The organism is Pseudacidovorax intermedius (assembly GCF_003350475.1).
GTDB classification, from domain to species: domain Bacteria; phylum Pseudomonadota; class Gammaproteobacteria; order Burkholderiales; family Burkholderiaceae_C; genus Xenophilus; species Xenophilus intermedius.
In genome coordinates this window covers 1,251,419-1,305,538 of the sequence record NZ_QQAV01000001.1, presented here as the reverse complement: position 1 = coordinate 1,305,538, position 54,120 = coordinate 1,251,419, and the positions used below count along the sequence as shown (strand labels likewise).

60 protein-coding genes (2 of these 60 only partly in view) are annotated in these 54,120 nt (G+C 70.0%); 24 read left to right on the top strand and 36 right to left on the bottom strand.

All coding sequences use genetic code 11. The features are described from left to right. The 3 genes in view from DFR41_RS05845 to hpxZ are tightly spaced (at most 11 nt apart) and all read left to right on the top strand, a layout consistent with a single transcriptional unit that may run on beyond the window. Positions 1–112, top strand: partial view of an ABC transporter ATP-binding protein gene (locus DFR41_RS05845; RefSeq protein ID WP_114802206.1) — the final stretch only. The gene continues 722 nt to the left of window position 1, outside the view; only the last 112 of its 834 coding nucleotides appear in the window; the start codon falls outside the window, past its left edge; the stop codon is at positions 110–112. Then, complete coding sequence (locus DFR41_RS05840) at positions 109–870, top strand: ABC transporter permease (RefSeq protein WP_114801998.1); 762 nt, start codon at positions 109–111, stop codon at positions 868–870. Before DFR41_RS05845 ends, DFR41_RS05840 begins: the two co-directional genes overlap by 4 nt. Positions 871–881: 11 nt before the next feature. After that, positions 882–1,271, top strand: coding sequence for an oxalurate catabolism protein HpxZ (gene hpxZ, locus DFR41_RS05835; RefSeq protein WP_244917658.1), 390 nt, complete (start codon positions 882–884; stop codon positions 1,269–1,271). A 1-nt stretch (position 1,272) separates the two neighbouring features. Here hpxZ and DFR41_RS05830 read toward each other — a convergent pair whose 3' ends face one another. The 16 genes from DFR41_RS05830 to DFR41_RS05755 form a co-directional block, all read right to left on the bottom strand. Beyond that, complete coding sequence (locus DFR41_RS05830) at positions 1,273–1,962, bottom strand: DUF3617 domain-containing protein (RefSeq protein ID WP_114801996.1); 690 nt, start codon at positions 1,960–1,962, stop codon at positions 1,273–1,275. A 128-nt stretch (positions 1,963–2,090) separates the two neighbouring features. Continuing rightward, positions 2,091–3,218 carry a Gfo/Idh/MocA family protein gene (locus tag DFR41_RS05825; RefSeq protein WP_114802205.1) on the bottom strand — a complete coding sequence of 376 codons (1,128 nt, stop codon included), beginning with the start codon at positions 3,216–3,218 and terminating at the stop codon, positions 2,091–2,093. A gap of 77 nt (positions 3,219–3,295) precedes the next feature. Next, positions 3,296–4,321, bottom strand: coding sequence for a sugar phosphate isomerase/epimerase family protein (locus tag DFR41_RS05820; protein ID WP_114801995.1), 1,026 nt, complete (start codon positions 4,319–4,321; stop codon positions 3,296–3,298). Positions 4,322–4,595: 274 nt separating this feature from the next. Further along, positions 4,596–5,558: a substrate-binding domain-containing protein gene (locus DFR41_RS05815; protein ID WP_114801994.1), complete on the bottom strand. Its 963-nt coding sequence runs from the start codon at positions 5,556–5,558 to the stop codon at positions 4,596–4,598. 150 nt (positions 5,559–5,708) lie between these two features. Then, positions 5,709–6,737 (bottom strand): ABC transporter permease, encoded by a 1,029-nt coding sequence (locus DFR41_RS05810; protein ID WP_017759354.1) that lies wholly within the window; start codon positions 6,735–6,737, stop codon positions 5,709–5,711. After that, complete coding sequence (locus DFR41_RS05805) at positions 6,724–8,247, bottom strand: sugar ABC transporter ATP-binding protein (RefSeq protein WP_114802204.1); 1,524 nt, start codon at positions 8,245–8,247, stop codon at positions 6,724–6,726. The genes DFR41_RS05810 and DFR41_RS05805 overlap by 14 nt, the downstream gene beginning before the upstream one ends. Positions 8,248–8,269: 22 nt before the next feature. After that, complete coding sequence (locus tag DFR41_RS05800) at positions 8,270–9,439, bottom strand: ROK family protein (protein ID WP_114802203.1); 1,170 nt, start codon at positions 9,437–9,439, stop codon at positions 8,270–8,272. 264 nt (positions 9,440–9,703) lie between these two features. After that, a complete protein-coding gene (locus tag DFR41_RS05795) occupies positions 9,704–10,123 on the bottom strand; it encodes a F0F1 ATP synthase subunit epsilon (protein ID WP_017760644.1) in 420 nt (139 codons plus the stop codon). 14 nt (positions 10,124–10,137) lie between these two features. Next, positions 10,138–11,544 carry a F0F1 ATP synthase subunit beta gene (gene atpD, locus DFR41_RS05790; protein ID WP_043117619.1) on the bottom strand — a complete coding sequence of 469 codons (1,407 nt, stop codon included), beginning with the start codon at positions 11,542–11,544 and terminating at the stop codon, positions 10,138–10,140. 52 nt (positions 11,545–11,596) lie between these two features. Next, positions 11,597–12,481, bottom strand: coding sequence for a F0F1 ATP synthase subunit gamma (gene atpG / locus DFR41_RS05785; protein ID WP_114801993.1), 885 nt, complete (start codon positions 12,479–12,481; stop codon positions 11,597–11,599). A gap of 20 nt (positions 12,482–12,501) precedes the next feature. Next, positions 12,502–14,055, bottom strand: coding sequence for a F0F1 ATP synthase subunit alpha (gene atpA / locus DFR41_RS05780; RefSeq protein WP_017762130.1), 1,554 nt, complete (start codon positions 14,053–14,055; stop codon positions 12,502–12,504). 50 nt (positions 14,056–14,105) lie between these two features. Next, entirely contained in the window at positions 14,106–14,636 is a 531-nt protein-coding gene (locus DFR41_RS05775) for a F0F1 ATP synthase subunit delta (protein ID WP_017762129.1), read from the bottom strand. Between the two features lie 10 nt (positions 14,637–14,646). Beyond that, positions 14,647–15,117 (bottom strand): F0F1 ATP synthase subunit B, encoded by a 471-nt coding sequence (locus DFR41_RS05770; RefSeq protein WP_017762128.1) that lies wholly within the window; start codon positions 15,115–15,117, stop codon positions 14,647–14,649. A gap of 37 nt (positions 15,118–15,154) precedes the next feature. Then, positions 15,155–15,409: a F0F1 ATP synthase subunit C gene (atpE, locus tag DFR41_RS05765; RefSeq protein ID WP_038200332.1), complete on the bottom strand. Its 255-nt coding sequence runs from the start codon at positions 15,407–15,409 to the stop codon at positions 15,155–15,157. Between the two features lie 82 nt (positions 15,410–15,491). Beyond that, the gene (gene atpB, locus DFR41_RS05760) at positions 15,492–16,370 is read right to left on the bottom strand and encodes a F0F1 ATP synthase subunit A (RefSeq protein WP_114801992.1); all 879 of its coding nucleotides are present in this window, start codon (positions 16,368–16,370) and stop codon (positions 15,492–15,494) included. 26 nt (positions 16,371–16,396) lie between these two features. Continuing rightward, positions 16,397–16,885 (bottom strand): ATP synthase subunit I, encoded by a 489-nt coding sequence (locus DFR41_RS05755; RefSeq protein ID WP_017762125.1) that lies wholly within the window; start codon positions 16,883–16,885, stop codon positions 16,397–16,399. 117 nt (positions 16,886–17,002) lie between these two features. On the opposite strand from DFR41_RS05755, the gene DFR41_RS05750 reads away from it, so the two are divergent. From DFR41_RS05750 to DFR41_RS05730, 5 genes are all read left to right on the top strand, one after another. After that, entirely contained in the window at positions 17,003–17,878 is an 876-nt protein-coding gene (locus DFR41_RS05750; RefSeq protein ID WP_114801991.1) for an aminotransferase class IV, read from the top strand. Continuing rightward, positions 17,875–18,174 (top strand): YbeD family protein, encoded by a 300-nt coding sequence (locus tag DFR41_RS05745; RefSeq protein ID WP_017762123.1) that lies wholly within the window; start codon positions 17,875–17,877, stop codon positions 18,172–18,174. Before DFR41_RS05750 ends, DFR41_RS05745 begins: the two co-directional genes overlap by 4 nt. 77 nt (positions 18,175–18,251) lie before the next feature. Then, positions 18,252–18,896: a lipoyl(octanoyl) transferase LipB gene (gene lipB / locus DFR41_RS05740; protein ID WP_114802202.1), complete on the top strand. Its 645-nt coding sequence runs from the start codon at positions 18,252–18,254 to the stop codon at positions 18,894–18,896. A gap of 31 nt (positions 18,897–18,927) precedes the next feature. Continuing rightward, on the top strand, positions 18,928–19,935 hold the full coding sequence (gene lipA / locus DFR41_RS05735; RefSeq protein WP_114801990.1) for a lipoyl synthase: 1,008 nt from the start codon (positions 18,928–18,930) through the stop codon (positions 19,933–19,935). A gap of 78 nt (positions 19,936–20,013) precedes the next feature. Continuing rightward, on the top strand, positions 20,014–20,955 hold the full coding sequence (locus tag DFR41_RS05730; RefSeq protein WP_114801989.1) for a LysR family transcriptional regulator: 942 nt from the start codon (positions 20,014–20,016) through the stop codon (positions 20,953–20,955). 34 nt (positions 20,956–20,989) lie between these two features. Here DFR41_RS05730 and DFR41_RS05725 read toward each other — a convergent pair whose 3' ends face one another. From DFR41_RS05725 to DFR41_RS05705, 5 genes are read right to left on the bottom strand one after another with little or no spacing between them, the layout of a single operon-like run. Beyond that, positions 20,990–22,009 carry an isopenicillin N synthase family dioxygenase gene (locus DFR41_RS05725; RefSeq protein ID WP_114801988.1) on the bottom strand — a complete coding sequence of 340 codons (1,020 nt, stop codon included), beginning with the start codon at positions 22,007–22,009 and terminating at the stop codon, positions 20,990–20,992. A gap of 48 nt (positions 22,010–22,057) precedes the next feature. Further along, positions 22,058–22,921, bottom strand: a complete 864-nt coding sequence (locus tag DFR41_RS05720) for an ABC transporter permease (protein ID WP_211322550.1) — start codon at positions 22,919–22,921, stop codon at positions 22,058–22,060. Beyond that, on the bottom strand, positions 22,921–23,718 hold the full coding sequence (locus DFR41_RS05715) for an ABC transporter ATP-binding protein (RefSeq protein ID WP_114801987.1): 798 nt from the start codon (positions 23,716–23,718) through the stop codon (positions 22,921–22,923). Before DFR41_RS05715 ends, DFR41_RS05720 begins: the two co-directional genes overlap by 1 nt. Continuing rightward, on the bottom strand, positions 23,715–24,776 hold the full coding sequence (locus DFR41_RS05710) for an adenosine deaminase (protein ID WP_114801986.1): 1,062 nt from the start codon (positions 24,774–24,776) through the stop codon (positions 23,715–23,717). Before DFR41_RS05710 ends, DFR41_RS05715 begins: the two co-directional genes overlap by 4 nt. A gap of 1 nt (position 24,777) precedes the next feature. Then, positions 24,778–25,899, bottom strand: coding sequence for an ABC transporter substrate-binding protein (locus DFR41_RS05705; RefSeq protein WP_114801985.1), 1,122 nt, complete (start codon positions 25,897–25,899; stop codon positions 24,778–24,780). A gap of 182 nt (positions 25,900–26,081) precedes the next feature. Between DFR41_RS05705 and DFR41_RS05700 the strand changes: the two genes are divergently transcribed. From DFR41_RS05700 to zwf, 13 genes are all read left to right on the top strand, one after another. Next, the gene (locus tag DFR41_RS05700) at positions 26,082–27,038 is read left to right on the top strand and encodes an AEC family transporter (RefSeq protein ID WP_114801984.1); all 957 of its coding nucleotides are present in this window, start codon (positions 26,082–26,084) and stop codon (positions 27,036–27,038) included. Between the two features lie 159 nt (positions 27,039–27,197). Continuing rightward, a complete protein-coding gene (locus tag DFR41_RS05695) occupies positions 27,198–28,346 on the top strand; it encodes a porin (RefSeq protein WP_114801983.1) in 1,149 nt (382 codons plus the stop codon). Positions 28,347–28,355: 9 nt separating this feature from the next. Next, positions 28,356–28,901, top strand: coding sequence for an ATP-binding protein (locus tag DFR41_RS05690; protein WP_147284320.1), 546 nt, complete (start codon positions 28,356–28,358; stop codon positions 28,899–28,901). Continuing rightward, positions 28,901–29,137 (top strand): hypothetical protein, encoded by a 237-nt coding sequence (locus tag DFR41_RS05685; RefSeq protein ID WP_017757796.1) that lies wholly within the window; start codon positions 28,901–28,903, stop codon positions 29,135–29,137. The genes DFR41_RS05690 and DFR41_RS05685 overlap by 1 nt, the downstream gene beginning before the upstream one ends. Next, positions 29,125–30,678: an ATP-binding protein gene (locus DFR41_RS05680; protein WP_114801981.1), complete on the top strand. Its 1,554-nt coding sequence runs from the start codon at positions 29,125–29,127 to the stop codon at positions 30,676–30,678. Before DFR41_RS05685 ends, DFR41_RS05680 begins: the two co-directional genes overlap by 13 nt. Next, positions 30,675–31,373, top strand: coding sequence for a response regulator (locus DFR41_RS05675; RefSeq protein WP_017761425.1), 699 nt, complete (start codon positions 30,675–30,677; stop codon positions 31,371–31,373). Before DFR41_RS05680 ends, DFR41_RS05675 begins: the two co-directional genes overlap by 4 nt. A 244-nt stretch (positions 31,374–31,617) precedes the next feature. Next, positions 31,618–31,797 carry a hypothetical protein gene (locus DFR41_RS05670; RefSeq protein ID WP_114801980.1) on the top strand — a complete coding sequence of 60 codons (180 nt, stop codon included), beginning with the start codon at positions 31,618–31,620 and terminating at the stop codon, positions 31,795–31,797. A 39-nt stretch (positions 31,798–31,836) separates the two neighbouring features. Further along, positions 31,837–35,202 (top strand): DEAD/DEAH box helicase, encoded by a 3,366-nt coding sequence (locus DFR41_RS05665; protein ID WP_114801979.1) that lies wholly within the window; start codon positions 31,837–31,839, stop codon positions 35,200–35,202. Positions 35,203–35,305: 103 nt separating this feature from the next. Then, entirely contained in the window at positions 35,306–36,862 is a 1,557-nt protein-coding gene (locus DFR41_RS05660; RefSeq protein ID WP_114801978.1) for a class I adenylate-forming enzyme family protein, read from the top strand. A 67-nt stretch (positions 36,863–36,929) separates the two neighbouring features. Continuing rightward, entirely contained in the window at positions 36,930–37,763 is an 834-nt protein-coding gene (locus DFR41_RS05655; RefSeq protein ID WP_114801977.1) for an AraC family transcriptional regulator, read from the top strand. Positions 37,764–37,967: 204 nt separating this feature from the next. Further along, entirely contained in the window at positions 37,968–38,519 is a 552-nt protein-coding gene (locus DFR41_RS05650) for a cytochrome b (RefSeq protein ID WP_114801976.1), read from the top strand. A 113-nt stretch (positions 38,520–38,632) separates the two neighbouring features. Continuing rightward, positions 38,633–39,484 (top strand): DMT family transporter, encoded by an 852-nt coding sequence (locus DFR41_RS05645; RefSeq protein ID WP_114801975.1) that lies wholly within the window; start codon positions 38,633–38,635, stop codon positions 39,482–39,484. 250 nt (positions 39,485–39,734) lie between these two features. Beyond that, positions 39,735–41,198 (top strand): glucose-6-phosphate dehydrogenase, encoded by a 1,464-nt coding sequence (gene zwf, locus DFR41_RS05640; protein ID WP_114801974.1) that lies wholly within the window; start codon positions 39,735–39,737, stop codon positions 41,196–41,198. Positions 41,199–41,234: 36 nt separating this feature from the next. On the opposite strand, the gene DFR41_RS05635 is transcribed toward zwf, so the two are convergent. The 13 genes from DFR41_RS05635 to DFR41_RS05575 all read right to left on the bottom strand — a co-directional run bounded on the left by DFR41_RS05635 (position 41,235) and on the right by DFR41_RS05575 (position 51,353). After that, on the bottom strand, positions 41,235–42,080 hold the full coding sequence (locus tag DFR41_RS05635; RefSeq protein WP_114801973.1) for an undecaprenyl-diphosphate phosphatase: 846 nt from the start codon (positions 42,078–42,080) through the stop codon (positions 41,235–41,237). Positions 42,081–42,293: 213 nt separating this feature from the next. Further along, entirely contained in the window at positions 42,294–42,671 is a 378-nt protein-coding gene (locus DFR41_RS05630; RefSeq protein WP_017762028.1) for a DUF2628 domain-containing protein, read from the bottom strand. 230 nt (positions 42,672–42,901) lie between these two features. Beyond that, entirely contained in the window at positions 42,902–43,327 is a 426-nt protein-coding gene (locus DFR41_RS05625) for a hypothetical protein (RefSeq protein WP_114801972.1), read from the bottom strand. Between the two features lie 70 nt (positions 43,328–43,397). Further along, a complete protein-coding gene (locus DFR41_RS05620; RefSeq protein WP_017758304.1) occupies positions 43,398–44,438 on the bottom strand; it encodes an NADP-dependent oxidoreductase in 1,041 nt (346 codons plus the stop codon). A 121-nt stretch (positions 44,439–44,559) separates the two neighbouring features. Beyond that, complete coding sequence (locus tag DFR41_RS05615; protein ID WP_114801971.1) at positions 44,560–45,960, bottom strand: sensor histidine kinase; 1,401 nt, start codon at positions 45,958–45,960, stop codon at positions 44,560–44,562. Next, entirely contained in the window at positions 45,957–46,667 is a 711-nt protein-coding gene (locus tag DFR41_RS05610; protein WP_114801970.1) for a response regulator transcription factor, read from the bottom strand. Before DFR41_RS05610 ends, DFR41_RS05615 begins: the two co-directional genes overlap by 4 nt. A 61-nt stretch (positions 46,668–46,728) precedes the next feature. Further along, positions 46,729–47,298 carry a DUF4260 domain-containing protein gene (locus DFR41_RS05605; protein WP_244917657.1) on the bottom strand — a complete coding sequence of 190 codons (570 nt, stop codon included), beginning with the start codon at positions 47,296–47,298 and terminating at the stop codon, positions 46,729–46,731. Then, complete coding sequence (locus DFR41_RS05600) at positions 47,291–47,761, bottom strand: Spy/CpxP family protein refolding chaperone (RefSeq protein WP_114801969.1); 471 nt, start codon at positions 47,759–47,761, stop codon at positions 47,291–47,293. Before DFR41_RS05600 ends, DFR41_RS05605 begins: the two co-directional genes overlap by 8 nt. 43 nt (positions 47,762–47,804) lie before the next feature. Next, positions 47,805–48,167, bottom strand: coding sequence for a DUF4148 domain-containing protein (locus DFR41_RS05595; RefSeq protein ID WP_114801968.1), 363 nt, complete (start codon positions 48,165–48,167; stop codon positions 47,805–47,807). 101 nt (positions 48,168–48,268) lie between these two features. Then, positions 48,269–50,047 (bottom strand): phosphoenolpyruvate--protein phosphotransferase, encoded by a 1,779-nt coding sequence (ptsP, locus tag DFR41_RS05590; protein WP_114801967.1) that lies wholly within the window; start codon positions 50,045–50,047, stop codon positions 48,269–48,271. Further along, positions 50,044–50,313 (bottom strand): HPr family phosphocarrier protein, encoded by a 270-nt coding sequence (locus DFR41_RS05585; RefSeq protein WP_043116522.1) that lies wholly within the window; start codon positions 50,311–50,313, stop codon positions 50,044–50,046. The genes ptsP and DFR41_RS05585 overlap by 4 nt, the downstream gene beginning before the upstream one ends. Next, entirely contained in the window at positions 50,282–50,743 is a 462-nt protein-coding gene (locus DFR41_RS05580) for a PTS sugar transporter subunit IIA (protein WP_114802199.1), read from the bottom strand. The genes DFR41_RS05585 and DFR41_RS05580 overlap by 32 nt, the downstream gene beginning before the upstream one ends. Before the next feature lie 97 nt (positions 50,744–50,840). Beyond that, a complete protein-coding gene (locus DFR41_RS05575; protein WP_244917656.1) occupies positions 50,841–51,353 on the bottom strand; it encodes a hypothetical protein in 513 nt (170 codons plus the stop codon). 127 nt (positions 51,354–51,480) lie between these two features. Between DFR41_RS05575 and DFR41_RS05570 the strand changes: the two genes are divergently transcribed. Further along, positions 51,481–51,978 carry a TlpA family protein disulfide reductase gene (locus DFR41_RS05570; RefSeq protein ID WP_114801965.1) on the top strand — a complete coding sequence of 166 codons (498 nt, stop codon included), beginning with the start codon at positions 51,481–51,483 and terminating at the stop codon, positions 51,976–51,978. Between the two features lie 121 nt (positions 51,979–52,099). Here DFR41_RS05570 and DFR41_RS05565 read toward each other — a convergent pair whose 3' ends face one another. Beyond that, positions 52,100–52,543: a c-type cytochrome gene (locus tag DFR41_RS05565; RefSeq protein ID WP_017758390.1), complete on the bottom strand. Its 444-nt coding sequence runs from the start codon at positions 52,541–52,543 to the stop codon at positions 52,100–52,102. Between the two features lie 187 nt (positions 52,544–52,730). Here DFR41_RS05565 and DFR41_RS05560 point away from each other — a divergent pair, with 187 nt between their 5' ends. Continuing rightward, a complete protein-coding gene (locus DFR41_RS05560) occupies positions 52,731–53,423 on the top strand; it encodes a cytochrome b/b6 domain-containing protein (protein WP_043118356.1) in 693 nt (230 codons plus the stop codon). A gap of 6 nt (positions 53,424–53,429) precedes the next feature. Next, the gene (locus tag DFR41_RS05555) at positions 53,430–53,954 is read left to right on the top strand and encodes a GNAT family N-acetyltransferase (protein WP_017758388.1); all 525 of its coding nucleotides are present in this window, start codon (positions 53,430–53,432) and stop codon (positions 53,952–53,954) included. 161 nt (positions 53,955–54,115) lie between these two features. Here DFR41_RS05555 and DFR41_RS05550 read toward each other — a convergent pair whose 3' ends face one another. Further along, positions 54,116–54,120 carry the 3' end of a peroxiredoxin gene (locus tag DFR41_RS05550; protein ID WP_017758387.1) on the bottom strand. 502 nt of this gene lie beyond the right edge of the window, so only the last 5 of its 507 coding nucleotides appear in the window; its start codon lies off the right edge, out of view; it ends in the stop codon at positions 54,116–54,118.

Sequence of the window (54,120 nt, the reverse complement as noted above, 5' to 3'; positions counted from 1 at the left end):
CCTGCCCTTCGACGCACCGCGTCCGCGCACGGCGGCCACCACCGTCACCCCCGAATTCATCGACGTGAAGACGCGGGCGCTGGAGATCTTCCAACGCGAGGTGCGCAAATGAAGACCACGCTCTCGGCCCGCCTGCGGCCGCTGTGGGGCATGGCCCTGATCGTCGCGCTGTGGGCCTTCGCCCATGCCACCAAGGCGGTGGACCCGGTGCTGCTGCCCTCGCCCGGCGAGGCACTGCAGGCCTTCTGGAAAGGGCTCTCGGGCGGCACGCTGTGGGGCGACTTCGAGAAGACCATCGTGCGCACGCTGGTCTCCTTCGTCATCGCGCTGGCGGTGGCCGTGCCGCTGGGCGTGGTCCTGGGCGCCAACGAGAAGATCTACGAAGGCATCGAGTTCGCCATCGACTTCTTCCGCTCCACGCCGGCCTCGGCCATGTTCCCGCTCTTCCTGGTGCTGTTCGGCGTGGGCGAGAAGACCAAGATCGCCGTGGCCGCCTTCGGCGCGGCGCTGGCCATTTTGTTCAACGTGGCCTATGGCGTGATGAGCGCGCGCAAGCAGCGGCAGCTGGCCGCCCGCGTGATGGGTGCGCCGCGCTGGCGGGTGCTGACCGACGTGACGCTGCTCGAATCCATGCCGCAGGTCTTCGTGGGCATGCGCTCGGGTGTGTCCATCGCGCTGGTGATCGTGATCGTGGCCGAGATGTTCATCGGCTCCACCGACGGCCTGGGCCAGCGCATCATGAATGCCCAGACCATCTTCGACATGCCCGACATGTACGCTTCGATCTTCGCGGCGGGCCTGCTGGGCTACGTGATGAACCTCATCTTCCTGGTGGCGGAGCGGCGCTTCGTGCACTGGGGCGGAAAGTAAGAGACGACCCCATGACTGTTGCCATGAACGAGATCAACCTGCCGGACGTGCTGGCCGAGGTGAACGCGGTGTTCGACGAGTACGAGCGCGCGCTGACGACCAACGACGTGCCGGTGCTCGACCAGCTCTTCTGGGACTCGGAACACACGCTGCGCTACGGTGCCACCGAGAACCTCTACGGCTTTGCCGCGATCCAGGCCTTCCGCCAGGGCCGCCCAGCCAACAACCTGGAGCGCGAGATCACCGCTCGCTCGGTCACCACCTTCGGCCGCGATTTCGCCGTCGCCAACGTGGAGTTCCGCCGCACCGGCAGCACCCGCATCGGCCGCCAGAGCCAGACCTGGGTGCGCCTGCCCGAGGGCTGGAAGGTGGTGTCGGCGCATGTCAGCCTGATGGACTGAGCTACTTCCCAGTACCAGCCGGCGTCGCCTTCTGCATCTCGGCCGCCATGCGACGCATGTCCTCGGGCGACATGGACTGCTGCATCTGGCCCATCATGCGCTGGATCTCGGCCTGCGTCGGCGCCCGGCCCGCGGCCGCAGCGGCGCCCATCGGCGCCGTCATGCGCTGCATGTCGACGACGTTCATCTTCATGCCGCCGGGCAGCACCATGTCGCCGGGCCGCATGCCGGCGGGGCAGGCGCCTTTCCATTGCGCCTCCATCGTCATGTCGCTCTCGTCCTGTTTGGCACGGGGGGGTGCGTAGGTGGTGTGCGAGCTCACGCGGTAGCTGCTGTTCATGTCGCCGGTGACGACGGTCAGCCGCGTCATCGTGGCGTCGGGCAGCTTGCAGACCTCCTTGTGCGTCAGCACGCGGCCCACCTCGCTGCGCATGTCCTCCTGGCAGTTGGTGGGCTTGCGCGCCTCGGCCTGACGACTCGCCCCCTGCTCCTGCAGCAGTCGGTCGGTGGCGGCATCGGCGCACTGCTGCAGGGTCATCGGCTGGCCCTTGGCGGAGGTCTCGACGCGCATCTCCCACAGGCCGTCCTTGCGGCGCGGGAAGGCCGGGCCGGCGATCGCGGCGGCCGCCTCGGTGAGCAGCGCGACGGCGATGGTGATGCGGACGGAAGGGAACAGGCGGAATGCTGACATGACGACTCCTCGGCGGATGGGGGCGTTCCGCCTGCCGCGGTTGTAGTGGCGCGCGCCGCCGCTGCGAATATCGCGCGCGTACTAGGTCGAAGGTCGAGCCAGCCCGCCGAGCTGCGCCGTGATCCCGCTCAGAACGCCGTCCACTTCTGCGCGCTGGCCGCGCTTTCCACCGCCTTCTCGATGAAGCGCACGCCGCGCGCACCATCGGCCAGGGTGGGGTAGTCGGCCCGTAGCGGATCGGGCGTAACGCCTTGCTGCAGTGCGCGGATGTGCGCGATCACGCCCAGGTAGACATTGGCGAAGGCCTCGATGAAGCCTTCCGGGTGGCCGGCCGGCAGCCGCGTGGCCAGGCACGCAGAAGCACCCAGCCAGGGCGAGCCGCGCGTCAGAAGCCGCCGCGGGCCGTCCAGCGGCGCATGCACCAGCAGCTCGGGCTGCTCCTGCCGCCAGTCCAGCGTGCCGGTGGTGCCGAAGACGCGCAGGCGCAGGTCGTTCTCGCAGCCCACCGCGATCTGAGAGGCCACGAGCACGCCGCGCGCGCCGCCCTTGAAGCGCAGCAGCAGGCTGGCGTCGTCGTCCAGCCGGCGGCCGGGCACCAGCGCCGACAGGTCCGCGCACAGGCTTTCCAGTTCGAGCCCTGTGACGGTCGCCACCAGGTTCTCGGCATGCGAGCCGATGTCGCCCAGCGCGCCCGCCGCGCCGCTGCGCGCGGGGTCGGTGCGCCAGCCGGCCTGCTTGTTGTCGCCGCCTTCCAGGCGCGTGGCCAGCCAGCCCTGGTGGTAGTCGACCACCACCTTGCGCACCTCGCCGATGGCGCCGGCCGCCACCAGGTCGCGGGCCTCGCGCACCATGGGATAGCCGCTGTAGTTGTAGGTCACGCCGAAGACGCTGCCGCTGCGTGCCACCGTGTTCACGAGATCCTGCGCCTGCTCGCTGGTGTGGACCAGCGGCTTGTCGCACACCACATGGATGCCGGCCTCGGCAAAGGCGCGGGCCACGCTGTGGTGCAGGTGATTGGGCGTGACGATGGTGACGAAGTCGATGCGCTCGTCGGCGCTGCGGCGCAGCTCGTCATCGAGCAGCGACTGCCAGTCGGCATGGTTGCGCGCATCGGCCAGACCAAGCTCGCGGCCCGAGGCCTGTGCGCGCTCGGGCGTGGAGGACAGGGCGCCGGCCACCAGCTCGGCCTGGCTGTCCAGCGCCAGGGCCTGGCGGTGCACGGCGCCGATGAAGGCGCCCTGGCCGCCGCCGACCATGGCATAGCGCAGCTTGCGGGTGGCCTTTGGCGCGCCCGCGGTGTCCACGCTCGCCGGCCCTGCTTCGCTGTGTTCGCTCATGTGCCCGCCATGCCGCCCTGGGCGGCCTTGTCGAAGGCGGCGTCGAAGGCGCCGGCCGCGGGCGGAAAGTCCAGCCGGCGGCAGAAGGCGGCGCTTTCGGTGGCGCCATGCACGCGGTCCATGCGGCTGTCTTCCCACTCCACAGAGAGCGGGCCGGCATAGCCGATGTCGTTGAGCGCCACGATGATGGACTCGAAGTCGACCATGCCCCGGCCCACGCTGCGGAAGTCCCAGAAGCGGCGCGCGTCGCCGAAGCTGGTGTGGCCGCCGAAGACCCCCACCGTGCCGTCGCCCCTGCCCCACCACACGTCCTTCATGTGGGCGTTGTAGATGCGGTCCGCGAAGCCGCGGATGAAGCGCACGTAGTCCACGCCCTGGTAGGCCAGGTGGCTGGGGTCGTAGTTGAAGCCGAAGCGCCGGTGGCCGCCCACGGCCGCGATGGCGCGCTCGGCCGAGGCGATGTCGAAGGCGATCTCGGTGGGATGGACCTCGAGCGCGAAGTTCACGTCCTGCTGCTCGAAGGTCTCCAGGATGGGCCCGAAGCGCCGGCCGAAGTCCGCGAAACCCGCATCCCAGTAGGCCTGCGTCGTGGGCGGGAAGGCATAGGTGGCGTGCCAGATCGACGAGCCGGTGAAGCCGGTGACGGTCTTGACGCCGGACTTCGCCGCGGCGCGCGCCGTGTCGGCCAGCTCGCGGGCGGCGCGCTGGCGCACGCCTTCCGGCTCGCCGTCGCCCCACACATGGGCGGGCAGGATGGCGCGGTGCCGCTCGTCGATGAGGTCGCACACCGCCTGGCCCACCAGGTGATTGCCGATGGCCAGGCAGGTCAGGCCATGCTCGCGCAGCAGCGCCCACTTGTCCCGCACATAGGTGTCGGAAGCCAGGGCCTGCTGCACGTCGAAGTGGTCGCCCCAGCAGGCGAGCTCCAGGCCGTCGTAGCCCATGCGCCGGGCCAGCGGCGCCAGCTCGGCCAGGGGCAGGTCGGCCCACTGGCCGGTGAAGAGGGTGATGGGGCGCGGCATACGTATTCTTTCTTTCGCCTCAGAGTCCCTGGCGTTGGGGGCGGGAGATCGGCGCCCGCACAAGGATCGAATGGCCGCGGAGCAGGCCATGCCAGAGCACCTGCGGAACTGGCTTTGCCAGGCCGCTGGGTGCGCCCCCTCCAAGCCGAAGGCGCCAGAGAGGGGCTGAGGGCCGCGGCTCCGAGCCTGCCTGCGCAGGCTTGGACGTGCCCGAAGAGCAGCCGCCTTTGGCGGCCGCCCCGAGCCGCGAAGCGGCTTGGGGGGTGACTCTCCTTTAAAACGGGGAGTCGGGGTGGTAGAAATCTTTCGCGTTGTCCTTCGTGATCAGCACCGACGGAATGATCGTCGTCGCCGGCAGCTTCTCGCCCTTCAGGCGCGCCTCGGCCGTGAGCTTGATCGCGTCGTAGATGAATTTGGGCGAGTAGCTCACGTCGGCCTGGATGCGCGGGTCCTTGTTGTCCAGGATGGTCTTGACCATGCCCTTGGCCCCGGCACCGCCGAAGACGATCTTGATGTCGGTGCGCTTGGCCTGCTCGATGGCCTTGAGCACGCCCACGGCCATGTCGTCGTCGGCGGCCCAGATGGCGTCGATTTCCTTGAAGCGCGTCAGGTAGTCCTGCGTCACCTTGAAGGCGTCGTCGCGGTTCCAGTTGGCGTACTTGGCGTCCAGCAGCTTGATGTCCGGGTAGTTCTTGAGCACGGCGTTGAAGGCATCCATGCGCTCGTTGTCCAGCGTGGTCGCGATGCCGCGCAGCGCCACCACGTTGCCCTTGCCGTTCAGCTTCTTGGCGATGTACTCGGCGGGGATCTTGCCGAAGGCGGTGTTGTCGCCGGCCACGTAGGCGTCCTGCGCGCTGGTGTCCGTGAGGCCGCGGTCCACCACCGTGACGTAGGCGCCCTTGGCCTTGACCTGGGCCACCGGCTTGGTCAGCGCGGCGGACTCGAAGGGGAAGACGACCAAGGCGTTGATCTTGGTGACGGTGGACAGGTCCTGCAGCTGGTTGGCCTGCTCGGGCGCGTTGGCGGCCGTCTTGATGGTGATCTTCAGGTCCTTGTACTGCTTCTCCAGATCTTTCTTGGCCTGGTTGGCCCAGTAGTTGATGCCGCCCATGAAGCTGTGGGTGGCGGCCGGGATGGACACGCCGAGGTTCACTTTCTCGGCGGCCAGCGCGGGCACGCTGGCGAAGGCGGCAACGGCCACGGCGGTGAGCGCGAGGCGGCGGGTGATGAAGGTCATGGGGTTGTCTCCTGGGTTGGATGGAAGGTCACTGGCACACGAAAACATCCGTTCGCGCTGGGCCCGCGGAAGCGCTGGCGCGGGGCTTCGACAAGCTCAGCCCGAACGGTGGGAGAGAGGCGCGCTGCCCGAACGGCTGGGAGAAGGCGTTCATCGCCGTCCCCTCTGCAGAAAGGCCACCACGATGATCACGAAGCCCTGTACCGCCGCGTTGAGGTACACGCTGATGATGCTGGTGAGGTTGAGGATGTTGCTGATGACCGAGAGCAGGATCGCCCCCACCACCGTGCCGGCGATGCTGCCCGCGCCGCCCTTGAGTGCGGTGCCGCCAACGATCACGGCGGCGATGGCCTCCAGCTCCCACAGCAGGCCCGTGGTGGGCGAGGCCGAGCCCAGACGCGGCACATACAGCAGCGTGGCGATGCCCACGCACACGCCCAGCAGCATGTAGGTGAGGATCTTCACGCGGTCCACGTCCACCGCCGCATAGCGCGCCACCTGCTCGTTGGAACCGATCGCCTGCACGTAGCGCCCGTAGGCCGTGCGGTTGAGGATCACGCCGCCGACCAGCGCCACCGCCACGAACACCCACACCGGCACCGGAATGCCCAGCAGGCTCGCGTAGTAGACCGGCGCGTACAGGTCCGACAGGTCGTTGTCGAGCGTGAGCGCACCGCCGTCGGCGAAGTAGGTGAGGTAGGCGCGGAAGATGCCCAGCGTGCCCAGGGTGACGATGAAGGGCTCGATGCGTCCCTTGGTGATGAGCAGCCCGTGCGCCAGGCCGAACATCGCGCCCAGCACCACCGCCAGGCCCGCGCCCAGCACCACGGCCGTCAGCGGCGAGCCGGTGGCCGGGCCCGCCCAGTTGATGAACATGATCACGCTGCCCGCGATCAGCGCCGCCATCGAGCCCACCGACAGGTCGATGCCGCCCGAGATGATCACGAAGCACATGCCCACCGCGATGATGCCGATGAAAGCCGTGCGCGTGAGCACGTTCATGGCGTTGTCCACGGTGGCGAAGTCGCTGTTGAGCGCGGCGCCGACGATGCACAGCAGCACCAGGCCGATGATGGGGCCCAGGCCGTGCAGGCGCTCGGCCCAGCCCGGCCTGGCGGCGGCGCGGTGCTGCGCGCCTTCGGCCGCGGCAGTGGAGGAAGCGGTGTCAGGCGTCGGCATGGGCTGTTCCCGTGGCATGGGCGATGAGCTGTTCTTCGGTGAGGCCGTCGGCCGGCAGGGTGGCGACGATGCGGCCCGCGCGCATGACGGCCACGCGGTGTGCGAGGCCGATGAGTTCCATCAGCTCCGACGAGATGACGATGACGGCCAGGCCCTCGCGCGCCAGGCGCTGGACGAGGAAGTAGATGTCTCGCTTGGCGCCCACATCCACGCCGCGCGTGGGCTCGTCGAGCACCACCACCTTCGGATGCGGCTGCAGCACCTTGGCCAGGGCCAGCTTCTGCTGGTTGCCGCCGGAGAGCGACGAGGCGCGCACGTCCAGCGAGCCGGTGCGGATGCCGTAGTCCTTCACGGCGGTGTCGAGCGCGGCGCGCTCGGCGTCGGGTCGCAGCCAGGGCCGCGCGTACTGGTCCAGCGCCATCAGCGTGAGGTTCTGCCGCAGGCCGAAAGCCACGTGCAGGCCCTTGCCCTTGCGGTCTTCGCTGAGGTAGGTGAGGCCGTGGCGGGCGGCGTCGCGCGGCGAGCGCAGCTGCACCGCACGGCCCGCCAGCTCGACCTGGCCGCGGCCCGGGCGCAGGCCGAGCAGGCCTTCGAAGAGCTCGGTGCGCCCGGCACCCACCAGGCCGGCGAAGCCGAGGATCTCGCCCGGCCGCACCTCGAAGCTGGCCTGCTGCGCCCAGCCGGGCACGTCGAAGCCCTGCACGCGCAGCGCGGGGGCCCGGCCGGCCGGCACCGGCTCGCGCGGCGGATAGAGGTCGGCGATCTCGCGGCCGACCATCAGGTTGGCCATCTGGTGGCGCGTGACCTCGGCCGTGGCCGCGCGCGTGACGAAGCGGCCATCGCGCATCACGACCACCTCGTCGGTCACGCGCTCGACTTCGTCGAGCTTGTGCGAGATGTAGACGATGGTCACACCGTCGGCCCGCAACTGCGCGATGAGGCGGAACAGACGCTCCGTCTCGCCGGGTGTGAGCGTGGCGGTGGGCTCGTCCATGATCAGCAGCCGGGCACGGCGTGCGATGGCCTTGGCGATCTCGACCAGCTGCTTCTCCGCCACGATCAGGCGCCGCACCTTCGTGGCCGGATCGACCTGCAGCCCGACCTGGGCCAGCGCCGCGGCGGCCTCGGCCTGCATGGCGCGCTCGTCGAGGAACAGCCCCTTCTTCTTCTCGTGGCCCAGGAAGATGTTGTCGGCCACGCTCAGGTCCTCCGCCAGGTTGAATTCCTGGTGGATCAGCACGATGCCCAGCGCCTCGGCATCGCGCGAGCTGCGGAAGGCCTGCGGCTGGCCGTTGATGCGCAGCACGCCGCCGGTCGGACTTTCGTAGCCGGCCAGGATCTTCATCAGCGTGGACTTGCCGGCACCGTTCTCGCCCAGCAGGCCGACGACCCGGCCAGGCGGCAGCGCGAAGCTCACGCCGTGCAGCACCTGCACCGGGCCGAAGGCCTTGGTGATGCCGTCGAATTCGACGGCGACGCCGGCCGTCGCTGCCGTGGAAGGGGCGGTCATGGCCGTCATCGCGCGCTCCGGCTCAAGGTGCGACGCCGCGGGCGCGCAGCGTCTCGTGCATGGCCAGCACGCCGGCACCGGTCACGCCGGCGTCGGTGCCCAGGGGCGTGTACTGGATCTCCAGGTGCCGCGTCGACAGCGCCAGCGAGCGTTGGTAGACGCTCTGCCGCACGGCCGCCAGGAACAGCGGACCGATCTGCGTGATGCCGCCGCCGATGAACACATGCGAGGGATTGAAGAAGTTCACCACCGAGGCCAGCATCTGGCCGATCAGGCTGCCGGCGCGCTGGATGATGGCGTTGGCGGCCACGTCGCCCGCGCGGCTGGCGTGGCCCACGTCGATGGCCTCGATGCGACCCTGGGTGCGCAGCACCGCCGCCAGCGCGGGCGATTCGCCCCGCTCCGCCGCCGCCTGCGCCATGCGCACGATGGCCGGGCCGGCGGCCATGGCCTCGACGCAGCCCACGTTGCCGCAATGGCAGCGCGGCCCCTGCTGGTCCACGCAGATGTGGCCCACGTCGCCCGCCGAGCCGGCCGCGCCGCGGTAGACCTCGCCGTGGCACACGATGCCGCAGCCGATGCCGGTGCCCACCTTGATCACGAGGAAGTTGGACAGCCCGCGCTGCAGCCGCCACAGCTCGCCCAGCGCCATCAGGTTGACGTCGTTGTCGACGAAGACGGGTGCCGCGTAGTCCTCGCGCAGGTAGTCGCGGATCGAGAAGCTGTCCCAGCCCGGCATCAGCGGCGGGTTGACGAGCTGGCCGGCCTCGAAGTTGACCGGCCCCGGCACGCCCATGCCGATGCCCAGCACCCGCCGCGCGGGAATGCCGAGCGCCTGAAGCAACTCGCGCAGCCGCTGGCGCACGCGGGCCAGCACCACGCCCGGGCCTTCGCGCACATCGACGGCCTCGGCATGCCGCGCGAGCACCGTGAGGTCGGGCTGCATCACGGCGACGTCGAGGCTGGTGGCGCCGATGTCCACGGCCAGCAGCACGCCCAGTTCCGCCGGCAACTGCAACTGCTCGGGTCGGCGTCCGCCGGTCGAGGCGCGCGGACCGGCCTCGGCCAGCAGGCCCTGCTCGATCAAGCCGGCGATCAGCGTGTTGGCGCGGCTGCGGGAGAAGCCCAGCCTCTCGGCCATGCCATGGCGCGAGCCGCCCGCCGACCAGAAGAGGGTCGAGAGCAGATCCAGCTCTGCGGCAGAAAGGCCGTTCCAGGGCGCCATCCGGCGTTGTCTCCGTGCTTTATGTTGCCAATCTTGACCGAATGGCAAAGTGGCACGGATGCTAGGCGGCCGACTTCGGACAGACAAGGCCGAACTTTGGCCAAAAATCGGCAGAAGTGGCCAACTCACTTCTCTTGGCTTCATGCGTTGGCAAGCCAAAAGAAAAAAAGCCAGTCAGCGAACTGACTGGCTTCTTTGCGGAGGCAAGGCGCGGCGAGATGCCGCGAGGCCTTACTTCTTCTGGCGGTACTTGCGCAGCGCGGCCAGCTGGGCGGCCATCACGGCCAGCTCCGACTGGGCCATGGCGATGTCGATCTCGCTCTTGGCGTTCTTGAGGGCTTCCTCGGCGGCGCTCTTGGCAGCGTTGGCCTTCTCGTCGTCCAGGTCCTTGCCGCGGATGGCGGTGTCGGAGAGGACGGTCACGCAGTCGGGCTGCACCTCGAGGATGCCACCGGCCACGAACACGAACTCCTCGCCACCGTCGGCCGTCTCGATGCGCACGGCACCGGGACGGATGCGCGTGATCAGCGGCGTGTGGCGCGGGAAGATGCCGAGCTCACCGGCTTCGCCGGGCAGCGCGACGAACTTCGCCTCGCCCGAGAAGATGGACTCCTCGGCACTGACGACGTCGACGTGAATGGTGTTTGCCATGGGTGACGCGCCGATCAGCCGAGCTTCTTGGCCTTCTCGAAGGCCTCGTCGATGGTGCCGACCATGTAGAAGGCCTGCTCGGGCAGGTGGTCGCACTCACCGTTGGCGATCATCTTGAAGCCGCGGATGGTTTCCGACAGCGGCACGTACTTGCCGGGCGCGCCGGTGAACACTTCGGCCACGTGGAAGGGCTGCGACAGGAAACGCTGGATCTTCCGGGCACGGGCCACGGCCAGCTTGTCCTCGGGCGCCAGTTCGTCCATGCCCAGGATGGCGATGATGTCGCGCAGTTCCTTGTAGCGCTGCAGCGTGCCCTGCACGGCGCGGGCCACACCGTAGTGCTCTTCGCCGACCACGTTCGGGTCCAGCTGGCGCGAGGTCGAGTCCAGCGGGTCCACGGCGGGGTAGATACCGAGCGATGCGATGTCGCGCGACAGCACCACGGTGGAGTCCAGGTGGGCGAAGGTCGTGGCAGGCGACGGGTCGGTCAAGTCATCGGCCGGCACGTACACGGCCTGGATCGAGGTGATCGAGCCGACCTTGGTCGACGTGATGCGCTCCTGCAGGCGGCCCATTTCCTCGGCCAGCGTCGGCTGGTAGCCCACGGCGGAAGGCATGCGGCCCAGCAGAGCGGACACTTCGGTGCCGGCCAGGGTGTAGCGGTAGATGTTGTCCACGAAGAACAGCACGTCGCGGCCTTCGTCGCGGAAGGACTCGGCGATGGTCAGGCCGGTCAGGGCCACGCGCAGACGGTTGCCCGGGGGCTCGTTCATCTGGCCGTAGACCATGGCCACCTTCGACTCGGACAGGTTCTCCTGAACCACGACCTTGGAGTCGGACATCTCGTGATAGAAGTCGTTGCCCTCGCGGGTACGCTCGCCCACACCGGCGAACACCGACAGACCGCTGTGGGCCTTGGCGATGTTGTTGATGAGCTCCATCATGTTCACGGTCTTGCCGACGCCGGCGCCGCCGAACAGGCCCACCTTGCCGCCCTTGGCGAACGGGCAGACCAGGTCAATCACCTTGATGCCCGTTTCGAGCAGTTCGGTGGAGGGCGACAGTTCGTCGTAGGCCGGGGCCTTGCGGTGGATCGAGGCCGTCAGCTCCTGCGAGACCGGGCCGCGCTCGTCGATGGGGTTGCCCAGCACGTCCATGATGCGGCCGAGCGTGGCCTTGCCGACGGGCACCGTGATGGGCGCGCCGGTGTTGACCACGGTAATGCCGCGGCGCAGGCCGTCGGAGCTGCCCAGCGCGATGGTGCGCACCACGCCGTCACCCAGCTGCTGCTGCACTTCCAGCGTCAGTCCGCCGCCTTCGAACTTGAGGGCGTCGTACACCTTGGGCATCTGGTCACGGGGAAACTCCACGTCGACCACGGCGCCGATACATTGAACGATTGTTCCTTGAGCCTGAGCCATGTTGTGCTCCAGTAATTTGTCTTGAATCTGCTGAATGCCGGATCGGGCGGAATCAGTTGCCGGTGGCCGCGGCCGCACCGGACACGATTTCCGACAGTTCCTTGGTGATGCCGGCCTGGCGGGTCTTGTTGTAGACCAGCTTCAGCTCGTTGATCAGGTTGCCCGCGTTGTCCGTGGCGGCCTTCATGGCCACCATGCGCGCCGACTGCTCGGACGCCATGTTCTCGGCCACGGCCTGGTAGACCAGCGACTCCACGTAGCGCACCAGCAGGTCGTCGATGACGGTCTGCGCGTCGGGCTCGTAGATGTAGTCCCAGGCATGCTGCGGTGCGCTGCCCTCGCCGCCCTTGAGGCTCTCCGCCTTGAGCGGCAGCAGCTGCTCGACCACCGACTCCTGGCGCATCGTGTTCACGAACTTGGTGTAGCTCAGGTACACGGCGGACAGGCGACCTTCGGCGTAAGCGTCCAGCAGCACCTTGACGGGGCCGATCAGCTTTTCGAGGTGGGGCGTGTCGCCCAGTTGCACGGCTTGCGAGACCACCTTGGCGCCCACGCGCGTCAGGAAGCCCAGGCCCTTGTTGCCGATGGCCACCGCCTCGGTGGACACACCGGCCGCCTGCAGCTCGCGCAGCTTGCTGGTGACGGCACGAAGCACGTTGGTGTTCATGCCGCCGCACAGGCCCTTGTCCGTCGTCACCACGATCATGCCAGCGACCTTGGCGTCGCTGGTCTTCATGAAGGCGTGGGTGTATTCCGGGTTGGCCTGGCTGAGGTTGGACGCAATGGCGCGGATCTTCTCGCTGTACGGACGCGCGGAGCGCATCCGTTCCTGCGCCTTGCGCATCTTGGACGCGGCCACCATTTCCATGGCCTTGGTGATCTTCTTGGTGTTCTCCACCGATTTGATCTTGCCGCGGATTTCCTTGCCGGCTGCCATAGCGCTCTATGCCTCTCGGATCAGGCGAAGGACTTCTTGAACGAGGTGATCGCGGCCGTCAGTTCGGCTTCCGCGTCCTTGTCCAGGGCCCGGGTCTGCTCGATCTTGTCGATCAGGGCAGCGTGGCTGGTCTTCAGGAACTGGTGCAGGCCGTGCTCGAAGGGCAGAACCTTCTTGACCTCGATGTCGTCCATGAAGCCCTTGTTGGCCGCGAACAGCGACGCCGCCATCAGCGAGACGGGCAGCGGGCTGTACTGGGCCTGCTTGAGCAGTTCGGTCACGCGGGCACCGCGGTCCAGCTGCTTCTTGGTCGAAGCGTCCAGGTCCGAGGCGAACTGCGCGAAGGCGGCCAGTTCGCGGTACTGCGCCAGGTCGGTACGGATACCGCCTGACAGGCCCTTGATGACCTTGGTCTGGGCGGCCGAACCCACGCGCGACACCGAGATACCAGCGTTGATGGCGGGACGGATGCCAGCGTTGAACAGGTTGGTTTCCAGGAAGATCTGCCCGTCGGTGATCGAGATCACGTTGGTCGGCACGAAGGCGGACACGTCGCCGGCCTGCGTCTCGATGATCGGCAGTGCGGTCAGCGAGCCGGTCTTGCCCTTGACTTCACCCTTGGTGAAGGCTTCGACGTAGTCGGCGCTCACGCGGGCGGCGCGCTCCAGCAGGCGGCTGTGCAGGTAGAACACGTCGCCAGGGTAGGCTTCGCGGCCCGGCGGGCGGCGCAGCAGCAGCGACACCTGGCGATAGGCCACGGCCTGCTTCGACAGGTCGTCATAGACGATCAGGGCGTCCTGGCCGCGGTCGCGGAAGTACTCGCCCATCGTGCAGCCCGAGTAGGCCGACACGTACTGCATGGCCGCCGATTCCGACGACGAGGCGGCGACGACGATGGTGTATTCCATCGCACCGGCCTGCTCCAGCGCGCGCACCACGTTCTTGATCGACGAAGCCTTCTGGCCGATCGCAACGTAGACGCAGGTCATGTTCTGACCCTTCTGGTTGATGATCGCGTCGATGGCCACGGCGGTCTTGCCGGTCTGGCGGTCGCCGATGATCAGCTCGCGCTGGCCGCGGCCGACGGGCACCATCGCGTCGATGGACTTCAGGCCGGTCTGCATCGGCTGGTCCACGGACTGACGGGCGATCACGCCGGGCGCGACCTTCTCGATCACGTCGGTCAGCTTGGCGTTGATGGGACCCTTGCCGTCGATGGGCTGACCCAGGGCGTTGACCACGCGGCCGATCAGCTCGGGGCCGACGGGCACTTCCAGGATGCGGCCCGTGCACTTGACGGTGTCGCCTTCGGAGATGTGCTCGTACTCGCCCAGGATCACGGCGCCGACGGAGTCGCGCTCGAGATTCAGCGCCAGGCCGTAGGTGGGCTGGCCACCGGGCGTGGGCGGGAACTCCAGCATTTCGCCCTGCATCGCGTCGGACAGGCCGTGCACGCGCACGATGCCGTCGGTCACCGAGACCACGGAGCCTTCGTTACGGATGTCGGCGCTGACGCCCAGCCCTTCGATGCGGCTCTTGATCAGTTCGGAAATCTCTGCGGGATTGAGTTGCATGACTCTTTCCTTCTTTCAATCGGGTGTAAGGACGCGCGCCACCAGCCGGGTCAGGCGGTGAGCGCCGCCTTCATTTGTTCGAGACGGGCCTTGACCGAGGTGTCGAGCACTTCGTCGCCGACCACGGCGCGGATGCCGCCGATGAGCGACGGATCCAGCTCCACGCGGGTGGTCAGCTTGCGGCCGAAGCGGCGCTCCAGTGCGGCCTGGACTTCGCCCAGAGCCGGGCCTTCGATGGGGAAGGCGCTGAAGAGCACGGCATCGGCAGCGCCGCTGGCGGCGTTCTGCAGGGCGCGGAACTGCGTCGCCACTTCCGGCAGCGCAGCCAGGCGGCCGTTGTCGATCACGGCGTGCAGGAAGTTCTGGCCCGCTTGCGGCAGGCCGCCCGGCACCATCCCGGCGATCAGGTCGAACACCTGCTGCGAGGACACCTTGGGGCTGGCCGCGAATTGCTGCAGCGGCGCGCTGCCGGCCACCTGGGCCAGCGGCTCCAGCCATTCGGCCGTGGCCTGCGCGTTGCCGGCAGATGCCTTGTACAGCGCTTCGGCGTAGGGACGGGCAATGGTGGCGAGTTCGGCCATCGATTCGTCCTTACAGCTCGGTCTTCAGGCGATTGAGCAGGTCGGCATGCACGTTGGCATCGACTTCCTTGCGCAGGATCTGCTCGGCGCCCTTGACGGCCAGCGTGGCGACCTGCTCGCGCAGGACTTCACGGGCACGCACGGACTGCTGCTCGGCCTCGTCGCGCGCGGCGGCCACGATCTTGTTGGCCTCCTCGGTGGCGCGGGCCTTGGCCTCTTCGATGATCTGCTGGGCGCGGCGCTCGGCATCGGCCAGGCGATTGCTGGTCTCGGTGCGCGAAGCCTGCAGCTCCTGCTCGACGCGTTGGTTGGCGGAAGCGAGTTCGGCCTTGGCCTTCTCGGCGGCCGCCAGGCCCGCAGCGATCTTTTGAGCCCGTTCATCCAGCGCCTTTGCGATCGGCGGCCACACGAACTTCATCGTGAACAGCACGAGCAGCAAAAAGACGACGGCCTGAACGAACAGGGTTGCGTTGATGCTCACGACAACACCTTTCTACAGACGGTGTGGACGAAAAGGATCAGGCGCCGGCGACGACGAAGGGGTTGGCGAAGGCGAACAGCAGGGCGATGGCCACGCCGATCAGGAAGGCAGCGTCGATCAGACCCGCCAGAATGAACATCTTGGTCTGCAGGTCGTTCATGAGTTCAGGCTGACGAGCCGAGGACTCGAGGAACTTGCCACCCATGAGGGCGATGCCGATGGACGCGCCGATAGCGCCGAGACCGACGATCAGACCACAAGCCAGAGCGACGAGACCGAGAACGTTTGCCATGATGACTCCTTAGATGAAAGGCAAGAGAGAGGGAAAAACGAAACGAGAGGAAAAGCGAGAGCGTGAGGACCGCAGGGGCCGCTCAGTGGGCTTCGTGCGCCTGGCCCAGGTAGATGAGCGTCAGCATCATGAAGATGAAGGCCTGCAGCGTGATCACCAGGATGTGGAAGATCGCCCAGATGGTGCCGGCAATGATGTGCCCGATGGGCAGCAGCACACCCGACAGCGAGGCCGCCATGGCGCCACCCATCAGGGCGATCAGCATGAAGACCAGTTCGCCCGCATACATGTTGCCGAACAGCCGCATGCCATGCGAGATGGTCTTGGCCAGGTATTCGATGATCTGCATCAGCAGGTTGATGGGCCACAGCAGGGGGTGGGCACCGAAGGGGGCCGAGATCAGCTCATGGCCCCAGCCGCCCAGACCCTTGATCTTGACGCTGTAGATCAGGCACAACAGCAGCACCGAGGTCGACAGGCCCAGCGTGGTGGACAGGTCGGCGGTGGGCACCACGCGCATGTAGGCATGGTGCGGGTCGTGACCCATGGCGGCGTAGGCCTTGGACCAGATCGCCGGCAGCAGGTCGACCGGCAGCATGTCCATGGCGTTGAGCAGGAAGATCCACACGAACACGGTCAGCGCCAGCGGGGCGATGAACTTGCGGCTCTTGGCGTTGTGGATGTTGGCCTTGGCCTGGTTGTCGACCATCTCGACCAGCATCTCGACAGCCGCCTGGAAGCGGCCCGGAACGCCGGCCGTCGCCTTGCGGGCAGCCAGCCACAGCACGAAGCAACCCAGCGCGCCGATGATGAGCGCATAGAGCACGGAGTCGAGGTTGATGACACCGAAGTCCACGATGGCCTTCTGGACCACGGGCTTGAGGCTCCAGTCCACCTGCCAGTGCTGCAGGTGGTGGACGATGTACTCACTCGCGGTCGGGGCGTGTCCTTCGGCGGCCATCTTTCAGGGTCTTTTCTCTAAAACAGTCAAATACGGTTCGATTTGCGGGGCCGCATGACCAGCGCGAGCCAGTACATCTTGAGCGCAACCACCGCGCCAGCCAGCAGAGCCAGCCAGTGAATTCCCTCGACCAGCCACGGTGCCGCGGCCAGCAGAGCCACGGTCAGCGCGATCTTGATCAGTTCCCACACCATAAAACCCAGCATGGCCGCCGACTGCGACACGCCACCACGCATGCGACCCATGGCACGGGCGAACAGCGCGGCGGGCACAGCGACCGCCATGGCTCCGTAGAACGCGGACACCGCCGCCACCGGCCGCTGCGTCCAGCCCCAGGCCACCGCTGCCACGATCAACCCCGAGGCGATCTGGGCCCCGACCACCCACCAGGGGGAGAGTTCGGGATGGCGCTCGCGAAGCCGCTGGGCCTCTTCGGCAGTCAGCGGGGTGAAGCTGTCTTCGTCAGCTTCTGCAAGCTCGGTGTCGACCGTGCGGATCGGGGCCTTGGTTGTCATTCGAATGGCAGCCGTCGGTCCAAACGGTCAAGTGGAGAAATCTACAAAGCCACTCATTATAGGTAGCAAAAACACGTAGAGGCCAGCCCAGAGTGGTGCGCCTTCGATAATCGACCCATGCCTGCTGCCACGCCCCTGCCCGAATCCCTGTGCCATCTCGATGGCGAATACCTGCCGCTGCGCGACGCCAAAGTGAGCGTTCTGGACCGCGGCTTCATCTTCGGCGACGGCATCTACGAGGTCGTGCCGGTGTACGAGGGCCGCCTGTTCTGCTTCGACGAGCACATGGGCCGCCTGGAGCGCTCGCTCGACGAGCTGCGCATTCCCAATCCGCACGACCGCGGCGGCTGGCGCACCATCGCGGAGCGGCTGATCGAGGCCTCGGAGCGCTCTCCCTCCCAGTCGCTCTATATCCAGATCACCCGCGGCGTCGCCATCCGCGACCACGCGATGCCTGCGGGCCTCATCCCCACGGTCTTCGTCATGCTCAACCCGCTCAAGCCCGTGGCCGACAAGGCCCGGGCCGAGGGCGTGGCCTGCGTCACGGCCGAGGAATTCCGCTGGCAGAAGGCCCACATCAAGAGCACCAGCCTGCTGGGCGCCGTGCTGGCGCGCCAGATCAGCGTGGAGGCCGGCGCGGCCGAGACGCTGATGTTCCGCGGCGAGCTGCTGAGCGAAGCCTCGTCGAGCAACGTGTGGGTGATCAGGGACGGCGCCGTCGCCGGCCCCGTGCCCGACCACCGCGTGCTCCGCGGCATCCGCTACGGCCTGCTGCAGCGGCTGTGCGAATCGCGCGGCATTCCCTTCGCGCTGCGCGACATCACCCGGGACGAAGTCTTCGCCGCCGACGAACTGCTGATCTCCTCCGCCACCAAGGAGATCGTGCCCGTGACCCGCCTCGACGGCCGTCCGGTTGGAAAGGGCGTGCCCGGCCCCATCTACCAAGCCTTGTATGCGGCCTACCAGGACGCCAAGCAGGAGCCCCAGCCATGACCGACACCCCCGCCACCCCCGGCTCGACCGACCCGCGCAAGGATTCGCTGATCGAATACCCCTCCCGCTTTCCCATCAAGGTGATGGGCGCGAAGGTGGACGGCTTCGTCGGCGCCGTGACGCACATTGCCAAGCAGTTCGACCCCGACTTCGACGCCGGCACCATCGAGCTGCGCGACAGCCGCGCCGGCAACTACCTCGGCGTGACCATCACCATCACCGCCACCAGCCGCGAGCAACTGGACGAGCTCTACCGCACGCTGTCCTCGCATCCGATGGTCAAGGTCGTGCTGTGAGCGTGGCCGACGGCGAAGCCCCGGCCGCGGCAGAAGCCGTCCGCCCGACCCCGCCCACGCCCGAGTGGCTGGGCCGGATGGACTACGCCGCCACCTTCGCCGCCATGCAGCGCTTCACCGCCGAGCGCACGCCCGAGACCGCCGACCGGCTCTGGCTCTGCGAGCACGACCCGGTCTTCACGCAGGGCCTGGCCGGCCGGCAGGACCACCTGCTGCTGCCGGGCGACATTCCCGTCATCCAGACCGACCGCGGCGGCCAGGTCACCTACCACGGCCCGGGCCAGGTGGTGGCCTATCCGCTGCTCGACCTCCGACGCGCCGGCTACTTCATCAAGGAATACGTCTACCGCATCGAGGAGTCGGTGATCGGCACGCTGGCCCACTTCGGCGTGACCGGCCACCGCGTGCCCACGGCACCGGGCATCTACGTGCGGCTGGACGACCCTTTCTCGCACGCGGCGCTGACCGGCCCCATGCCCGGCGGCGACCCTTTCCGCGGCCTGGGCAAGATCGCCGCGCTGGGCCTCAAGGTCAGCCGGCACTGCACGTACCACGGCGTGGCGCTCAACGTGGCCATGGACCTGGAACCCTATTCGCGCATCAACCCTTGCGGCTACGCAGGGCTGCGCACGGTCGACCTTTCTACAATCGGCGTCCCCGTGGCCTGGGACGATGCCGCCCAGGTACTGAGCCGGAAGCTGCAGGCCTACCTCCTGCCCTGACACCCCCCGGCCCCTCCCAGAAAGCCGCCCAATGAGCTCCACCGAAGTCGTCCGCGACGCCCAGAGCGCCGACACCTACAACCCGCTGGCCAAGCAGAAGGCTGCCGCCAAGCTCTCGCGCATTCCCGTCAAGGTCGAGCGGACGGGCGAGGTGCTCAAGAAGCCCGAATGGATCCGTGTCAAGGCCGGCAGCCCCACCACGCGCTTCTACGAGATCAAGCAGATCCTGCGCGAATCCAACCTGCACACGGTCTGCGAAGAAGCCTCCTGCCCCAACATCGGCGAATGCTTCGGCAAGGGCACGGCCACCTTCATGATCATGGGCGACAAGTGCACCCGCCGCTGCCCCTTCTGCGACGTCGGCCACGGCCGGCCGGACCCGCTGGACAAGGACGAGCCGCTCAACCTGGCCAAGACCATCGCCAAGCTGCGCCTGAAGTACGTGGTGATCACGAGCGTGGACCGCGACGACCTGCGCGACGGCGGCAGCGGCCATTTCGTGGAATGCATCCAGAAAACGCGCGAGCTCTCGCCCACGACGCAGATCGAGATCCTGGTGCCCGACTTCCGCGGCCGCGACGACCGCGCGCTGGAGATCCTCAAGGCCGCGCCGCCGGACGTGATGAACCACAACCTGGAGACCATCCCGCGCCTGTACAAGGAAGCGCGGCCGGGCTCCGACTACCAGTTCAGCCTGAACCTGCTCAAGAAGTTCAAGGCGCTGCATCCCAATGTTCCGACCAAGAGCGGCATCATGGTCGGCCTGGGCGAGACCGACGAAGAGATCCTGCAGACCATGCGCGACATGCGCGCGCACGACATCGACATGCTGACCATCGGCCAGTACCTCGCGCCCAGCAACAGCCACCTGCCGGTGCGCCGCTACGTGCACCCGGACACCTTCAGGATGTTCGAGGAAGAGGCCTACAAGATGGGCTTCAGCCATGCCGCCGTGGGCGCCATGGTGCGCTCGAGCTACCACGCCGACCAGCAGGCCGGCCATGTGCTGGCGGGCGCCGAAGCCGCGCCTGCGGCCTGATCCGCCTGCGTCGCTTCTTCGCATGAGCCTGGCTGCCGCGCCCGCGCGCACGGCCCTGCCGGCAGCCGAAGCGCGCGCATGATCTCCACCACCGCGCTGCGCTACTTCGTCGAGGCGGTGCGCTGCGGTTCGATCCGTGCCGCCTCCGAGATCCTCTTCGTCGCGCCCTCGGCCATCAGCCGCCAGATCGGCCTGCTCGAAGAGACGCTGGGCGCGCCACTGCTGGAGCGCAGTCGGGGCCGTTCCACGCTCAAGCTGACGGCCGCGGGCGAGCTGCTGATGCGCTATGCCAAGAGCGTGGACAGCGAATCGCGGCGCCTGCGCTCCGAGATCGAAGCCATCCAGGGCCTGCGCCGCGGCCACGTCAACCTGGGCATTCCGGAATCGCTGATCCGCGACTTCATGCCCGGCTTCATGGCCCGCTTCACGCGGCGCTTTCCGGGCTTCACCTTCAATGTGCAGGTCTACAACAGCCCGCAGCTGATCGAGATGCTGGTGGACGACCGGCTGGACCTGTGCCTGACCTTCGGCAACGTCACCCACCAGGACGCGACCATTGCCTACCAGCGCCTGCTGCCGCTGTACGTGTACGTGAGCGCCGACCACCCGCTGCACGGACGGGAGACGCTGCGCCTGTCGGACTGCGCCGAACACGGCCTGGCCCTGCCCGACGCCACCATGTGGACCAAGCAGCAGTACGACGAGATGCTGGCCAAGGCCAAGATCCGGCCCAGGCTCGTGCTGGAGACCAATTCCTACGAACTGCTGCGCAACGTGTCGGCCGAGGGCATGGCGCTGTCCATCCTCACGCCGCCGCTGCAGGACACGCAGCACCTGGCCGGCCGCGGCCGCTACGTGCTGCTGAAGGACCCGCGGGCCAAGCCGCAGCGCTTTTCGCTGTGCGTGCACCGGGGCCGCAACCTGCCGCTGCCGGTGACCACCTTCATCAACGAACTGACGGCCGAGCTGGAGCAGCTGGAGCCCGAATCTGCCGCGGCCGCCGTGCGGCCCGGCCGCTGACCCGGGCCGGGCGCCGGCACGCGGCGCCGCACCCTCAGCCGGCCGCTTCCTCGGCCGCCAGCTCCGCCGGCGTCTTGTACTTCTGCACCGAGGCGAAGCGGCTCACCAGGTACTCGCCCGACTTGATGGGCGCATGCCGCGGCGCCTCGCCCGGCTCCACGAAGCCGGGCAGGCAGGCCACGGGCGTGTCGTAGTCCAGGTTGAAGAAGGTCGGGATCGAATAGCGCTCGCGGCCGGTGCGATTGGCCACGCGGTGCAGGTTGGAGACATAGCGGTCGTTGGTCCACACCTTCACCAGGTCGCCCAGGTTCACCACCAGCGTGCCCTCGATGTAGGGCGCGGCCACCCATTCGCCGGCCTTGGTGCGCAGCTCCAGGCCGCCGATCGGGTCCTGCACCAGCAGGGTCAGCATGCCGTAGTCGGTGTGGGCAGCGGCGCCCAGTTCCAGCTGCGTCGGCGACTCCTGCGGCGGGTAGTGGAAGAGCCGCGCCTGCACCATCGGCTTGCGGGCGTACTGCAGGAAGAACTCCTCCGGCTGGCCAAGGGCCAGTGCAAACACGCGCAACAGGCGCTTGCCCAGCGCGATGGTGTGGTTGAAGTAGGCCATGGCGGCCTCTTCCAGCCAGGGCTTGTCGGCCGGCCAGCGGTTGGGACCGTGCAGCGGGCGACCGGCCTGCACGTCGGCGTCAGAGAGCGGCAGGTCCAGGCCCAGCTCGTAGCTTTCCTTCAGGTCCGGCTTGTGGCCCGGATGCTGCGTCACGCCGATGGGCATGAAACCGCGGCGGAAGCGCTCGTCGATCTTGTCCTTCAGGCGCTCCTCCATCGGCAGCGACATGTAGCGGCGGGTGGCGTCGAACACGGCGTCGATGACGGACTGCGGCACGCCGTGGTTCTTCACGTAGAAGAAGCCGGTGTGCGTGCAGGCCTCGCGGAACTGAGCCACCAGCGGCGCGATATCGCCGCCGGCGATCCATTCGCCCAGGTCGAGGACGGGCATTTCCTGCGCCGAGGCACGGCGGGGCGCGACCACCGCGTGGTCGTTCGATTCGTTCATGGGAGGCTCCTTGGGTTTTTGGGAGAGCGCGCGGCCTGGACGGCCTGGCTAGCTGCCGCGCGAGAGATCGGTGAAGGCGTCGGCCCAGAAGATCACGCGGCGTGCGATCCAGCGCACCGCGGCATGCAGCACGATGCCGATGAGCGAGAGCACGATGAGGATGGCGAACATGCCCGCCGCATCCATCGAGAAGTTGCGCTGCAGGATCAGGTAGCCCAGCCCCGCCTGCGCGCCGACGAACTCGCCCACGATGGCACCGATGACCGACAGCACGATGCCGATGTCCAGCCCCGCGAACACATAGGGCAGCGCATGCGGCAGTCGCACCATGCGGAACACATGCCAGCCCGAGGCGGTAAAGGCGCGCATCAGGTCGATCTGCTCGCGCGGTGCCGAGCGCAGGCCGACGATGGTGTTGGCCAGCACCGGAAAGAACACGATGGTGGCGGTGATGATCACCTTCGACGTGGTGCCGAAGCCGAACCACAGCACGAACAGCGGCGCCACCGCCACCTTGGGCACGGTCTGGAAGGCCACCACGTAGGGATAGAGCACCGCCTCCAGCAGCGCGCTCTGGCCGATCAGCGCACCCAGCACGAAGCCGGCGAGCGCCCCGGCCGCGAAGCCGGCCAGGATCTCGTAGAGCGTGACCCACAGGTGCGTCGGGATGTCGCCCGAGGCGATGCCGTCGTAGAGCGCCTGCACCACCGCCAGCGGGCCGGGGAAGATCAGGTGCGACACGTCGAGTGCTGTGACCGCCAGCTGCCAGGCGGCCACCACCGCCACGAACACGGCAACGATGAGCACGCGCCGGCGCATCGGTGTGAGGCCGGTGGCGCGCGCAGGCGCGGTCTCGGCGGCCTCGGCCACGGCGGCGCCGGGCGGCACGGAAGAAGTCAGGGTGTCGGCCATCAGTCCAGCCCTCCGCTGGCATGCAGGTTCGCGCGGATGCCGGACACGTAGGTGCCGAAGCGCTCGGTGTTGATCAGGTCCAGGGTGCGCGGCGAGGGCAGGTCCACCTCCACCACCTGGGTCACCCGGCCGGGCCGCGGCGACATGACGATCACCCGGTCGCCCAGGAAGACCGCCTCGGGGATGCTGTGCGTGACCAGCATGATGGTCGCGCCGGTGCGCTCGCGCAGCTTGAGCAGCTCCGTGTTCATGGTTTCGCGCGTCATGGCGTCGAGCGCGCCGAAGGGCTCGTCCATGAGCAGCAGCAGCGGGTCGTTGACCAACGCCCGGGCAATGCCTACGCGCTGCTGCATGCCGCCCGACAGCTCGCTGGGGTACTTCGTCTCGAAGCCGGACAGGCCCACCAGCTGCAGGTAGTGCCGCGCCCGTTCGCGCGCGGCGGCGCGGTCGCGGCCCTGGATCTCGGCCGGCACCAGCACGTTGTCGAGGATGTTGCGCCAGGGCAGCAGCACCGGCGACTGGAACACCACGCCCACGTCGCGGCTGGAACCGGCATGTGGCCGGCCGCCCAGCTCCACCTGGCCGCGGCTGGCGCGCTCCAGGCCGGCCAGGATGCGCAGCAGCGTGCTCTTGCCGCAGCCGCTGGGGCCGACGACGGTGACGAACTCGCCGCGCCGCACGCTGAAATGCACGTCGTGCAGGGCGACCACGTCGCCACCGTCCTTGGAGCGGAAGGTCTTGTGCAGGCCGCCGAAGCGGAAGGCCGGGGGCGCCTCGGGCGCGAGGGTCGCGCTCATTCGGCCTCCTGGGGAAGAGGCGACATCGCGGCGACCTGGGCATCGGCCTCGGCCAACGCCACCCAGTCGTCGATGGCCGCCAGCGCCTGGGCGCGCTGCGCCTCGGTCATGAAGGCGGCCTCGAAGCTCTGGCGCGCCAGTTGCGCCAGCTCCGCCTGCGTCAGGCCCAGCGCCTGCTGGCAGGCGAGGTAGTTGTCGTTGACGTAGCCGCCGAAGTAGGAGGGGTCGTCGGAATTGACCGTGACGCACAGGCCGGCGTCCATCAACTGCTTGAGCGGATGCACCGCCATGTCCGTGACCACCTGCAGCTTGAGGTTGGACAGCGGGCACACCGTGAGCGGGATGCGGCGGAGGGACAGCTCCTTCACCAGCGCCGCGTCCTCCAGGCAGGCATTGCCGTGGTCCAGCCGGTCCACCTGCAGCAGCTCGACCGCCTCGCGCACGTAGGCGGCCGGGCCCTCCTCGCCGGCATGGGCCGTCACCTTGAAGCCCAGCTCGCGGCAGCGGGCGAAGAAGCGCTCGAACTTCGAGGGCGGGTGGCCCAGCTCGGCGCCGCCAAGGCCGAAGCCCAGGATGCGGCCGTACCACGGCTCGGCCTCGGCCAGCAGCGCCATCGCTTCCTCTTCGCTGCGGTGACGCTGGGCGACCAGGATCAGGCCGCTGGTGATGCCGTCCTCGGCCTCGGCCGCTTCCATGGCCGACAGCACGCCCTGCATCACCACGGCCAGCGGCACGCCGCGCATGGTGTGGCCCTGCGGCCCCAGGAACATCTCGGCATGCCGCACGCCGTCGGCATGGGCGCGGCGCAGGTAGTCGCGCGTCACCTCGTGGAAGTCGGCCACCTGCAGCAGCACGCGGCAGCCGTCGTAGTACAGGTCCAGGAAGTCCTGCAGCCGGGTGAAGCGGTAGGCGTCGCGCAGCTCGGCCTCGGTCTGCCAGCGGATGGCCACGCCGTTGCGGCGGGCCAGGGCCAGCATCAGCGCCGGCTCGATGGAGCCTTCGATGTGCATGTGCAGCTCGGCCTTGGGCAGGCCGGCGATGAACTGTTCAGGCGTCATATCAGCCAGCCTTGCAGGCCTTGGCGGCGTCGATCACGGCCTGGTGGTCGAAGCGGTTGATCGCCTCCACGAAGCCGGGCTTGAGGTAGAGCATCGACTCGACCGGCACCGTGCGCTTGATCAGTCCCTCGCCCTGCATGAAGTCCTGCATGCGGCCGTAGGCAGCCGGGTCCATCGCGCCGATCAGCTTGCCGCCGTTCATGGCGTGCGCGGCCTTCATGGTGTCCAGCTGCGTGTTGAGCAGGGCCAGGTCCCACTTGGCCAGCGTGGCCTCGTCGGCGCCGGTGGGCTTGGTGGAGGGGAAGTTCTTCCAGTGGATGCGGCGGGCGCAGTCCGGGTTGGTCCAGGCGAAGAGCGTGGCCTTGGCAGCGCCGCGCGAGATGGCCTCCACCATCGCCGGGTCGGCATCGATGGTCTTCTGCATGGTGGCGAAGGTGAAGTCGGGCAGCGCGCGCCAGGCCGGCGCATACAGCACCCGCAGCGGCGTGCCGGCGTTCTGGAAGCCGGTGAGCGCCGACCCCCAAAACATCAGGGCCTGCACCCGGTCGCTCTTGAGCGCTTCGAGCGCGGGCGCACCGGCGCCGGTGGCGATGATCTGCACGTCCTTGTCGGGGTCGATGCCGTTGGAGCGCAGGTAGCCCTTGAGCAGGGGCACGCCGCCGGTGCCCAGGCTGAAGATGCCGATCTTCTTGCCCTTGAGGTCGGTCACGCTCTTGATGGGGCCGTCCTGCGTGACGCCGATGCCCCAGTCGATGACACCGGTGCCCATGAGGCCGCGCACGGCGACGTTGTTGTCGGTGTTGGCCTGGATCAGGCCGGTGGAGTTGACCTGCGCGAACTCCACGCCGCCGGCCACCATCTGCTGGATGCCCTGCAACGAGCCGCCCACCGTGACCACCTTGACGTCGTAGCCCTCCTCCTTCCAATAGCCCAGCGCGATGGGCAGCGTGAGCCAGGGATAGGTGACGTTGACCACCTGCGTGCCCAGGGCGATGGTGACGGGCTTGAGCGGCTTGGCCGGTGCCTGCGCATGGGCAGGCGCCAGCGCCGCGAGGGCGGCTGCCAGACCCAGGGCCAGGCGGGCAAAACCAATGCGCAGAGCGGTTGTCGTGGGGGAGAGCATGCGGGGTCCTCTGTCTTGATGCAGGAAAAGATAGCACCCGTGAAGTTCACCTTGGCATCAGATTTCAGCAATTCATGTACTGATTTTTTGCACATTGAAATGCGCCTCGTCGCGGGGCTTTCGGGTGGCAGCCCGCGCGCACCCGGGGCCCTCGCTACAGTGCCGGGCTCGCCGGACCCGCCATGCTTGCCATCCTCTCCATCACCGTTCCCATCTACCTCGCCATCGCCGCCGGCTGGCTGGTCACCCGCGGCGGCCTGTTCGCGCGGGGCGACATGCGGGTGCTGGGCCTCTTCGTCATCCGGCTGGCGCTGCCGGCCCTGCTGTTCAGCGCGCTGGTGCAGCGGCCGGCGGGCGATGTGCTCAACCTGCGCTACATGCTGCTGTATGCGCTCGGCTCGCTGCTCACGCTTTTCGTGGGCCGCTGGTGGGCCGGGCGGCAGGCGCCGGCCGGCAGCCCGGTGCCGGCGCTCATGGCCATGGGCATGAGCTGCCCCAACAGCGGCTTCGTGGGCTACCCCATCCTGTCGATGGTGATCGCACAGACGGCCGGTCTGGTGCTGGGCCTGAACATGATCGTGGAGAACCTGCTGCTGGTGCCGCTGGCCATGGCGCTGGCCGATGCCGCCGATGGCCGTGGCGACTGGCGCCTCACGCTGCGGCGCACCGCGCACAGCCTGGCGCGCAATCCCATGATCTGGGCCATGGCCGCGGGCGTGGCCGTGGCGCTGACCGGCCTGCGCCTGCCGGCGCCGCTGCTTCGCACCGTCGGCCTGTTCGCGCAGGCCAGCGCGGCGCTGTCGCTGTTCGTGATCGGCGGCTCACTGGTGGGACTGGGCCTGGCGGGCATGCGCCGCCAGGTGCTGCGCATCGCGGCCGGCAAGCTGCTGCTGCATCCGGCCTTGATGCTGGCCGTGCTCCTGGCGGCCGAGGCGCTGGGCATGCCGCCCATGGAGCCCGCGCTGCGCCTGGCGCTGGTGCTGTCGGCGGCTGCGCCCATGCTGAGCATCTATCCGATCCTGGCCCAGCCGCATGGCCAGGATTCGCTGGCGGCCGCCTCGCTGCTGGCCACGACGGCGCTGTCCTTCTTCACCATCAGCGCGCTGCTCGCGGTGCTGCCGCACGCGCTCGGCATGTAGCAGCGGCCCGCCAGGCCCTGCCGCGCCCGCGCGAGGCATCGCGGGGTCCATTCAAATTTCCTCCGACTTTGCCCCCGACCATTCGTCCACGCCGGTTTCCTGCCGGCGTCCATGGTTCCAGCCGACGGCTGGCCGTGGCTCGAAAGGAACGGAGCAAGAATGAAGAACACCCTCGTCGCCCTGGCCTGCGGCGCGCTCGCCGGGGCCGCCTCGGCCCAATCGTCTGTCACACTCTTCGGCACCATCGACACGGGGCTGAGCTACCAGTCGGCCACGGCCACCGACGCCACCACCGGCCTCACCACGCGCCAGAGCCGGACCAGCCTGGGCAACTCGGGCTATGGCAACAGCAGCCTGGGCCTGCGGGGCGTGGAAGACCTCGGCGGCGGGCTGGCGGCCAGCTTCTGGCTGGAGGCACCACTGTCCACGGATGACGGTGCCAACAGCCTCGCGTTCACGCGGCGTTCGACGGTCAGCCTGTCGGGCGCCTTCGGCGAATTGCGTCTGGGTCGCGACCGCACCGCCAACTCCCTCAACGACACGATCTTCGACCCCTTCGGCGGCAACGGCTCGGGCGCGAACATCATGGGTGCGGTGAGCTCGGCCGACACCGGCCTGGCGACCAACTACCTGCGCGCCAGCAACATGGTGAGCTACTTCCTGCCGGCCACGCTGGGCGGCTTCTACGGCCAGGTGCAGTACGCGGCGCACGAGAACGTCGACAGCAGCACCAGCCTCACCGGCACCAGCGACGCCGGCCGCTACACCGGCGCGCGCTTCGGCTATGCCAATGGGCCGCTGGACATCGCGCTGGCCTCCGGCCAGACCACCGTGACCGACAGCGGCAGCCTCACCCGCACCGTGCGCCGCAGCAACCTGGGCGCCACCTACGACTTCGGGCCGGTCAAGCTCTTCGGCGAACTCTCCAACGTGCGCGACCGCTCCGACACGCTGCAGACCTCGCTCAGCAACAACTACGACGGCTACCTGATCGGCGCCAGCATGCCGGTGGGCGCGGGCCTGATCCGCGCCTCCTACGGCCAGGTGCGCTACGACGAAGGATCGCTCGCGCCGCTCTACGGCGACGCGCCGCGCTCGCGCAAGCTGGCCCTGGGCTACGTGCACAACCTGTCCAAGCGCACGTCGCTCTACGCCACCGTGGCCCGCATCAGCAACCGCAACGACAGCGCCTATACGGGCAGCCTCTCGGCGGCCGCCACCACCGGCTACGGCTCGGTGGGCGTGGGCTACAGCGGCCTGCCCAAGTCGTCCACGGGCTACGACTTCGGCATCCGCCACAACTTCTGATCGGAGGCCATGGTGAGAGCTGGAGCCCGCACCGACGCCACCGGCTGGCGACCCGCGCCGGTGCCCCTGCCCGCGGAAATGCCACCGGGCGACACGACGGCCGACCTGCGCGCCGTGCTGGCCGCCATGGCGGCCGGGCCGCGCCTGGCGCCGGGCGTGTCCGTCGACTGGCAGTTGCCCGCCCATGCCCTGTGGGTCGCCATGGCGCCGGGCGGCCTGGCGCAGGCACTGGGCCGCCTGCTGGCGCTGGCCGCCGAACTGCTGGCGCCCGCTGGCGGCGTGCTGCGTGTGCACGCACGCGCCGAAGGCAGCACCGCCGCCGTGTCGGTGGTGGACGAACCGGCAGACCGGCAGCCACCCGTGCTGGCCCGGCGCGTGCACGGCTTCTCGCAGGCCGTGCATCCCGAGCGCGACGCCGCGCTGCGGCCGCTGGCCGAATGCGCGCAGGCCATCGATGCCCACCGCGGCCGCCTCTATGCCGCCCCGTCGGCCTGGGGCGCGATGGGGGCCACGCTGCGACTTCCCCTCGCACCATCCGTGAAGGAGCAAGCCTGATGTCCCTCTTGAAGCAACCCGGCCGGGGCTATCGCGCCCTGGGCCCGGTCACCGCCCTCGTCGGCGTGTTCAGCGGCGCATGGCTCAGCTGGAGCCCCTGCACCGCCGATCCGCACCCGAGCCACCAGGATTTGTTTACCCTCGGACCCATCGTCCAGCACGCCCCTCCGCCCGGCGAGCTGCCCTGGCCCTTTCCGCCGCCGGCCCGGCCGGCGGCCGTCCAATGCCACGCCTGACGCTCACCCGCAAACTGTTCCTGGCTTTGGCCACCTTGCTGCTCACGCTGCTGGTGGCCTTTGCCGTTTCTTCGATGCTCTCGCTGCGAAGTGGCCTGGGGCCCTACGTGGCCGAGATCGAGATCCGCCGCCTGAGCTGGCTGGCCGAGCGGCTGCAGCAGCACTACGTGGCCAACGGCAACTGGTCGCGCCTGCGCGGCAACGAGGAGGCGTGGAACCGGCTCCAGCGCGGCGAGGTGGACCCGGCCTCGTTGGCGCCGCGGGAGCGTCCGTCCAGCTTCTGGGACCGGTCCTCGCGCGGTGGCGGCTGGGCTCTGCCTTTCGGCGAGGACCGCGAGCCCCCCTCGCCGCTGGAGCCAGGCGGCCGGATCGCGCCGCCCTGGTTCTTTCCCTTTCCCCGCGGCGAGGGTGGTCCGCCCGACCTGATCTTCAAGCGCTTGGCGGTGGTCGACACGGCCGGCAAGCTGGTCGTGGGCGCCAAGGTGGACCCGACCACCGCGGCGCACCTGCCCATCCGCAGCGGCACGGTCATCATCGGCCAGCTGCTGCTGGCGCCCATGCAGGGCCTGGAGCACGAAGCCGACCGCGCCTTCCTGGCGCGGCATTCGGGCTTCATCGCGCTGGCGGGTGCGGTGGGCCTCGTGGCCGCGTTGCTGATCGCAGGACTGGTCGGCCGGCGGTGGCTGGCGCCCATCGACGACCTCACCCACGCGGCCCGGGCCGTGGCCCGCGGCCGGCTGGGCACGCGGGTGCGTGTGCAGGGGCAGGACGAGCTGGCCCTGCTCGGCCGCACCTTCAACACCATGGCCGACCGCCTGGACAAGGCCGAAGCCGGCCGGCGCGCCTGGCTGGCCGACGTGGCGCACGAGCTGCGCACCCCCCTGGCGGCCATGCGGGCCGAGATCGAGGCCATCCAAGACGGCGTGCGCAGCTTCGACGACCGCACGGCCCTGCGGCTGCATCGGCAGGTGATGCGCCTGACCCAGCTGGTGGACGACCTGCGCCACAGCATGGACAGCCATGGCACCGCGCTGCGCGAGCACGCGCCCACCTACCCACTCACGTTGCTGCAGGAGGCATTGGCCGCCACGCGCGACCGCTTTGCGCAGGCCGGCATCAAGGTCGAGGCCGACGGCGTGCGCAGACTGGCCGAGGAGCGGGCGCCCCGCGTGCTGGGCGAGGCCCGCAAGCTCAGCCAGGTGTGGATCAATCTCCTGGAGAACACGCTCGCCTACACCGATGCGGGCGGCCGCCTCGCCATCGAGGCCCGCATCGACCGGGTGGACGGCGCGCCGGCGCTGGTCGTGCAGCTGGACGACAGCGCCCCCGGCGTGACCGAGGACGAGCTGCCGCGCCTGTTCGACCGCCTGTTCCGCGCCGAGGCCTCACGCAATCGCGCGCTGGGCGGCTCGGGCCTGGGCCTGGCCATCTGCCGCGCCATCGTCGACGCCCACGGCGGCGACATCGAGGCCGGAGCCTCGCCGCTGGGCGGCCTGCGCATCACCCTCTTCCTTCCCCTTTCGGACACCGAACCCTCATGACCCGCATCCTCATCGTCGAAGACGAAACCGACATCGCCGACGTGCTGCGCGACTACCTGCGCCGCGAGGGCCACCAGACCGACCACGTGGCCGACGGCCGCGAGGCCCTGCGCCACATGCTGGAGACCCCGCCCGACCTCACGCTGCTGGACGTGATGCTGCCGGGCCTGGACGGCCTGTCCGTGCTGCAGCAGGCGCGGGTGCACACGCAGCACCCGGTGATCATGCTCACGGCCCGCACCGAAGAGGTCGACCGCCTGCTGGGCCTGGCCCACGGCGCCGACGACTACGTGTGCAAGCCCTTCTCCCCGCGCGAGGTGGTGGCGCGTGTGGCCGCGGTGCTGCGCCGCACGCGCGCACCGCAGGAGGTGGCCGCCGCCGCGCACGGCATGGAACTGGACGAGAGCTGCTGGCATGCCTCCCTGGGCGGGCAGCCGCTCAACCTCACGCGGCGCGAGTTCTCGCTGCTGCGCGTGCTGGCCCGGCAGCCGGGACGCATCTTCTCGCGCGCACGGCTGCTGGAGCTGGCCTATGAAGACGATGTCGACGTCACCGAGCGCGCCATCGACAGCCATGTGAAGAACCTGCGGCGCAAGCTGTCGCAGGCGGCGCCCGAGCACGAGTGGATCCGCTCGGTCTACGGCGTGGGCTTCTCCTTCGAGCCGCCTCCAGCGCCGGCCGCACCCCGCGGCTGAGCGGCCGCGCGTCCCGTGCCGAGTGCCGAGTGCCGAGTGCCCGGCGCCAGGCAAGTGTGGCGGACGCGCGTCGGTCTGCGGCGGGATGTGCACTTTGCCACCCCGCTGCGCAATGCCTCCCAGGTCGGCGCCAACACTGATGTCTTCCTCGACACACCCAGAAGGGACGCAAGACATGGCTTTATTCCGACCACTCGCCGCCGCAGGGGCCGCCCTGCTCGCCGCCGGACTTTCCGGCTGCATCATGCTGCCGCCCCCCCCGCCACCGCAGGCCCATGCCCAGTGCATGATGCGCCCCGCCGGCGGCCCGCCGATGCCGCGCCCCGACGCGGAGGCGGGCTGCGGCGCGCCACGCCCTGGACCGGGCATGGGCATGGGCTTCGGTGAAGGCGCCATGCCGCGCGGTGGCATGTCCATGCCCTGACGGGCGCCGCCACGCATCTGGGGCACACTCCGGGCCCCCATGCGCGCTGCCTTCCTGATCGCCCCCGCCACCCTCGCCCAGCACCTGCCCGCCGCCGCCTACCAACGGGGCCTGGACGCCTACCGGCGCCAGCAGGTCGTCAGCCATTCGCTCGCACCGGCCAGCCGCAGCGAATGGCGCATCGAGGGCGAGGTGCAGGGCGAGGACCGGCAGTTGCACGAATGCAGCGTGCTGCTGGAGCTGGACGAGGACGGCCGCATCGCCAGCTTCGGCAGCGACTGCAGTTGCGCCGCCGGCAGCCGCTGCCGGCATGCGGTGGCCCTGACGCTCAAGGCCGCCTACCAGAGCGGCACCGTGCGCGGCGCCGAGCCGCCCTCCCCGCCGCGGCCCCCAGCGCCGACCGCACCCGCGGGACTGCCGCCCTCGATGGGCCTGTTCGACGAGCTGGCGCCCCCGCCCGCCGCGCCCGAGAGCGATCCCCCCCTTTACCTGCTGCAGGAAAGCCGCCGCAGCCCGCGCGAGCCGGCACGGCCGCTGCTGGCCTGGCGGCTGGCCCGGCCGCTCAAGCGTGGCGGCTGGGGCCGGCTGCGCTCGCCCGATGCCGATGCCATGGTGCGGCTGGGCCTGCCCGGCGGCGGGCTCTCCGAGGCCGACCGCGAGTGCCTGGCCCACATCGGGCGGCTCGGCGGTGCCTTCTACCTGCACACCGCCAGCGGCCTGCTGCAGGGCGCCGAGGCACCCGCCGCGCTGCAGGCCGCGGCCCGCACCGGCAAGCTCTTCCTGGCCGATGCCGAAGGCCGGCCGCAAGGCGCGCCACTGCGCTGGGGCACGCCGCGTGCCATCGGCTGGCACTGGGCGCCGGCCACGCTGGGCGATGCGCCGGCCTGGGCCCTGCAGGCGGTGCTGGCCGAGCCGGGGGAAGGCCGCACGCTGTATGCCGTGCTGCCGCCGCTCTACTTGGATCGCGCCAGCGGCGAATGCGGCCCGGTCGAGGCGCCCGGCCTGTCGGCCGCGCAGCTGACGCAACTGCTCACCCTGGGCCCGCTGCCGCAATCCGCCTTCGACGATGCCGAGGCCGACCTGCTGCCGCGCCGGCTGGGCCTGCCGCTCCCGGCCAGCGCCGACCATCCCGAGCCCTGGCCGCACGGCCAGCCCCAGCCCTGCCTGCGGCTGCGGCCGGTGCCGCCGGCCGAGCGCGCCGCGCGCGGCCTGCTCGTCGCACTGCTGGACTTCGACTACGGCGGCCTGCGCGGCCACTGGCCGGAGCATCCAGCGCGGTTGCTGGCCGAGCACAACGGGCGCCGCGTGCTGCTGCAGCGCGACCTGGCCGCCGAGCAGTGGGCGCGCCAGCGCCTGCAGGCGCTGGACCTGTCGGTCGACACGCTCGGCCGCTGGCACGGTGCCTCGGCGGCACGCTGGCTGGACTGGGCCGTGAGCGGCTGGGCCGCACTGACGAATGCCGGCTTCCGTGTCGAGCCCGACCCCGCCCTGCGCGGCCTGGCCGAGCCGCCCCAGGCGCTGGCGCTGCGCATCGTGGAAGGAACGCCCGAGGACGCCGCGCCCGCTGGCGAAGCCCCGGACGAGCGTTCCGCCTCGCCCTGGTTCGAGCTGTCGCTGGGCATCGAGATCGACGGCGAGCGCCACAACGTGCTGCCCTGGCTGCCGGGCCTGCTGGCGCAGATCGAACACGGCCCCGACGGACCCCAACTGCCCGACTGGCTGTGGCGCGAGCAGCCCGACGGGCGCTGGCTGCGCCTGCCCTCCGCCCCGCTCAAGCCCTGGCTGCAGGCCCTGCTCGACCTCGTGGCCGAGCGCCCCGCCCCCGACTGGGAGCAGGCCGCGACGCTGCGCCTGACGCAGGTGGAGGCCCTGCGCATCGGCGCCACGCTGGACGACGGCGCGGTGTGGGACGGCGCGGACCGCCTTCGAGAGTTGCTGCGCCAACTGGGCGGCGACGCCGCGCTGCCCACGGTGCCGGCACCGGCCGGCCTGCAGGCCGCCCTGCGTCCGTACCAGCAGCAGGGCCTGGACTGGCTGCAGTTCCTGCGCCGCCACCGGCTCGGCGGCATCCTGGCCGACGACATGGGCCTGGGCAAGACGCTGCAGACCCTGGCGCACCTGCTGCGCGAGAAGGAAGATGGCCGCCTGGACAGGCCCTGCCTGGTGCTGGCACCGCTGAGCCTGCTGGGCAACTGGCGGCGCGAGGCCGCGCGCTTCGCGCCCGCCCTGCGCACCGCCGTGTGGCACGGACCGCAGCGCCATGGCCGCGGCGGCTTCGGCGGCACGGACCTGGTCATCGCGCCCTATTCGCTGCTGCCGCGCGACCGCGTCTTCTGGCAGAAGCAGGCCTGGCACGTGGTGGTGCTGGACGAGGCGCAGCAAATCAAGAACGCAGACTCGCAGGTGGCGCAGGTGGCCGCCAGCCTGGAAGCGCGCCAGCGCGTGGCCCTGTCGGGCACGCCGCTGGAGAACCACCTGGGCGAACTCTGGAGCCTGTTCCACTTCCTCATGCCCGGCTTCCTGGGCAGCCAGGCGCGCTTCCGCGAGGTCTTCCGCACGCCCATCGAGCGGCATGGCGACAGCACCTGCCTGGAGCAGCTGCGCAAGCGCGTCACGCCCTTCCTGCTGCGGCGGACCAAGCAGAACGTGGCCAAGGAGCTGCCCGACAAGATCGAGACCCTGAGCGCCGTCACGCTCGAAGGCCCGCAGGCCGACCTGTACGAGACCATCCGCCTGGCCACCGAGCGCCAGGTGCGCGAGTCGCTGGCCGAGCGCGGGCTGGCGCGTTCGCAGATCCAGGTGCTCGATGCGCTGCTCAAGCTGCGGCAGGTGTGCTGCGACCCGCGCCTGGTCAAGTCGCTGCCGGCGGCGCAGCAGGTGCGCCAGTCGGCCAAGCTGGCATGGCTGATGGACGTGCTGCCCGAGATGCTGGAGGAAGGCCGGCGCGTGCTGCTGTTCTCGCAGTTCACCAGCATGCTGGCGCTGATCGAGTCGGCGCTGCGCGAGCGCGGCCTGCGCTGGACCACGCTGACCGGCCAGACCACCGACCGCGAGGCGGCCATCGCCCGCTTCACCCGCGGCGACGTGCCGCTGTTCCTCATCAGCCTGAAGGCCGGCGGCGCGGGCCTGAACCTGCCCGAGGCCGACACCGTCATCCACTACGACCCGTGGTGGAACCCCGCCGTCGAGGCCCAGGCCACCGCGCGTGCCCACCGCATCGGCCAGCAGCGGCAGGTGATGGTCTACAAGCTGGTGGCCGAAGGCACCATCGAGGAACGCATCCTGGCCATGCAGGCGCGCAAGGCGGCGCTGTCGCAGGGCCTGCTGGAAGGCGGCGCCAGCGGCGAGCGGCTGCTGTTCACCGAGGACGACGTGGCCTTGCTGCTGCGGCCATTGGGGAGCTGAAGCGCAGTCTGGCGGGCAAGCAGGCGACAGCCCGCGCAAGGCTGCGCCGCTATGCTGGCTGATAGAACGGCCGCAGCCGGCCGCGCACTCAGGAGACCGCTTCATGACCGCCCAGCAATTCGTGGCCGAGCACGCCTTCGGCACCGTGTCCGACCTCATCCGCGCGCATGCCCGCGAACGGCCCGGCCGCCCCGCCCTGGCCGATGCGCACGGCCGGCTCGACTACGCCGCGCTCGACGCCCGCATGGACCGCATCGCGGCCGCCCTGCAGCGCGACGGCCTGGGCGTGGGCGATGCCATCGCCCTCTGCGCCAATGCCTCGGTGGACTATGCCTGCGTCTTCCTCGGCGCCCTGCGCGCCGGCGTGGCGGTGGCGCCGCTCGCCCCCGGCAGCGCGCCCGACAGCCTGGCGCGCATGGTGCGCGATGCGGATGCCCGCCTGGTGTTCGTCGATGCCGTCGGCGATGCGGCCATGGGCGGCGCGGGCGAGCCGGCCGCGGCGCGCATCGCACTGCAGGGCGAGGTGGCCGGCGCGCGGCCGCTGGCAGACTGGATTGCGCCCGAAGGCGCCATGCCGCAGCCGGCCGAGGTACAGCCCGCCACGCCCTTCAACATCATCTATTCCTCGGGCACCACCGGCGAGCCCAAGGGCATCGTGCAGGGCCACGGCATGCGCTGGGCGCACATCCAGCGCGGCGCCGTCTACGGCTACGGCCCGGAGTCGGTCACGCTGCTGTCCACGCCGCTGTACTCCAACACCACGCTGGTCGTGTTCTTCCCCACGCTGGCCTTCGGCGGCTGCGTGTGGCTGATGCCCAAGTTCGACGCGGGCCAGTACCTGCAGCTGGCCGAGCGCGAAGGCGTGACGCACACCATGCTGGTGCCGGTGCAGTACCAGCGGCTGATGGCGCACCCGGACTTCGACCGGCACGACCTCTCGCGCTTCCAGGCCAAGTTCTGCACCAGCGCGCCCTTCCGCGCCGAACTCAAGGCCGACGTGCTGGCCCGCTGGCCGGGCGGGCTGATCGAGTTCTACGGCATGACCGAAGGCGGCGGCACCTGCATCCTGGAGGCGCATGCGCATCCCGACAAGCTGCACACCGTCGGCTGCGCGGCACCCGGCAGCGACATCCGCCTGATCGACGACGAGGGCCGCGAGGTGCCCGCGGGCGAGGCCGGCGAAGTGGTGGGCCATTCGGCCGGCATGATGGTCGGCTACCACAAGCAGCCCGCCAAGACGCGCGAGGCCGAATGGTTCGCGCCGGACGGCAAGCGCTTCATCCGCACCGGCGACGTGGGTCGCTTCGACGCCGACGGCTTCCTCACGCTGTTCGATCGCAAGAAGGACATGGTCATCAGCGGCGGCTTCAACCTCTACCCCAGCGACCTGGAAGCCGTGCTGCGCCGCCACCCGGCCGTGGCCGACTGCTCGGTCATCGGCATCCCGTCGGAGCAATGGGGCGAGACGCCGGTGGCCTACGTGGTGCACACGCCGGGCGACACCACTGCGCCCGAAACCATCCGCGAATGGGCCAACGAGCAGCTCGGCAAGACCCAGCGTCTGGCCGGCCTGCGCTTCATCGACGAGCTGCCGCGCAGCGCCATCGGCAAGGTGCTCAAGCGGGAGCTGCGGGAGCGCTGGGCCGCCGAGCGGGGCTGAGCAGGGCGAGCCCGCCGCGCCATCCGCCGGTCACGCCAGGTGCCCCGGGACCCCGGACAATCGCCTCATGACTGCCGCTTCCGCGCCGACACCCGCCGCCCTCTCGCTGCGCGACTACGGCCCGTCGCGCGGCAGCCATGCGCACGACCACTTCCAGGTGCTGGTGGCGTTGCAGGGCGTGCTGGCACTGGAAGTGGAGGGCCGGGGACGGCGCCTGGCCGCGGGTCAGGGCTTCGTCGTGGCGCCGGGCGATCGCCACGACTTCGAGGCTGAAGCGGGCGCCAGCCGCTGCCTGGTGCTGGACACCCGCGACGCGGCCTGGACGACGCATGCAGGCCGTGCGGCGCAGGGCCCGCATGCGGCGGCGCTGGCCCATTACCTGGGGCTGTGCCTCGCGCAGCCGCATCCCCCTGCCCTGGCGCTGGCCCAGGCGCCGCTGCTGCTGTGCGAGGCCTGGTCGGCGCCGTCCACCGCAACCCCCTCGCCTTTTGCGACGGCTCCGGTTGCGGGAGCCGCCGTGGACGCAGAAGCGGGGGTGGGTCGGGCGTTCATGGACCGAGGCAGCGGCACATCGACGGGGCCACTCGGCCTGGGCCCGCCGCGCGGCCGGCCCATCGACTGGGCTGCACTTGCCAGCTGGGCGGCGGCTCACTGGCATCGGCCCCTCGGCGTGGAGGACCTGTCCGCACGCGCCTTCCTCAGCCCGGGCCAGTTCGCCCAGCGCTGTCGCGACGAGCGCGGAATGAGCCCGCTGGCCTGGCTGCGCGCCCTGCGCCTGGCCGAGGCGCGCCGCCTGCGGGCGCGCGGCCTGCCCGTGGCAGAGACGGCGCGTCGCACCGGCTACCGCTCACCTTCGGCGCTCACAGCGGCGCTGCGCCGCGAAGGCGGCTGGAGCGCCTGAGGGGCGCCTTCCCCCAGCGCCAGCGCGCTGGCGCCATGCCAGCGACCCGCATTTGATCCGGGCCAAGCAGCGCGCGCCGTCTTAAGACTGCCTAAATGCCCGGGCGGGACCATCGTGCCCGCACCGGCCGATGCCGCCTCGCCCTCCGCGAGCCGCAAGGGCCGCCCGGCCCGCCAGGGCCTCATTCCACGATTGCGCCCTCCCATGACCACCGCCACATCGCCCCGCCCGCGCTACACACCTTCCGCCATCGCCCTGCACTGGGGCATGGCCCTGCTCATCGTCGCCGTCTACGGCTGCATGCTGGGCTCCGACAACTTCCCGCGCGGCAGCGACACCTACCTCCTGCTGCGCGGGCTGCACTACAGCCTGGGCCTGCTGGTGCTGCCGCTGGCCTGCCTGCGGCTGGCGCTGGTGGCCCAGCAGCCGCGCCCGGCCATCGTGCCGGCGCCAGCCGCCTGGCAGGAACAGCTGGCGCGATGGATGAAGTTCGCGCTCTACGGGCTGATGCTGGCGATGCCGCTGCTGGGCTGGCTCTCGTTGGCGGCCAAGGGCACGCCGGTGGCCTTCTTCGGCCTGCCGCTGCCTTCGCCGCTGCCGCCGGCGCCCAACCTGGCGCACCTGATCAAGGAAGTGCACGAGGCCGGCGCCAGCGTGGGCTATGCACTGGTGGGCGCCCACACGGCCGCGGCGCTGGTGCACCACCATGTGCTGCGCGACAACACCCTGCGCCGCATGCTGCCGGGGCGGGCCTGACAAGGTGTGCTCGCTGGCGCCGCTTTCGCCCCCAGGCGGCCCTCTTTGCCAGATCGCAGCCGCGCGACGAGAGACCGGCGGCGCGCGACGATGCGCCCGCCTAAGCTCGGCGGATGCGCCTTCTCTCCACCTCGACCCTGCATGCCCTGGCCGCCATCGCGCTGTGGGCCTCGCTCGCCGCACTGGGCACTGCGCTCGCCCATGTGCCGCCCTTCCTCCTCACCGGTGCCGCGCTGATCATCGGCAGCCTGCCGAGCTGGCCGCTGGTGCTGCGCGACCGGCGGGCCTGGGCGGTGCCGCCGCGCACGCTGGCGCTGGGCATCTACGGGCTGTTCGGCTTCCACTTCCTGCTGTTCATCGCGCTGCGCCATGCGCCGCCGGTGGAGGCCAACCTGGTCAACTACCTCTGGCCGCTGGGCATGGTGGTGCTGGCGCCGGTGCTGCTGCCGGGCACGGCACTCAGGCCCTTGCATGTGGTGGCCGCGTTGCTGGGCTTTGCTGGCGCGGCGGTGGCGATCCTGGGTGCGCGCGGCACGGGCGGCGCCACCGGCTTCGCCTGGGGCTTCGTGCCGGCGCTGGGCTCGGCCTTCATCTGGGCCAGCTACTCGCTGTGGACGAAGCGGGTGCCGGCCTTTCCCACCTCGGCCATCGGCGCCTTCGGGCTGGTGTCGGGGCTGCTGGCGCTGCTCTGCCATGCACTGCTGGAGCCGGCGGCCAGCCTGTCGGTCCGCGACTGGGCGCTGGTGGCGCTGTGCGGGCTGGGTCCGCTGGGCGCGGCCTTCTTCTTCTGGGACCGGGCGCTCAAGACGGGTGATGCCCGGCAGATCGGCATCCTGAGCTACCTGACGCCGCTGTTGTCGACCACCCTGCTGCTGGTGGTGACCGGCCGCCCCCTGACCGGCGGCATCGCGCTGGCGGCCGCGATGATCGTGTCGGCGGCGGTGATGGGCTCGCGGGCGCGCTGAACGGCGTCGCCCTCGCCCGACGGCACCCACAGCGCACGCGGCGCACGCGCGGGCGCTCTGCGTGAAGAATGTCGCGTGTGACGCTGCAACAGCGTGGTCGGCGCGCGGCGGAATGGCGAAGCGCACTTCGTTGGCACTGAATTCGCTATGGCCGATGGCACGAGGCAGGCACCCGGCGCGTGCTTCGCCAAGAACAATCCATCACCCCCCGCTGTCACACCGCACACTCCAAGAAGAGAGGACATCGTTCATGGCCAAGATCCAACCCGGCGTGGGCCCACGCTTTCCCCAGGTGGTGGTGCTCGTCGGTGCCACCGGCGACCTGGCGCGGCGCAAGCTGCTGCCCGGGCTTTTCCACCTGTGCAGTGCCGGCTTCATTCCCGCCTGGCGCATCGTCGGCTGCTCGCTGGACGACCTGGATGCCGAGGGCTTCCGCCGCTTCGCCCGCGCCGCGCTGGACGAGTTCGGGAGCCGCAAGGTCGACCAGGCGGCCTGGGAGGCCTTCGCCGCCACGCTGGACTACGTGCCGCTGTCCGCCGGTGCGCCGGCGCTGGCCGAGGCCGTGGCCCGGGCCGAGGCCGAACTGGGCACCGAATCCCGCCGCCTGCATTACCTCAGCGTGCCGCCCAAGGCCGCACTGCCGGTGGTGCGCACGCTGGGCGAGGCCGGCCTGGTCGAGCGCGCACGCATCGTCATGGAAAAGCCCTTCGGCACCGACCTGGCCAGCGCGCGCGACCTGAATGCCAGGCTGCACGAGGTGTTCGAGGAAGAGCAGATCTTCCGCATCGACCACTTCCTGGGCAAGGAAGCAGCGCAGAACATCCTGGCCTTCCGCTTCGCCAACGGCCTGTTCGAGCCGATCTGGAACCGCACCTTCATCGACCACGTGCAGATCGACGTGCCCGAGACGCTGGGCCTGGGCAAGCGCAGCGCCTTCTACGAGCAGACCGGCGCGTACAAGGACATGGTGGTCACGCACCTGTTCCAGATCCTGGGCTTCGTCGCCATGGAGCCGCCCACCTCGCTGGAGCCCGCGCCCATCAGCGAGGAGAAGAACAAGGTCTTCCGCAGCATGCTGCCGATCCCGCCCCATGACGTGGTGCGCGGCCAGTACGCCGGCTACCGGCAGGAGGAAGGCGTGGACCCGGACTCCGACACCGAGACCTTCGTCGCCCTCAAGTGCCACATCGACAACTGGCGCTGGGCCGGCGTGCCCTTCTACCTGCGCACCGGCAAGCGGCTGGCCGAGGGGCAGCGGGTGATCTCCATCGCCTTCCGCGAGCCGCCCAAGAGCATGTTCCCGGCCGGCAGCGGCGTGGGCTCGCAGGGGCCCGACCACCTGACCTTCGACCTGGCGGACGCGTCGAAGATGTCGCTGTCCTTCTACGGCAAGCGCCCGGGGCCCGGCATGCGGCTGGACAAGCTGAGCCTGCAGTTCGCCATGAACGACACCGGCTATGTGCACGAGGTGCTGGAGGCCTATGAGCGGCTGATCCTCGACGCCATGCGTGGCGACCGCACGCTGTTCACCACCGCCGAGGGCATCGAGCGGCTGTGGGAGGTGTCGCAGCCGCTGCTGGAGGCGCCGCCGCCGGTGCGGCTCTACCAGCCCGGTTCCTGGGGCCCGAAGCCGGTGCACCAGCTGATCGCGCCGCATGCGTGGCGCCTCCCTTTCGAGCGGGCGTGGCGGCCGACGAGCCAGGGTCAGGGCTGAGCCCCTGACCCGTCCGCTGCGCCCTGTGCTTTCAGCTCACCCCAACCAAAGCACGAAGGCCGAGGCCACGAGGCAATAGGCACCGAAGAGGTACCAGCGCCCTGACTCCAGCCAGGACGACAGCCAGCGCAGTGCGGCCAGTCCAGCGAGGAAGCTGAGCACCATGCCGAAGGCGCTGGGCGCCAGCACGCGCCCGAGGTCCTGCACGGCCATCGCATGGCCGGTTCCCGAGGCCGTGAGCAGCCGGTGCGCCTCCTTGACGATGACGGCGGGCGTCAGCACGACGGCCAGCGCGAAGCTGAATTCCTCGGCCTTGCGGCGCTCGATGCCGACCGCCATGGCGGTGGAGATGGTGGCGCCCGAGCGGGAGAAGCCGCGGAAGGGCAGGCACAGCCCCTGCACGGCGCCGATGAGCATCGCCGAGGGGCCGCCGACGCGCCGGCCGGCCCGCTCGGGGATGAAGGACGCCGCAATGATCAGCACACCCGCCGCGGCCAGCGCGGCGGCCATGAGGCGCGAGTTGCCGAACAGGTGTTCGATCTCGAACTGCGGATCGGAGGCCAGCACCCAGTGCTTGATGGCGATCTGCAGCCCGAGGCCGACGACGCCCGTGCAGATCGTGGCCAGCACCACGGCCGTCGCGTTCTGCCTGAAGGAGGCCCATGAACCGAAGTAGGCCTTCTTCCAGCTGCGCCAGAAGTAGGCGATGACGGCGAACATCGTGCCGGTGTGGAGCATGACGAGCAGCATCGTCATCTCGGGCGTGGTCGGGTCCAGCCCCATCAGTTTCTCGGCAGCGATCACGTGCGCAGAGCTGGAAACCGGGAGCAATTCGGCGGCGCCCTGGATGAGGGCCAGGAGGGCGACTTGGAGGGCGTTCATGGTCGCGGACAGGATGTCGAAGTAATTTCAGTACCGCCGGCGGTCTGGCATGGCCCGCGCGACCACCCCTCATTCGTCCGGTGAGCCGTCGATTCTCTTCAGACAAGCTGACGGCCACGCGACTGCGCGGCAGCTGAAGCGGCCCATCACGGGGTTCGCCGTGATCGAGCCGATGGCCCCTTCATCCGGGGACGCCGCGGCGAGGCACTTCTTTCACACCGGCCGGGCCGCATGCGCCAGGGCCGCATCCGCCGTGTCGGCCTCCAGCGTCGCCAGCCTGTCGTAGCCACGGCGCACCAGGTCGGCGTCGCGCCAGGCGTTGCCCTTGAAGGCGGGCAGCAGCCACAGCACGAAGTACCCCGCGCTGAGCAGCAGGTAGACCAGTGCCTGGGTACCGCTCTCGGGGGCGCGGTCGGTGACGTTCTCGATCAGCGCCAGGACGAGATAGGCCGCCAACCACAGGCCGGCGCGCCGCCAGAGCTTCTTGAACAGCATCCAGAAGAGGCCGAAGAAGAAGGCCGGCCAGGAGAAGCCGACCTTCACGGCCTCCAGGCCGTGCGTCGGATGCGTGTACACGTTGTAGGTCCTCATGATTCCCTCATCGGCCGCAGCCGCCCTGTGACGCGAACACGGTACAACGGCAAAGGCCCCTTCGCCTTGTGCCAGGTCGCCCATGCGGTCGAGCGTGGCCGAGGTGGGCGCAGCGCCGCGTGCTGGGCGGCCGCAGCCGCACCGCGGCCGCTCAGCCGGCGTGGGTGGCGACGAAGCCGGCGGGGGTCATGGTCTGGCGCTGCAGACGCGCCGGCGCAGGACGGTGGCGCTCACCAGTTGCAGGACTGCGCCCCGGTGTGCGCGATGTCCTGCGAGAAGGAGAACACCCGCCCGTCCTTGGCCGAGGTGTAGGTGAAGTCGGTGATGTTGGCGCCCTGGCGGCGCACGGTGTAGACGCCGTTGATCCTGCCCTCGAACACCTCGACCCAGCGGTCCTCGAAGGCCCAGGGCCGGCCTTCGGGCCGGTCGGTGGTGCGGCTGCTGGCGACGACGATGGGGATGGCCTTCTTCGAGCCCTTGTAGAGCACGTAGCCGCCGCTCCACTCGACATTGGTGTCGACGACCTGCCGGAATTCCAGCGAGATCGGCTTGGGCCCGGAGGAGCTCAGGCAGCGGAAGTCCTCCTGCAGGGCCGCATGGGAGCTGGCGGCGCAGGCGGCAAGGAGGGCGGCGGCAATGGGCGACGCAGGCTTCATGGGCAAAAGGTGTTCCTGGGCAAGTACGGAAGGGGCCCGCAGCGTAACGCGGACGCACCGCCCGATGGTGTCAGGCCACCTTCAGCACCAGCTTCCCGAAGTTGCCGCCCGAGAACAGCTTGCCCAGCGCCTCCGGGAAGTTCTCGAGCCCGTCGACCACGTCCTCGCGACTCTTCATGCGGCCGTCCTTGAGGTAGCCCGCCAGCTCGGCGATGGCCTCGGGGTAGCGGTCGGCGTAGTCGAACACCACCATGCCTTCCATGCGCGCGCGGTTGACCAGCAGACTGAGGTAGTTGCGCGGGCCGGCGGTGGGCGCGCTGTTGGCGTTGTTGTACTGGCTGATGGCGCCGCAGATGACGATGCGGGCCTTGGGCGCCAGCTTGGCGAGCACGGTGTCGAGGATGTCGCCGCCGACGTTGTCGAAGTAGACGTCCACGCCGCGCGGCGCGTGCTGCTTGAGGCCTTCGCGTACGGCCTGCGGGCTGGCCTTGTAGTCGATGCAGGCGTCGAAGCCCAGCTCCTTCACCACCCAGTCGCACTTGGCCGGGCCGCCGGCGATGCCGACGGTGCGGCAGCCCTTGATCTTGGCCAGCTGGCCGACCGTCTGGCCCACGGCACCTGCGGCGCCGGAGACGACGACGGTGTCGCCCGCCTTGGCCAGGCCCACGTCCAGCAGGCCGAAGTAGGCCGTCATGCCGGGCATGCCCAGCACGTTGAGCCACTGGCCGGGCGTGCCGGCGGCCAGGTCGATGCGGCGGACGTCGCCGCGCTGGATCTGCGCATGGCCGAAGGCGGCGAAGTCCTGGATGCCGAGCAGGCCGGACACGGCGTCGCCTTCGGCGAAGCCGGGATTGCGTGAGGCCACGACGCGGCCGATGCCGCCGGCGCGCATCACCTCGCCGATGCCCACGGGCGGGATGTAGCTGCGGCCCTCGTTCATCCAGCCGCGCATGGCAGGGTCGAGCGACAGCAGTTCGGTGCGCACCAGCACGCCGCCTTCCTCCAGCGTGGGGACGGGGCCGTCGGCGATGAAATCGAAGTCTTCGCGCGTGGCGGCGCCCTGCGGGCGACGGGCCAGGCGGAACTGGCGGTTGGGGGTGGCGGCGGTCATGCGGATGTCTCCTGGTGCGTTGTCGTCGGGGGCCGATCAGGCCGTGGCGGGCATGCTAGCCAGCGGCCTGACGGCGGCTGGTTGCGCAGGCGACAGGCGCAAGGGCCCACCGGCCTGCGCCTCAACGCAGCAGCGCGGTCACCGCCAGGCCCGGCTTCGCCAGCCGCAGGTCCAGCCGGCCGCCATGGGCCTGCGCCACCAGCCGGCACAGGTACATGCCCAGGCCCACGCCCCCGCCACCCGCACCCCGCGCGCGCGCACTGTCGGGGCGGTAGAAGGGCTCGGCCAGGCGTTCGAGTTGATCCTCGGGCACGCCGGGGCCGAAATCGCGCACCTCGATGCAGACGCCGTCGGGCTCATCCGGCGCCGTGGGTGCGCGGTGCAGCGAAAGGCGGGGCGGCTGCGGTCCGGCGCCGTGGTGCAGCGCATTGGCCAGCAGGTTGCGCAGCAGCAGCCGCACGCGCGCCCGGTCCAGCGACAGCGCCGGCAGGTCGGAGGCGGCGTCCACCTGCACGGCCTCGGCCAAGGGCAGGCCGCGCGCGACCAGCTCCTGCATGACCTCGCGGGCCAGGGCCGGCAGGTCGACGGGCTCACGCTGCAGGGCCGCATGCGGGCTGGACAGGCGCTCGCCTTCGAGCAGGTCGCTGATGAGGTCGCGCATCTCGTTGAGGTCGCGCAGCAGGGCCGCCCGCTCGGCGGCGCCTTCGGGCGTCTCGGGCAGCAGCTCGGCATTGAGGCGGGCCCGTGTCAGCGGCGACCGCAGCTCGTGGCTCACGGCCAGGAGCAGCGCGCGCTTGGCGTCGAGCATGCGCTTGATGTCCTCGGCCACGGTGTTGATGTGCTGCGCCAGCTCTCCCAGTTCGTCGCGGCGCCGCAGCGGGATGGGGCGCGAGAAATCGCCCCGGCCGAAGCGCTCGGCGCCGGCGCGGATGTCCTCCAGCGGCCGCAGCAGCTTGTGCACCACGCCGTAGGCCAGCAGGATCAGGCCGAGCACCAGCGCCACCATCACCCCGTCGAAGCCGTCGTTGGCCTGCTGCATCAGCCGCGGGCTCCAGCCGAAGGTGATGCGGTGGCCGTCGGCGGTGCGGCGCACGTACCAGGGGTCCTCGCCCGCCGCGGTGGGCACGCGCGGGGTGAGCCAGTCGCGCCGGCGGTGGCGCTCGTCGTCGGGATCGGAGGCCCAGTTGACCACCGGCCCGCTGATGCGCAGCGAGATGGGCAGCCGCGCGGCCAGCTCGCGCGCCTTCTCGACGCTGGGCGGGCTGCCGATCTCGTCGACCACGCGCCCCATGTAGTCGCTGAGCAGCGGCTGGGCCACCGCGCGCCAGCCCGTGCTGCCGAAGGCCGCGCGGAAGCCGCCCAGGAAGACGGCCGTCATGGCCAGTGCGAGCACCACGAAGAGCGTCACCAGCCGCAGCCGCAGGGAATGGCTCCAGCGCTGGCGCCAGCGGCGTCGGCGCTGCAGGCGGCGGGGGAGCAGGCCATCGCAGCCCTCGGGCGGTGTGCCGGGACGAGGCCTCATGCGCCCTCGCCCAGCCGCCCGACGGCGAGGGTGTAGCCCGCGTTGCGCAGCGTCTTGATGCAGTCCAGCGGCTCCAGCTTGCGGCGCAGGCGGCTGACGACGATGTCCACCGCGCGGGTGAACAGCTCGGCCTCGTGGCCGCGCAGCCGGTTGAGGATGTCGTCGCGGCTGAAGACCTTGCCGGGCTCGGAGGCGAGCAGGGCCAGCAGCTCGAATTCGGTGCCGGTCAGCTCCAGCCGCTCGCCGTGGCGCAGAACCTCGCGGCGGTCGAGGTCGATGGCCAAGCCATCGAAATCATGGCGCTGCGCAGACGCGGGTGCCGCGGCGGGGCGCACGCGCTGCCGGCGCAGGATGGTCTGCACGCGCGCCACCAGCTCGCGCGGCTCGAAGGGCTTGGGCAGGTAGTCGTCGGCGCCCAGCTCCAGGCCCACGACGCGGTCCATCACGTCGCCGCGGGCGGTGAGCATGACGATGGGGATGTCGCTGTCGGCACGGATCTGCCGGCACAGGGCGAAGCCGTCCATCTCCGGCAGCATGACGTCGAGGATGGCGGCGTCGTAGGGGTGGGCACGCAGCTTGGCGAGCCCCTCGCTGGGCCGCAGCGCGCAGTCGAGCGAGCAGCCGAAGCGGGCGAAATAGCTCGCGAGCGGCGGTCCGAGGTGCACGTCGTCGTCGATCAGCAGGATGCGGGGCGCGTCGGTGGACATGGCGGAATTGTGCCCAGGGGCGTCGCGCGCACCGCCGTCGCGTGCGTTGCGCTGGCGGCCATCACCATGGGTCGCGTGGGCCGAGGCGACCCAGGTGCGTGTGGCCGAAGCCGCGCCCGTACTTGAGGCCGTAGCCGAGCAGGCGGTCGAGGCCGACGTGCGCCAGCCAGATCGCCGCCAGCGGCCAGAGCATGGCCGCCTGCGTGGGCAAGGCGAAGCCGGCCGCTGCCAGCAGCACCGGGCCGACCACGCTGTGGGCGGCGTTGTAGGCGCGCGCACCGATGGCCGGGCCGGCCAGGTAGCCCAGCATCGCCAGGTCGGGCAGCAGCAGGAGCGCGGCAAAACGGCCCCACTGGCCAGGCGCCAGTTGGGTATAGGCCAGTACGGCGAAGACCAGCAGCGCGGCACCCTCGGCGCGCAGCAGCAGGCGCACACCGCCTTGGACGGCGCCGGCATCCACCGTGGGGACCGCCCGATGCGAGGGGTTGCGGCGACCCGCCATCGATTCGGCCTCCCCCATGGCGCGGGCTTCGGCGCGCGGATCCGGGCCCGGGTGTTCGCCCGAGGCCGGGCCATGGCCCACTTCCGCCGCCGCCCAGTCCGCCTGCCGGCCCAGCAGGGCCTCAGCCATGGCGCGACCAGCGGCCACCGCGCTGCTCGATGAAGTCGCGCACCTGCTGCTGCTGCGCGGGGCGCAGGTGGTCGTAGAAATCGGCCAGCGCGGCGATCACCTCGGGGCTGCCGCTGCGCACGGCGGCGGTCTTCTCCTCGACGAGGCGCGTCGCGGCGGCCTGGTCGAAGGTGGGGCCGGCAAACAGGGCCCGCCACGGCGCACGCGCATCGGTGGTGTCGCCGCGCATGGCCTGGCGCTGGCTCTGCAGCTTGGCCGCGAGGGTGTCGAGACGCTGGCGCTGGTCGGCATCCAGGTCCAGCTTGCGGCCGATGCGCTCGACCATGTGGGCGCGCATGGCGCCGCTGTCGGCCCCGGCCTCGTGCCAGCCGTGTCGGCCGGCGCAGGCGGTGAGCGAACCCAGCAGCAGCGTGCCGCCGAAGAGGGCCAGCAGGCCACGGGCGATGCGAGGACGGAACTTCATGATGAGGGCTCCTGGAGTGGCTCGGACAGGTGCGGCAGGGCGCTCAGAGGCGCGAGCCGGCGGCCGACTGGGCGCGCACGTCGACCGGGTTGGGCAGCGTGGAGATCACGGTGCTGTTCACGCGCGAGCCCGAGCTCACGTTCTGGTCCGGCGCCGCCGCGGTGCGGATGGCGTCGGCCACCACGCGGGCGCGCGGTTGGGACACGGCCACGGTCTCGGGGCCGCGCGAGCCGCGGGTCACGTTCTGGTCGGGCGCGGCGGCGGCGGCGCGCGCTTCGGCGCGCACGGCGTCGCGGCTCATCGCGGAGACGGGCGCGGTCACGCCCTCGTAGGTTTCGGCATGGGCCGCCGTGCCCAGCAGGGCGAAGGCAGAGACGGCGAGGAAGGCAGCGCGGACGTTGGTCATGAGAGGTCTTTCGAAGAGGTTGTTGAAAGAGCCTTCATGGTGCCGAGCGGTCCGCGCCCGGTCTTTTCACGGCCGTCGCGCCGTGTTTCGTTTCTTTTCTTTCAGCGGCCCAGCAGTTCGGCCGGATCGTCGCTCTCGACCACCTGCCGTGCCCAGTCGGCCAGCTTGCCGGCGTCGGCACGCAGCACCTCCTGCTTGACGGTCAGGATCTGCGAGGGATGCATCGAGAAGCTGCGCAAGCCCAGGCCCAGCAGCAGCCGCGTGAACTGCACGTCGCCCGCCATCTCACCGCACACGCTCACGCCCTTTCCCAGGCGACGCGCCTCGGCGATGGTCTGCGCCACCAGGCGCAGCACGGCCGGGTGGCAGGCATCGTAGAGGTGCGCCACGCTTTCGTCGGCCCGATCGATGGCCAACGTGTACTGGATCAGGTCGTTGGTGCCGATGGACAGGAAGTCGAAGTGCTTCAGGAAGATCGACAGCGACAGCGCCGCGGCCGGCACCTCGATCATGGCGCCCAGGCGCACCGGGCCGGCCTGGTCGCCGCGGGACTTGAGCTCAGCACGGGCCTTGTCGATGAAGACCAGCGTCTGCCGGATCTCGCTGGCATGCGCGAGCATGGGGATCAGCAGGTTCACCGGCCCATGGGCGGCCGCGCGGAGGATGGCACGCAACTGCGCCAGGAACATGGCCGGCTCCGACAGGCTCCAGCGGATGGCGCGCAGGCCCAGTGCGGGGTTGAGGTACTCCTGACGCGCTGCCTTGCCGTCCAGCGGCTTGTCGGCACCGATGTCGATGGTGCGGATGGTGACGGGCATGCCCTGCATGCCCTCGACCGCGCGCCGGTAGGCCTCGTACTGCTCTTCCTCGTCGGGCAGGCGGCTCAGGTGGCGCGCCTCGCGGCCCATGAACAGGAACTCGCTGCGGAACAGGCCCACACCCTGCGCACCGGCCTTGACGGCGGCGGCGGCGTCCTCGGGCATCTCGATGTTGGCCAGCAGTTCGATGCGTTCGCCGTCGAGCGTCACCGCCGGACGATGGCGCAGCCGCCACAGCCGCTCGCGCTCCAGCTCGCCCTGGCGCTGCTTGAACCCGTACTCGGCCAGGATGATGGGCGAAGGGTCGACGATCACCACGCCGGCGTCGCCGTCGATGATGACCCAGTCGTCCTGCCGCACCAACTGGCTGGCCACGCGCGCGCCCACCACGGCCGGGATGTCCATGCTGCGCGCCACGATGGCCGTGTGCGAGGTGCGCCCCCCGACGTCGGTGACGAAGCCGGCGAACACGCTCTTCTTGAACTGCACCATGTCGGCCGGCGACAGGTCGTGCGCGATGAGCACCAGCGGGGCGTCGAAACCATCGGCCTCGTCGTCGCCGGCGATCGGCGTCTTGCGCGGCGGCGGCGGGGGCGCCAGCACGGCGGCCGTGCCCTTCATCTGGCGCAGGATGCGCTCGACCACCTGCTCCAGGTCGGCCTTGCGCTCGCGCAGGTACTCGTCCTCCATCTCGTCGAACTGGCGCGCCACGACCTCGAGCTGGCTGGTGAGCGCCCACTCGGCGTTGTAGAGCCGGTCGACGATCCAGTGCCGCACGCCCTCGGACAGGGCCTCGTCCTGCAACAGCATGAGGTGCACTTCGAGCAGGCCCGCCAGCTCGTGCGGCGCCTCGTCGCGCTTCATCTGCGACACGCTGGCGCGCAGGCGCTCCAGCTCTTCGGCCACCGCGTCGCGTGCCGCTCGCACGCGATCGAGTTCCGTCTCGATTTCCTGCGGCTGGATGAAGTAGTGCGCCACATCCAGCCGGCTCGACACCACCAGCACCGCCCGCCCGATGGCGATGCCCCGGGCGACGTTGAGACCGTGGATGGAGATGGTCACTCGCCCTCGCCGAACTTGTCGTTCATCAGGGCGACGATGGCGTTCATCGCCTCCTGCTCCTGCGGCCCATCGGTCTCCAGCTCCACCGTGGCCCCCAGCCCCGCGGCCAGCATCATCACGCCCATGATGCTCTTGGCATTGACGCGCCGCTCGCCGCGCGCGATCCACACCTCGCACGGAAAGCTGCCCGCCAGCTTGGTGAGCTTGGCGGAAGCGCGCGCATGAAGGCCCAGCTTATTGCTGATGGTCACGGATGTCTTGATCACTGTATTTACGTCTCACCTGATTGAGGGGGGCGGCCACGGCCACCTGCATGACGCCAGCCGTGCCGCCGGCGATGGCCCGCTGCACCTGCGCGTCGAGCGGCTCGTGACGGTAGGTCACGGCCCGCAGCAGCATGGGCAGGTTCACCCCCGCCACCAGCCGCGAGCGCACACCGTCCACCAGCTGCTGCGCCACGTTGCAGGGCGTGGCGCCGAACACGTCGGCCAGCACCAGCACGTTCGAGCGCGAACCACCCCGGTGGAACTGCTGCTCCAGCAGGATGCGTGCCGCACCCAGCGACTCCTCGGGCGAGACATTGGGCTGGACGTCGAGCGCGGCCAGTGCGCCTTCGCAATCGGGAAAGACATGCAGGGCGCACTGGCGCAAGGCGTGAGCCAGGGGCGCGTGGGCGACGATGAGGATGCTGTTCATGCAGGCGGCAGGCGGCGAGGGCATCGATTATGGGCCGAGGGCCCGGTGCACTGGCATGGCGGTTGCACGGCGGCCCTGACATGGAAAGGACGGGGCGTCAGCGCAGGCGCAGGCCTTCCCAGAAGGTCTCCAGCGCCTGCGCGTCCGGAGGATGGCCGAGCACGGTGGCCTGATAGAGCGTGTAGCGGCCGGCGGCATCCACTTGGGCGAACCAGCGCATGCGGGCCTGCTGCGGGCCGGCAGTGCCGGTCTCCCCCTCGGCGACGAGGTCGATGGCCGGCGGCATCTCGGCCGCGCGGGGCACGCGGGCCGGCGACTCCTGCACCTGGCCGCGTGCGCGCCAGGGCGCGCGGGCGGCCGTGCGCCAGGCCTCAAGACGGCGCCGGGCCTCAACGGGCGAGTTGCCGCCGTCCATCCGCGCCACGGCGAAGGTAACGTCGCCAACGGTGCAACCGGCCATGTCCAGACTCACCGCCTGGCCCGACAGGTCGACCTCGCGCTGGGCACGGTCGGGCTTGCAGGGCAGCAGCACCAGCAGGCCGTCGCCCAGCGGCACGTCACGCCAGTTGAACACCGGATTGCAGGCGGCCAGCAGTACCAGCACAGCCATGTACACGGAACTAGAATTCCGACGCCTCATCGAAGGATGCCTCCATGAAAACCGCTCTCCCTGTCCATTGCCGCGCGCGGTCCGTGACCCGCTCCCGGGCCTTGTCGATGCGAGGAGCAGCCTGAGCATGAAAAAAGCACTGTATGCGCTCGCGCTGGCGGCCGTGGCGGCGGTGGGCACCACGGTCTACCTCCAGTCCGGCACCAGCCCGGCGCCCAGCTCCAAGTTCGTGCTGCTGGACGGCTCCACCAAGTCGACGGCCGATTTCAAGGGCAAGGTGACGCTGGTCAACTTCTGGGCCACGAGTTGCACCACCTGCGTGGCCGAGATGCCCCGCGTCATCGCCACCTACGAGAAATACAAGGGCCAGGGCTACGACACCGTCGCCGTCGCCATGGACTACGACCCGCCGAGCTACGTGGTGAACTTCGCGCAGACGCGCAACCTGCCCTTCAAGGTCGCCATCGACAACACCGGCGCCATCGCGCAGGCCTGGGGCGACGTCAAGCTGACGCCCACCACCTACCTGGTCAACAAGCGCGGTGAGATCGTCAAGCGCTATGTGGGCGAGCCCGACTTCGCCGAGCTGCATCAGCTGATCGAGAAGCTGCTGGCGCAGGCCTGAACCACGGCCCGCCCTCAAAGACAAAGGCGTCCCGCGGGACGCCTTTTTGCTGCATGCACGAAGTCGCGTCACACGAGGGCCGCAGACGGCGGAATGGGCCCAGGCCGGGCCGCCATGCTCATCACTCGCGGAAGGAATCGTGGCAAGCCTTGCACGAGGCGCCTGCCGGGCCGATGGCGGCCTTGATCGCGTCCAGATTGCCTGTCTTGGCGGCGGCGGCCAGCTTGGCCACTTCGCCTTCGGCCTTGCTGGCCGCGGCCTTGAACTTGTCCTGCTCCTTCCAGATCGCGGGGCTGGCCTTGCCACCCTCGGTGCCGGGACCGAAGCCTGCCCAGGGCTGCTTGATCAGCTCGGCGGCGCGGGCCGCGCTGGACTCGGCCACCTTGGCATCGAAGTCGGCCCGGCCGCTGGCCATGTCGGCGACGCGTTTGAAGTTCTGCTGCATTTCCTTCAGCGTGGCCTGGCGGTACTTGATGGCGTCCTGCGGCGTCGCGAAGGTCGGCTGGGCCACGGCATTCGTGGCAAGGATCGCCACGGCGGCGGCAGAAACGAGAGAACGGAACATCGAGGGATTCCTTGTAGAAAGTGGCCCCGCCACACCGACGGGGACGGCTGCGGGAGTTTAGGGCCGGCCTCCACATGCCGGTGCATGGTCGGGTGCGGCAGCGACTTATCGGGCATTCGTACTGCTTTTGTTAATCTGCGGGGCATTTTTTGGCTCGTGCGGCCCTTGCCGCCGCTTCCCTCGTCCCATGACATCCAACGCTGCATCCTCCGTCCCGACCGCGCGCGTGCGTGTCTGGGACCTGCCCACGCGACTGTTTCACTGGGCTCTGGCCGGCTGCGTGATCGGGCTGGTGGTCACGGCCAAGACCGGTGCGATGGAGTGGCACTTCCGGCTGGGCTACACGACGCTGGCGCTGCTGCTCTTCCGGCTCGTGTGGGGCTTCGCCGGTGGCTACTGGTCCCGCTTCGGCAGCTTCCTGCGGGGACCGGGCGCGGTGATGGCCTACCTGCGAGGCCGCGCAGACCCCCATTCGCAGCTGGGCCATAACCCGCTCGGTGCACTGTCGGTGCTGGGCATGCTGTCGGTGCTGCTTCTGCAGGTGTCCACCGGCCTCATGGCCGATGACGCCATCAGCTTCACCGGCCCGCTCGCTGCGTTCGTGCCTGGAGCGTGGTCCAGCTGGGCCACCGATTGGCACAAGGACGCCGGGCAGTGGTTGGTCATCGCCTTGGTCGTGCTGCATGTGCTGGCCGTGGCGTTCCATGCGGTCGTCAAGCGCGAACGCCTGGTGCCCGCGATGGTGACGGGCGACCGGACCGTGCAGGCCGCGACGGCCGTGCCGCAAAGCCGCGACGACCTGCCACGGCGCACCCTGGGACTGGTGTTGTTCTCCCTTTGCGCAGCGGTGGCCGCCTGGGTGTCCACGCTGCAAGGTTGATGCAGCATGGACGAAGCCGGCATGCGCACCATCCACCTGAGCGAACCTCGCGACGACGTGCAGCTTGCCGCGGCCAAGGAACTGCTTCGGGAATACGCCGCGTCGCTGACGATCGACCTGTGCTTCCAAGGGTTCGACGAGGAACTGGCCGCGCTGCCGGGCGACTATGCCGCGCCACGCGGCGCGTTGCTCCTGGCATGGGTCGGCGGGCCCCCTGAGGCCGCGGGCGAGGACGCCCAGTTGGCGGGATGCTGCGCCTTGCGTCCGCTGGACACGGCGGACTACCCCAACGCCGCGGAGATGAAGCGGCTTTACGTGCGTCCTGCCTATCGTGGCCTGGGGCTGGGCCGGCAATTGGCGGAGGCCACGCTGGACGCGGCACGCCAGGCGGGCTACTCCTGCGTGCTGCTGGACACGCTGGACGACATGGAATCGGCGCGCGCGCTCTACATGGACCTCGGCTTCCAGGACATCCCGCCTTACTACCACAACCCCATCGCAGGGGCGCATTACCTCAAGGCCGATCTCTGAACCCAGGGCCGACGGCGCGGCACAGCGGCGCCCGCCTGTGCCCGCACCGTCCGGCTGGTCCAGACGCCTCCAGGCCGGGAGGCCGCGATGCCCGCTTCCCAAAAAAAAGAGGGCCGGACGAGTCGTCCGGCCCTCTGATGCCGCGCGAGACAGCGAGGCGATCAGC

What these genes read in the sequence shown, in the direction of transcription:
- DFR41_RS05695 (WP_114801983.1), top strand. Translation starts at nt 27,198, where the DNA reads ATGAAGAACACCCTCGTCGCCCTGGCCTGCGGCGCGCTCGCCGGGGCC.
- DFR41_RS05645 (WP_114801975.1), top strand. Translation starts at nt 38,633, where the DNA reads ATGCGCCTTCTCTCCACCTCGACCCTGCATGCCCTGGCCGCCATCGCG.
- DFR41_RS05650 (WP_114801976.1), top strand. Translation starts at nt 37,968, where the DNA reads ATGACCACCGCCACATCGCCCCGCCCGCGCTACACACCTTCCGCCATC.
- DFR41_RS05600 (WP_114801969.1), bottom strand. Translation starts at nt 47,761, where the DNA reads ATGAAGTTCCGTCCTCGCATCGCCCGTGGCCTGCTGGCCCTCTTCGGC.
- DFR41_RS05700 (WP_114801984.1), top strand. Translation starts at nt 26,082, where the DNA reads ATGCTTGCCATCCTCTCCATCACCGTTCCCATCTACCTCGCCATCGCC.
- atpG (WP_114801993.1), bottom strand. Translation starts at nt 12,481, where the DNA reads ATGGCAGCCGGCAAGGAAATCCGCGGCAAGATCAAATCGGTGGAGAAC.
- DFR41_RS05705 (WP_114801985.1), bottom strand. Translation starts at nt 25,899, where the DNA reads ATGCTCTCCCCCACGACAACCGCTCTGCGCATTGGTTTTGCCCGCCTG.
- DFR41_RS05825 (WP_114802205.1), bottom strand. Translation starts at nt 3,218, where the DNA reads ATGGTCGGCGGCGGCCAGGGCGCCTTCATCGGCGCCGTGCACCGCCAG.
- DFR41_RS05720 (WP_211322550.1), bottom strand. Translation starts at nt 22,921, where the DNA reads ATGGCCGACACCCTGACTTCTTCCGTGCCGCCCGGCGCCGCCGTGGCC.
- DFR41_RS05745 (WP_017762123.1), top strand. Translation starts at nt 17,875, where the DNA reads ATGACCGACACCCCCGCCACCCCCGGCTCGACCGACCCGCGCAAGGAT.
- DFR41_RS05830 (WP_114801996.1), bottom strand. Translation starts at nt 1,962, where the DNA reads ATGTCAGCATTCCGCCTGTTCCCTTCCGTCCGCATCACCATCGCCGTC.
- DFR41_RS05725 (WP_114801988.1), bottom strand. Translation starts at nt 22,009, where the DNA reads ATGAACGAATCGAACGACCACGCGGTGGTCGCGCCCCGCCGTGCCTCG.
- DFR41_RS05610 (WP_114801970.1), bottom strand. Translation starts at nt 46,667, where the DNA reads ATGTCCACCGACGCGCCCCGCATCCTGCTGATCGACGACGACGTGCAC.
- DFR41_RS05820 (WP_114801995.1), bottom strand. Translation starts at nt 4,321, where the DNA reads ATGCCGCGCCCCATCACCCTCTTCACCGGCCAGTGGGCCGACCTGCCC.
- DFR41_RS05815 (WP_114801994.1), bottom strand. Translation starts at nt 5,558, where the DNA reads ATGACCTTCATCACCCGCCGCCTCGCGCTCACCGCCGTGGCCGTTGCC.
- DFR41_RS05635 (WP_114801973.1), bottom strand. Translation starts at nt 42,080, where the DNA reads ATGAACGCCCTCCAAGTCGCCCTCCTGGCCCTCATCCAGGGCGCCGCC.
- DFR41_RS05660 (WP_114801978.1), top strand. Translation starts at nt 35,306, where the DNA reads ATGACCGCCCAGCAATTCGTGGCCGAGCACGCCTTCGGCACCGTGTCC.
- DFR41_RS05595 (WP_114801968.1), bottom strand. Translation starts at nt 48,167, where the DNA reads ATGACCAACGTCCGCGCTGCCTTCCTCGCCGTCTCTGCCTTCGCCCTG.
- DFR41_RS05750 (WP_114801991.1), top strand. Translation starts at nt 17,003, where the DNA reads ATGCCTGCTGCCACGCCCCTGCCCGAATCCCTGTGCCATCTCGATGGC.
- DFR41_RS05570 (WP_114801965.1), top strand. Translation starts at nt 51,481, where the DNA reads ATGAAAAAAGCACTGTATGCGCTCGCGCTGGCGGCCGTGGCGGCGGTG.
- atpB (WP_114801992.1), bottom strand. Translation starts at nt 16,370, where the DNA reads ATGGCCGCCGAAGGACACGCCCCGACCGCGAGTGAGTACATCGTCCAC.
- DFR41_RS05715 (WP_114801987.1), bottom strand. Translation starts at nt 23,718, where the DNA reads ATGAGCGCGACCCTCGCGCCCGAGGCGCCCCCGGCCTTCCGCTTCGGC.
- DFR41_RS05730 (WP_114801989.1), top strand. Translation starts at nt 20,014, where the DNA reads ATGATCTCCACCACCGCGCTGCGCTACTTCGTCGAGGCGGTGCGCTGC.
- lipA (WP_114801990.1), top strand. Translation starts at nt 18,928, where the DNA reads ATGAGCTCCACCGAAGTCGTCCGCGACGCCCAGAGCGCCGACACCTAC.
- DFR41_RS05575 (WP_244917656.1), bottom strand. Translation starts at nt 51,353, where the DNA reads ATGGCTGTGCTGGTACTGCTGGCCGCCTGCAATCCGGTGTTCAACTGG.
- DFR41_RS05840 (WP_114801998.1), top strand. Translation starts at nt 109, where the DNA reads ATGAAGACCACGCTCTCGGCCCGCCTGCGGCCGCTGTGGGGCATGGCC.
- DFR41_RS05615 (WP_114801971.1), bottom strand. Translation starts at nt 45,960, where the DNA reads ATGAGGCCTCGTCCCGGCACACCGCCCGAGGGCTGCGATGGCCTGCTC.
- DFR41_RS05675 (WP_017761425.1), top strand. Translation starts at nt 30,675, where the DNA reads ATGACCCGCATCCTCATCGTCGAAGACGAAACCGACATCGCCGACGTG.
- DFR41_RS05795 (WP_017760644.1), bottom strand. Translation starts at nt 10,123, where the DNA reads ATGGCAAACACCATTCACGTCGACGTCGTCAGTGCCGAGGAGTCCATC.
- DFR41_RS05810 (WP_017759354.1), bottom strand. Translation starts at nt 6,737, where the DNA reads ATGCCGACGCCTGACACCGCTTCCTCCACTGCCGCGGCCGAAGGCGCG.
- atpA (WP_017762130.1), bottom strand. Translation starts at nt 14,055, where the DNA reads ATGCAACTCAATCCCGCAGAGATTTCCGAACTGATCAAGAGCCGCATC.
- lipB (WP_114802202.1), top strand. Translation starts at nt 18,252, where the DNA reads ATGGACTACGCCGCCACCTTCGCCGCCATGCAGCGCTTCACCGCCGAG.
- DFR41_RS05625 (WP_114801972.1), bottom strand. Translation starts at nt 43,327, where the DNA reads ATGAAGCCTGCGTCGCCCATTGCCGCCGCCCTCCTTGCCGCCTGCGCC.
- DFR41_RS05655 (WP_114801977.1), top strand. Translation starts at nt 36,930, where the DNA reads ATGACTGCCGCTTCCGCGCCGACACCCGCCGCCCTCTCGCTGCGCGAC.
- DFR41_RS05755 (WP_017762125.1), bottom strand. Translation starts at nt 16,885, where the DNA reads ATGACAACCAAGGCCCCGATCCGCACGGTCGACACCGAGCTTGCAGAA.
- DFR41_RS05555 (WP_017758388.1), top strand. Translation starts at nt 53,430, where the DNA reads ATGGACGAAGCCGGCATGCGCACCATCCACCTGAGCGAACCTCGCGAC.
- DFR41_RS05690 (WP_147284320.1), top strand. Translation starts at nt 28,356, where the DNA reads ATGGTGAGAGCTGGAGCCCGCACCGACGCCACCGGCTGGCGACCCGCG.
- DFR41_RS05805 (WP_114802204.1), bottom strand. Translation starts at nt 8,247, where the DNA reads ATGACCGCCCCTTCCACGGCAGCGACGGCCGGCGTCGCCGTCGAATTC.
- DFR41_RS05605 (WP_244917657.1), bottom strand. Translation starts at nt 47,298, where the DNA reads ATGGCTGAGGCCCTGCTGGGCCGGCAGGCGGACTGGGCGGCGGCGGAA.
- hpxZ (WP_244917658.1), top strand. Translation starts at nt 882, where the DNA reads ATGACTGTTGCCATGAACGAGATCAACCTGCCGGACGTGCTGGCCGAG.
- DFR41_RS05710 (WP_114801986.1), bottom strand. Translation starts at nt 24,776, where the DNA reads ATGACGCCTGAACAGTTCATCGCCGGCCTGCCCAAGGCCGAGCTGCAC.
- DFR41_RS05580 (WP_114802199.1), bottom strand. Translation starts at nt 50,743, where the DNA reads ATGAACAGCATCCTCATCGTCGCCCACGCGCCCCTGGCTCACGCCTTG.
- DFR41_RS05665 (WP_114801979.1), top strand. Translation starts at nt 31,837, where the DNA reads ATGCGCGCTGCCTTCCTGATCGCCCCCGCCACCCTCGCCCAGCACCTG.
- atpE (WP_038200332.1), bottom strand. Translation starts at nt 15,409, where the DNA reads ATGGCAAACGTTCTCGGTCTCGTCGCTCTGGCTTGTGGTCTGATCGTC.
- DFR41_RS05620 (WP_017758304.1), bottom strand. Translation starts at nt 44,438, where the DNA reads ATGACCGCCGCCACCCCCAACCGCCAGTTCCGCCTGGCCCGTCGCCCG.
- DFR41_RS05630 (WP_017762028.1), bottom strand. Translation starts at nt 42,671, where the DNA reads ATGAGGACCTACAACGTGTACACGCATCCGACGCACGGCCTGGAGGCC.
- atpD (WP_043117619.1), bottom strand. Translation starts at nt 11,544, where the DNA reads ATGGCTCAGGCTCAAGGAACAATCGTTCAATGTATCGGCGCCGTGGTC.
- DFR41_RS05670 (WP_114801980.1), top strand. Translation starts at nt 31,618, where the DNA reads ATGCTGCCGCCCCCCCCGCCACCGCAGGCCCATGCCCAGTGCATGATG.
- DFR41_RS05565 (WP_017758390.1), bottom strand. Translation starts at nt 52,543, where the DNA reads ATGTTCCGTTCTCTCGTTTCTGCCGCCGCCGTGGCGATCCTTGCCACG.
- DFR41_RS05680 (WP_114801981.1), top strand. Translation starts at nt 29,125, where the DNA reads ATGCCACGCCTGACGCTCACCCGCAAACTGTTCCTGGCTTTGGCCACC.
- DFR41_RS05685 (WP_017757796.1), top strand. Translation starts at nt 28,901, where the DNA reads ATGTCCCTCTTGAAGCAACCCGGCCGGGGCTATCGCGCCCTGGGCCCG.
- DFR41_RS05560 (WP_043118356.1), top strand. Translation starts at nt 52,731, where the DNA reads ATGACATCCAACGCTGCATCCTCCGTCCCGACCGCGCGCGTGCGTGTC.
- zwf (WP_114801974.1), top strand. Translation starts at nt 39,735, where the DNA reads ATGGCCAAGATCCAACCCGGCGTGGGCCCACGCTTTCCCCAGGTGGTG.
- DFR41_RS05775 (WP_017762129.1), bottom strand. Translation starts at nt 14,636, where the DNA reads ATGGCCGAACTCGCCACCATTGCCCGTCCCTACGCCGAAGCGCTGTAC.